The 43,918-nt window shown below is 56.0% G+C and carries 43 protein-coding genes, 1 tRNA gene and 2 pseudogenes; 22 read left to right on the forward strand and 24 right to left on the reverse strand.

What is annotated here, in order from left to right; translation table 11 throughout:
- Positions 1-380 precede the first annotated feature (380 nt).
- Positions 381-453 (forward strand) — tRNA-Thr (locus TX82_RS02290).
- On the opposite strand, the gene TX82_RS15595 is transcribed toward TX82_RS02290, so the two are convergent.
- The gene (locus TX82_RS15595) at positions 445-1,050 is read right to left on the reverse strand and encodes an ImmA/IrrE family metallo-endopeptidase (RefSeq protein ID WP_005006393.1); all 606 of its coding nucleotides are present in this window, start codon (positions 1,048-1,050) and stop codon (positions 445-447) included. The two genes, TX82_RS02290 and TX82_RS15595, sit on opposite strands and share 9 nt — an antisense overlap.
- Positions 1,051-1,072: 22 nt before the next feature.
- Entirely contained in the window at positions 1,073-1,411 is a 339-nt protein-coding gene (locus TX82_RS02295; protein ID WP_005006394.1) for a helix-turn-helix domain-containing protein, read from the reverse strand.
- Between the two features lie 379 nt (positions 1,412-1,790).
- Here TX82_RS02295 and TX82_RS02300 point away from each other — a divergent pair, with 379 nt between their 5' ends.
- The 12 genes and pseudogenes from TX82_RS02300 to TX82_RS02355 all read left to right on the forward strand — a co-directional run bounded on the left by TX82_RS02300 (position 1,791) and on the right by TX82_RS02355 (position 12,968).
- Positions 1,791-2,090: a helix-turn-helix transcriptional regulator gene (locus tag TX82_RS02300; RefSeq protein ID WP_005006395.1), complete on the forward strand. Its 300-nt coding sequence runs from the start codon at positions 1,791-1,793 to the stop codon at positions 2,088-2,090.
- A 174-nt stretch (positions 2,091-2,264) separates the two neighbouring features.
- Positions 2,265-5,170, forward strand: a pseudogene (locus tag TX82_RS02305) (DUF2309 domain-containing protein).
- A 134-nt stretch (positions 5,171-5,304) separates the two neighbouring features.
- Positions 5,305-5,811: a Na+/H+ antiporter subunit E gene (locus TX82_RS02310; RefSeq protein WP_005006396.1), complete on the forward strand. Its 507-nt coding sequence runs from the start codon at positions 5,305-5,307 to the stop codon at positions 5,809-5,811.
- On the forward strand, positions 5,808-6,074 hold the full coding sequence (locus TX82_RS02315) for an MrpF/PhaF family protein (RefSeq protein WP_005006397.1): 267 nt from the start codon (positions 5,808-5,810) through the stop codon (positions 6,072-6,074). The genes TX82_RS02310 and TX82_RS02315 overlap by 4 nt, the downstream gene beginning before the upstream one ends.
- A gap of 1 nt (position 6,075) precedes the next feature.
- Positions 6,076-6,375 (forward strand): monovalent cation/H(+) antiporter subunit G, encoded by a 300-nt coding sequence (mnhG, locus tag TX82_RS02320; protein ID WP_005006398.1) that lies wholly within the window; start codon positions 6,076-6,078, stop codon positions 6,373-6,375.
- Entirely contained in the window at positions 6,372-6,902 is a 531-nt protein-coding gene (locus tag TX82_RS02325) for a DUF4040 domain-containing protein (RefSeq protein ID WP_005006400.1), read from the forward strand. The genes mnhG and TX82_RS02325 overlap by 4 nt, the downstream gene beginning before the upstream one ends.
- Complete coding sequence (locus TX82_RS02330) at positions 6,899-7,351, forward strand: MnhB domain-containing protein (protein ID WP_005006401.1); 453 nt, start codon at positions 6,899-6,901, stop codon at positions 7,349-7,351. The genes TX82_RS02325 and TX82_RS02330 overlap by 4 nt, the downstream gene beginning before the upstream one ends.
- Positions 7,344-7,721 carry a cation:proton antiporter subunit C gene (locus tag TX82_RS02335; RefSeq protein ID WP_005006402.1) on the forward strand — a complete coding sequence of 126 codons (378 nt, stop codon included), beginning with the start codon at positions 7,344-7,346 and terminating at the stop codon, positions 7,719-7,721. Before TX82_RS02330 ends, TX82_RS02335 begins: the two co-directional genes overlap by 8 nt.
- Positions 7,718-9,187 carry a complex I subunit 5 family protein gene (locus TX82_RS02340; protein WP_005006404.1) on the forward strand — a complete coding sequence of 490 codons (1,470 nt, stop codon included), beginning with the start codon at positions 7,718-7,720 and terminating at the stop codon, positions 9,185-9,187. The genes TX82_RS02335 and TX82_RS02340 overlap by 4 nt, the downstream gene beginning before the upstream one ends.
- 9 nt (positions 9,188-9,196) lie before the next feature.
- The gene (locus TX82_RS02345) at positions 9,197-10,381 is read left to right on the forward strand and encodes an NADH-quinone oxidoreductase subunit 5 family protein (RefSeq protein WP_052338176.1); all 1,185 of its coding nucleotides are present in this window, start codon (positions 9,197-9,199) and stop codon (positions 10,379-10,381) included.
- Complete coding sequence (locus tag TX82_RS02350; protein WP_042250361.1) at positions 10,342-11,379, forward strand: proton-conducting transporter membrane subunit; 1,038 nt, start codon at positions 10,342-10,344, stop codon at positions 11,377-11,379. The genes TX82_RS02345 and TX82_RS02350 overlap by 40 nt, the downstream gene beginning before the upstream one ends.
- A gap of 116 nt (positions 11,380-11,495) precedes the next feature.
- Entirely contained in the window at positions 11,496-12,968 is a 1,473-nt protein-coding gene (locus TX82_RS02355) for a complex I subunit 4 family protein (RefSeq protein WP_005006405.1), read from the forward strand.
- Positions 12,969-13,053: 85 nt separating this feature from the next.
- Here TX82_RS02355 and TX82_RS02360 read toward each other — a convergent pair whose 3' ends face one another.
- The 8 genes and pseudogenes from TX82_RS02360 to TX82_RS02390 all read right to left on the reverse strand — a co-directional run bounded on the left by TX82_RS02360 (position 13,054) and on the right by TX82_RS02390 (position 21,855).
- Complete coding sequence (locus tag TX82_RS02360; RefSeq protein WP_187291895.1) at positions 13,054-15,264, reverse strand: TonB-dependent receptor; 2,211 nt, start codon at positions 15,262-15,264, stop codon at positions 13,054-13,056.
- A gap of 451 nt (positions 15,265-15,715) precedes the next feature.
- Positions 15,716-16,432 (reverse strand): FecR family protein, encoded by a 717-nt coding sequence (locus tag TX82_RS02365; RefSeq protein ID WP_052338177.1) that lies wholly within the window; start codon positions 16,430-16,432, stop codon positions 15,716-15,718.
- A gap of 144 nt (positions 16,433-16,576) precedes the next feature.
- Positions 16,577-16,729, reverse strand: a pseudogene (locus TX82_RS17120) (FecR/PupR family sigma factor regulator); the annotation flags it as partial.
- A gap of 121 nt (positions 16,730-16,850) precedes the next feature.
- The gene (locus tag TX82_RS02370) at positions 16,851-17,369 is read right to left on the reverse strand and encodes an RNA polymerase sigma factor (protein ID WP_005006411.1); all 519 of its coding nucleotides are present in this window, start codon (positions 17,367-17,369) and stop codon (positions 16,851-16,853) included.
- A gap of 442 nt (positions 17,370-17,811) precedes the next feature.
- Positions 17,812-18,591 carry a class I SAM-dependent methyltransferase gene (locus tag TX82_RS02375; RefSeq protein ID WP_005006412.1) on the reverse strand — a complete coding sequence of 260 codons (780 nt, stop codon included), beginning with the start codon at positions 18,589-18,591 and terminating at the stop codon, positions 17,812-17,814.
- Between the two features lie 124 nt (positions 18,592-18,715).
- Entirely contained in the window at positions 18,716-19,144 is a 429-nt protein-coding gene (locus tag TX82_RS02380; RefSeq protein ID WP_005006413.1) for a GlcG/HbpS family heme-binding protein, read from the reverse strand.
- A 195-nt stretch (positions 19,145-19,339) separates the two neighbouring features.
- Positions 19,340-20,893 carry a BCCT family transporter gene (locus TX82_RS02385; protein WP_005006414.1) on the reverse strand — a complete coding sequence of 518 codons (1,554 nt, stop codon included), beginning with the start codon at positions 20,891-20,893 and terminating at the stop codon, positions 19,340-19,342.
- Positions 20,894-21,000: 107 nt separating this feature from the next.
- Positions 21,001-21,855, reverse strand: a complete 855-nt coding sequence (locus TX82_RS02390; RefSeq protein ID WP_005006416.1) for an SAM-dependent methyltransferase — start codon at positions 21,853-21,855, stop codon at positions 21,001-21,003.
- A 719-nt stretch (positions 21,856-22,574) separates the two neighbouring features.
- Here TX82_RS02390 and TX82_RS14980 point away from each other — a divergent pair.
- Both TX82_RS14980 and TX82_RS02405 read left to right on the forward strand, forming a co-directional pair.
- Positions 22,575-23,975 (forward strand): sensor histidine kinase, encoded by a 1,401-nt coding sequence (locus TX82_RS14980; RefSeq protein ID WP_005006418.1) that lies wholly within the window; start codon positions 22,575-22,577, stop codon positions 23,973-23,975.
- A complete protein-coding gene (locus TX82_RS02405; protein ID WP_005006420.1) occupies positions 23,959-24,609 on the forward strand; it encodes a response regulator in 651 nt (216 codons plus the stop codon). The genes TX82_RS14980 and TX82_RS02405 overlap by 17 nt, the downstream gene beginning before the upstream one ends.
- 100 nt (positions 24,610-24,709) lie before the next feature.
- Here the strand turns inward: TX82_RS02405 and TX82_RS02410 are convergent, their stop codons facing one another.
- The 8 genes from TX82_RS02410 to TX82_RS02445 form a co-directional block, all read right to left on the reverse strand.
- A complete protein-coding gene (locus tag TX82_RS02410) occupies positions 24,710-26,404 on the reverse strand; it encodes a B12-binding domain-containing radical SAM protein (protein ID WP_005006421.1) in 1,695 nt (564 codons plus the stop codon).
- A 115-nt stretch (positions 26,405-26,519) separates the two neighbouring features.
- Positions 26,520-27,050 carry a hypothetical protein gene (locus tag TX82_RS02415; RefSeq protein WP_005006422.1) on the reverse strand — a complete coding sequence of 177 codons (531 nt, stop codon included), beginning with the start codon at positions 27,048-27,050 and terminating at the stop codon, positions 26,520-26,522.
- A gap of 4 nt (positions 27,051-27,054) precedes the next feature.
- Entirely contained in the window at positions 27,055-27,573 is a 519-nt protein-coding gene (locus TX82_RS02420) for a hypothetical protein (RefSeq protein WP_005006423.1), read from the reverse strand.
- A gap of 83 nt (positions 27,574-27,656) precedes the next feature.
- Complete coding sequence (locus TX82_RS02425) at positions 27,657-28,472, reverse strand: glycosyltransferase family 2 protein (protein WP_005006424.1); 816 nt, start codon at positions 28,470-28,472, stop codon at positions 27,657-27,659.
- Positions 28,473-28,507: 35 nt separating this feature from the next.
- Positions 28,508-29,092, reverse strand: a complete 585-nt coding sequence (locus TX82_RS02430) for an SIS domain-containing protein (protein ID WP_005006425.1) — start codon at positions 29,090-29,092, stop codon at positions 28,508-28,510.
- Positions 29,093-29,105: 13 nt separating this feature from the next.
- Complete coding sequence (locus TX82_RS02435; RefSeq protein ID WP_005006426.1) at positions 29,106-30,638, reverse strand: PfkB family carbohydrate kinase; 1,533 nt, start codon at positions 30,636-30,638, stop codon at positions 29,106-29,108.
- A 13-nt stretch (positions 30,639-30,651) separates the two neighbouring features.
- Positions 30,652-31,134 (reverse strand): adenylyltransferase/cytidyltransferase family protein, encoded by a 483-nt coding sequence (locus TX82_RS02440; protein ID WP_005006427.1) that lies wholly within the window; start codon positions 31,132-31,134, stop codon positions 30,652-30,654.
- A gap of 22 nt (positions 31,135-31,156) precedes the next feature.
- The gene (locus tag TX82_RS02445; RefSeq protein ID WP_005006428.1) at positions 31,157-32,146 is read right to left on the reverse strand and encodes a GSU2086 family protein; all 990 of its coding nucleotides are present in this window, start codon (positions 32,144-32,146) and stop codon (positions 31,157-31,159) included.
- Positions 32,147-32,544: 398 nt separating this feature from the next.
- On the opposite strand from TX82_RS02445, the gene TX82_RS02450 reads away from it, so the two are divergent.
- The 5 genes from TX82_RS02450 to TX82_RS02470 are packed head-to-tail and all read left to right on the forward strand — an operon-like array spanning position 32,545 to position 37,568.
- Entirely contained in the window at positions 32,545-33,957 is a 1,413-nt protein-coding gene (locus tag TX82_RS02450) for a radical SAM/SPASM domain-containing protein (RefSeq protein WP_005006429.1), read from the forward strand.
- A gap of 30 nt (positions 33,958-33,987) precedes the next feature.
- Entirely contained in the window at positions 33,988-34,437 is a 450-nt protein-coding gene (locus TX82_RS02455; RefSeq protein ID WP_005006430.1) for an NUDIX domain-containing protein, read from the forward strand.
- A 23-nt stretch (positions 34,438-34,460) separates the two neighbouring features.
- Positions 34,461-35,570 (forward strand): radical SAM protein, encoded by a 1,110-nt coding sequence (locus TX82_RS02460; protein ID WP_005006431.1) that lies wholly within the window; start codon positions 34,461-34,463, stop codon positions 35,568-35,570.
- A 4-nt stretch (positions 35,571-35,574) separates the two neighbouring features.
- Positions 35,575-36,516 carry a thiamine pyrophosphate-dependent dehydrogenase E1 component subunit alpha gene (locus TX82_RS02465; protein WP_005006432.1) on the forward strand — a complete coding sequence of 314 codons (942 nt, stop codon included), beginning with the start codon at positions 35,575-35,577 and terminating at the stop codon, positions 36,514-36,516.
- Entirely contained in the window at positions 36,507-37,568 is a 1,062-nt protein-coding gene (locus TX82_RS02470; protein ID WP_005006433.1) for an alpha-ketoacid dehydrogenase subunit beta, read from the forward strand. The genes TX82_RS02465 and TX82_RS02470 overlap by 10 nt, the downstream gene beginning before the upstream one ends.
- A gap of 36 nt (positions 37,569-37,604) precedes the next feature.
- Here the strand turns inward: TX82_RS02470 and TX82_RS02475 are convergent, their stop codons facing one another.
- The 6 genes from TX82_RS02475 to TX82_RS02495 form a co-directional block, all read right to left on the reverse strand.
- Positions 37,605-37,958 (reverse strand): hypothetical protein, encoded by a 354-nt coding sequence (locus TX82_RS02475; RefSeq protein WP_042250375.1) that lies wholly within the window; start codon positions 37,956-37,958, stop codon positions 37,605-37,607.
- A gap of 57 nt (positions 37,959-38,015) precedes the next feature.
- Positions 38,016-38,450: a hypothetical protein gene (locus TX82_RS02480; RefSeq protein WP_042250378.1), complete on the reverse strand. Its 435-nt coding sequence runs from the start codon at positions 38,448-38,450 to the stop codon at positions 38,016-38,018.
- A 49-nt stretch (positions 38,451-38,499) separates the two neighbouring features.
- The gene (locus TX82_RS02485; RefSeq protein WP_005006437.1) at positions 38,500-38,952 is read right to left on the reverse strand and encodes a hypothetical protein; all 453 of its coding nucleotides are present in this window, start codon (positions 38,950-38,952) and stop codon (positions 38,500-38,502) included.
- Positions 38,953-38,989: 37 nt separating this feature from the next.
- A complete protein-coding gene (locus TX82_RS02490; RefSeq protein ID WP_005006438.1) occupies positions 38,990-39,379 on the reverse strand; it encodes a hypothetical protein in 390 nt (129 codons plus the stop codon).
- Positions 39,376-39,552, reverse strand: a complete 177-nt coding sequence (locus TX82_RS16115; protein WP_005006439.1) for a hypothetical protein — start codon at positions 39,550-39,552, stop codon at positions 39,376-39,378. The genes TX82_RS02490 and TX82_RS16115 overlap by 4 nt, the downstream gene beginning before the upstream one ends.
- Before the next feature lie 156 nt (positions 39,553-39,708).
- The gene (locus TX82_RS02495; RefSeq protein WP_005006441.1) at positions 39,709-40,146 is read right to left on the reverse strand and encodes a hypothetical protein; all 438 of its coding nucleotides are present in this window, start codon (positions 40,144-40,146) and stop codon (positions 39,709-39,711) included.
- Positions 40,147-41,209: 1,063 nt separating this feature from the next.
- Between TX82_RS02495 and TX82_RS02510 the strand changes: the two genes are divergently transcribed.
- Positions 41,210-42,838, forward strand: coding sequence for a ferredoxin-like domain-containing protein (locus TX82_RS02510; RefSeq protein ID WP_005006448.1), 1,629 nt, complete (start codon positions 41,210-41,212; stop codon positions 42,836-42,838).
- A 9-nt stretch (positions 42,839-42,847) separates the two neighbouring features.
- Positions 42,848-43,678 (forward strand): formate/nitrite transporter family protein, encoded by an 831-nt coding sequence (locus tag TX82_RS02515; RefSeq protein ID WP_005006449.1) that lies wholly within the window; start codon positions 42,848-42,850, stop codon positions 43,676-43,678.
- The last annotated feature ends 240 nt before the right edge of the window (positions 43,679-43,918 follow it).

The following is a 43,918-nucleotide window of genomic DNA, read 5'->3' on the forward strand; positions in this document are numbered from 1 at the left end:
ACTGGAAATACGCGCGCACGTTGCCGCGCAGGGTGCTGTCGCGGAAGAACGCGGGGAGGTCGGCGTCCGCGGCGCGGACGGGGTGCGGTGCCGCGAGGGCCAGGGCGAACGCGAGTGCCAAAATCGTTAATTGTCGCGGGAGTTGAGTCCTCATGCGGGTCAGCGCGGAGCAGGGAGCAATCGGAACCGAAAAAAATGCGCCTCAGCATACGGCATTGCGGTGCGGGGCGCAAGGTCGTGCGGGCGCGGGGGACACCCCGGTTTGGGTGCGCGGGGCGCGGAGGCGCGGACGGGGCTTTAAAATTTCGCAGGTTGAGATATACTTAGCGGGGAACCTGCAGGTGGGGGTTTCCAGTCTTTCCTGAAAACCAGCCTTTTATGCCGGTGTAGCTCAGTTGGTAGAGCAACTGATTTGTAATCAGTGGGTCGGGGGTTCGAGTCCTCTCACCGGCTTTTGATTTCTAACCAATTGGAAATTCTGTTGGATGCTGTTTCTTCAGAAACCTCAAATATGTTTGAAATTCCTTTTGCCAAATAAGGAGCCAACAATTCGTCGGCTGGTAAAGACCCGTGTTTGGAAAACTCGGGGTTTTTACTCAAATCATCTTTTGCCCTTTCGAATTCTTTTGCGAGGTGTTTGGTAGGTAGCAGCAAAAATGCCGCAAACATATTTGCTTGCGTTTCCAGCCAGTCCCTTTGACGATCATTTAGTACAAATTCTTTCCATTCCTCAAGGCTTCCAAAATGTTCCTGTTGCACAAAATCCTTGTGCAAAACAAAGTGGCCGATTTCATGAGCCAAGGTAAAACGCGCTCTTCTCTCCCTTTCGGAAAATTGTTTCCCGTCGATGTAAATTTCCTTAAAGTCCCTAGTTGAAAAGGCATCGATTCCAGTTTTTATTAAATCGGGGGAGGGAATAATGCGAATGTCCAATTTAATTTCCACAATATCATCAATGGGTACTGGTATCGTATTTTCAAGACGAAGACCCTCAACAAATTCCAGCGCCTTCTTCTCAATCACGGGGGGAGGAAGAAATACTATCGGCATCAGGCTTTTCTAATAATCTCTATCAAGGTTTCAATTTTTTTTCATCCAGCCCTTTGTTATTCAGTGTCCGAAGAAACATAGGCAGTTTCTCCAGCAAAGCCTCATCTCTTATATGTTCAATTCCAAAAGTTTTATTTGAAACATGGGCTAAATCCATAAACTTGATGTAACTTTCTGATCCCTTTTTTAAACCCAAGGCTTTGGCATAAAACTGCAACTTCTCCTCCGACTTTGGAGCCTGCAACTTCCCTCTCTCCAAACGAGAAATGTTCCCAGGATCCTCTTCGAGAATTTCTGCAAACCTTCTTAAGGTAAAACCCTTCTTAATTCTAAGCTCATGAAAAAATTCCCCAAAGTGCATGGTCAACCTCCTTTTCCATCCCTCCTGTGTTGTAATTATATTACAACACCGCTTACTGTCCGTCAAGGCTTAATCAAATACGAGGCGATCCCCATCTGACCCTCCCACCCTCCAACCGAGCCCCCCATATTCAATTTTTCATTAAAAAGCGCAACCCGTTCTATTATTTGAGGGTGGCGAACTGCGGGGTGGGTTTGGGGAACGGGCCGGCCAAGAGTGGCGGGGAGTGGGGATGAATTTGTGCCCGCAAGCTATTTAATTTGGTTGACCTATGAAATGAATTTCAGGTATCGTATTTCATGTATTCTGATATCGGGATATTTCGATTCCTGAAACCGCAGGCTGGGCTCCAGGGAAATGCCAGGGGCCGTACAGGGTCGTGGTGGAAGATGACAGCAAAATAACCGCTCCGTCGTGGACGTTTCTGACCAACCATGCACACGTCCTGTTGTGCCTGGCCAAGAACCCGTCCGAACGGATACGGGACATCGCGGTGGAGGTGGGCATCACCGAACGCGCCGTGCAACGCATCATCGGCGAGCTGGAAGCGGACGGCTACCTGAAGCACCACCGGGACGGAAGGAGGAACGTATACCAGGTTTTCAGTCACAAGCCGCTTCGGCACGCCATCGAAAAACACCGCGAGGTGCACGACCTGATCCGGCTCATCAATAAATAACGGAACGCAAAGTGTGATCCCCGCAGGGGACGAACTTGACGAGGCTGAATCAATGGACCGCTCTCTATGAGTACGATTTCAGTGCAGTCCCTTTCCCAGGAAATCCGCGACCAGGTGCGGCAGGTGGTGCTGAACGCCAGCGAGCCGATCGCGCCGTTCTGGCCCATGCGGACGATGGTGGCGCAGAACCCGCTGCACGGACTGGAATACCTGCCGTTCGACGAAGCGGTGCGCAAGGGCAAGGACCTGCTGGGCGGCAATGGCTACCTCGCCAACGACGAGTACCGCCAGTTTTACCGCAACGGGCGCATCACCCGGCAAAGCTTCGAGCACGCGTTCTCCCGCGCCGGGCCCCGCGCCGACGGGCGGGTTCCTTTAGAAATAGGAAGCCGGGCGGTGGCGCCGGAAGAGGTCTGGCAACTGCACCTGCTTTACGGCTTCGAGGCGTTGCCGCCGCCGCTTCTGGACTGGCAGTTGAGCGGAGGCGGGGCCACCCGGCAATTCCGGGCCTACCTTCCCGAAGCCACCCGCAAACGCATCCTTGAAAAACACTACACTGAAAACGCGCCCGGCACCCATCCGGAAGCCACCTACCTGACGCAGTTATGGGAAAGCGTCACCGCCGCCCTCGAGTTATCCGATTCTTCTACCGCATCCCCAATCTCCGACCCAGACACACAATCACAGACATCCGTATCGATTTCCCTGCCGCCGCAACGCACCCTGGGCGACTGGGTGGACCGCCTGAGCGCGGGCGAGGTGGTCGAGGAAGTCAACAACCAGCTCATCAAGTGGGTGGCGGCGTTTCTCGATGAAGGGTTGTCCGGCTGGCCCATGCCCGGCCGCGAAAAAGGGTTCTACCACGCATGGAGGGAGCTGGCGCCGGAAGATTTTTCGGCACGGCTGATCGGCATCAAGGACTTTTCCAAAAAGGTTCGCGGTCTCCCGGAAGCGGCGGAGGACGCCATCATTCACAGCCTGCACCGGCTCAAAATTCCCGAAGCGCAATGGAAGGATTATCTCACGCGGCAACTGTCGCTGCTGCCGGGATGGACACGCTACATCCGGTGGCTCGGCGAACACCCGACGTACCACGCGCAACAGAAACATCCGATTGACACCACGCAATACCTCGCGGTGCGGTTGTTCTATGAAGCGGAGCTGGTGCACAACCAATGCCGGCAGGAATGGGGCATCGATGCCACGGTTCCCGCGCTGACCGCCTACTGGCAGGAACACGCCGAAGAGTACCGCGAGCGGATGGGCCACGATCCACACACCGCCGATCCGATCAAAGAGGCGACATGCCGGGACGCGTGGCGGTTGTTCCACCTGGCGCAGTTTCTGGAGTTGACGCCGGAAGACGTGCGCGGCCTTTCCCCTGCCGATGCCCAGACGCTGTTGCAGTGGCTGGACGACTTTCCTTCGGACCGGCACGGGCGGGTGTGGATCGAGGCGTACGAAGATTCTTTTCGCCGGAACATACTGGGAAAAATCGCAAAGCACCGCGGCACCGTGGCGGAGGTGGAAACGCGTCCGCATGCGCAACTGGTCTTTTGCATCGACGTGCGCTCGGAATCGTTCCGCCGCCACATCGAGGCCACGGGCCCTTACGAAACGTTCGGGTTCGCGGGTTTTTTTGGCATTCCCATCAATCACCAGCCTTTCGATTGCGACCAGCGCGCGTCCCTGTGCCCGGTGCTGTTGACTCCCAACCATGCGGTGATGGAAACGGCCCGGCCGGGGGAAGGCGCGGCGTTGGAAACATATGCTTCCAATACCCGCTGGGGCTGGCTGGGTCACCATTTTTTTCATGACATGAAGCACCATCCCATCGGGTCGATGATGGTGATCGATGCTTTGGGATTCTTTTTCAGCCTGGGGCTGGTGGGCAAGACCCTGCTTCGAAAATCGTTTCGCACCCTGACCTCGGTTATCCGGAAGGGACTGACGTACCGGGTTCCCACGCGCGTCGCGATATCCGCGCCGACCGATCCCCAAACCCCGCGGGACGGAGAAGTGACTGGAGACGGGATCCCGGACGGGCTGGCCGCGGGGTTTTCCCTTACCGAGCGGGCGACGTTCATCGAAAACGGGTTGCGCGCCATGGGGCTGACCCGGAACTTCGCGCGGCTGGTTTGTCTTTGCGGACATGGAAGCGAGACGGACAACAATCCCTATTACGGGGCGCTGGATTGCGGGGCCTGCGGCGGAAAGCCGGGCGATGCCAACGCGCGCGTGTTCGCGGCGATGGCGAACGAGCCGGAAGTCCGGCGCATCTTAAAGGAAAAGGGATTGCCGATCCCGGATGACACGTGGTTCCTGCCGGGCAAACACAACACGACGACGGACCGTGTCGAGTTTTACGACCTGGAGGAATTGCCCGGTTCGCACCGGGACGACCTGCGGGCGTTGCAGGAAGATCTCGAAAAAGCGGGCGCGATGCAGGCGCTGGAGCGGTGCCGCCGCATTCCCAGTGCGCCGACGGACATTTCCCCGGAGCAGGCGTTTGATCATGTGGACGCGCGCAGTTGCGACTGGGCGAATCCCCGGCCGGAATGGGGCTGGCGGGCAATGGGGCGTTCATCATTGCAAGGCGCAAGCGGACCAAAGGACTGGACCTGGGCGGGCGGGCTTTCCTGCATTCTTACGATCCGGTTGCGGACCCGCAGGGCGCCATCCTGGAAAAGATCATGACCGCGCCGTTGATTGTCGGCGAGTGGATCAACACCGGCTACTATTTTTCCGCGGTGGATCCCTGGAAGCATGGAAGCGGCAGCAAGGTGCTGCACAATGTCGTCGGCGGTGTGGGGATCATGCTGGGAAGCCAGAGCGATTTGCAGATGGGGTTCCCATTGCAAACCGTCAACAACGGTGACGCTCATTACCACGAACCGATGCGGCTTCTGGCCATCATCGAGCAGGCGCCGGACGTGATTTCATCGATCATTCAAAAACACGCGATCCTTCAGCAGCTGCTTCACAATCAATGGCTGAACCTTGTGGCCATGGATCCGAACACGCAGGAGTTTCACCGGTACAACCCGGATGCGACGTGGGAGGCGATACACGATCTCTGATTCGACATCAATTGAAGACAAGCTCATGGACTTTGACAACAACGCAGACGATTCATTCCAAATCTACGGTTGGTTCTTTATAAGATGAAGCGAACACACTGACACCCGGCGGGCAACGCGCATCGGATACCTTTATGTCATCTCGACTCAGGCCCATATCATTCGGATTCCTGTTCTTCAAATCCCTGGCCCTGTTTGTGTTCTGGGTTATGTTGTCCGCCAGCTTCGAATGGGTTCATCTTGGATTGGGCCTGGTCCTTTCCGTCGCCGTAGCCTGGGTGAACGCGGGCCACTCCTCCTTTGTTCCGAAATTCCGGATATGGCCACGAATCCTCCTGTACCTTCCGTGGCTGTTTTACAAGATCATTCAAAGCAGTCTTCATTTGTCAAAGCTCATTTTGCACCCCTCGCTTCCCATTTCACCTCAATTGATTCAGGTGGAATCGAAACTGCGTCACCACGGCGCGGTGGTGCTTCTGGGTAACTCCATCACGTTGACCCCCGGAACCATTACCGTGGAAGTGGACCGCAACAACCTCATTGTTCACGCGATGGACGGTGTTTTGGCCGAAGACATTCAAAGCAAGCAGATCGAATCGAAAATTGCAGATATTTTCAAGGACGAAGATCCGGACTTATGACAACGTTTCTTTTCAGTGTTCTGGTGGTGCTGGCGGTGCTCATTGGCGCGTATCTGTACCGCGTTCTGCAGGGCCCCACCATTTTTGACCGTGTGCTGGGCCTCAATGGCATTTCCACCAAGGCGATCATCCTGCTCATTGTCATCGGGATGTATCTCGAACGGGTCGATATGTTCATCGACATCTCGACCGGGTATGCCCTGCTGAATCTGGTCGGTGCGCTGGCCGTGGCCAAATACCTGGAGCAAAGGGGGCTCCCGTAGCATGGACATCTTTTCCGTCGTTTTCATCGTAGCGGGATTATTTTTCCTGGTCGTTGCCGCAATCGGCGTGATCCGGTTGCCCGACGTGTTCAGTCGTTCACACGCCGTATCGCTGACCGATTCCCTGGGCGCGTTTCTGGTGCTGATCGGCATCGCTTTTCACGAGGGGCCGGACAAGAATTCGCTGAAAATCCTGGTCGTGCTGGCCCTGCTTTATATTCAGAATCCGGTCATCGCCCATGCCACGGTCCGCGCGGCTCTCAGGTCCGGCTTGAAACCCTGGAAAAAGGAGAGTTCATGATCTTTTCATATGAAATCATATTACTCATTCTTCTGATTGCGACGGCCGCCGGCGCCATCCTGGTCAAGGATTTGATGAGTGCCGTCCTTCTTCTGGGCTCGTACAGTTTTTTCCTGTCGCTGGTATGGGGATTGCTCGGAGCGGTGGACGTCGCCTTCGTGGAAGCCGTCGTGGGGGCGGGTCTGGCCACGGTTCTCTTTCTACTGACCCTGTTCGGCACGGCGCCCAAAGACACCCGGCTTCGCCGCCCTCCCCCTTCTTTAACCACGTTGATTGTTTTTCCTCTCCTGGGAATTCTTCTGCTTTACGGCGCGATTGACCTGCCTCAATTCAGGAACCCGAATTCTCCGGCGAGTGTTCATATTTCTCCGACGTACATCGAGCAGAGCTATCAGGAAACTCACACCCCGAATGTTGTGACCGCGGTGCTGATGGACTATCGATCGCTCGATACGATGATCGAAACCGTTGTGATTTTTGCGGCGGGCATTGCCTGCGCTTTACTGCTTAGGAGACATGCAAAATGATACAGCCACACGACAGCATTATCGTGCAGACCCTGGGGCGTTTTCTCATTCCCGTGGTTCAGATTTTCGGCTTGTATGTGTTGTTCTTTGGACAATACGGTCCGGGGGGTGGTTTTGTAGGCGGGGTGATTCTGGGCACGGGGATGATCCTGTCGGTTCTGATTTTTGGTCACGACGCTTCCCGGAGTGAATTTACCAAAAAGATCCTGCATGGCGATGGGGTGGGAATGTTGCTATACGCCGGGGTGGGCGGTTTGTGCATGATTGGTGGCGGGGAATTCCTCAATTACGCGAACCTGGAAATCCCGGGTCTGGAAACCGCCGCCCGCAGGTCGCTGGGTATCGTGCTCACGCAAATCGGCGTGGCGATCGATGTTGCGGTGACTGCCGTTTCCATTGTGTTCAGCCTGTCAGCGGAAGAGATCATCGAGGACTCCATCAATGTTTGACGCATTGCTGGCCGTATTCCAGCGGCCCAATTTTTTGACGTTTGTCATCATTTTCCTGTGGGGCTTTTTCATCATGATCACGCGGTACAACCTCATCAAGAAACTGATCGGGATGTACCTGGTGCAGACCAGCGTGATTTTTTTTCTGGTGTCCATCAGTGCGAAGACGGGCGCGACGGCTCCGGTTCTCCTGTCGGTCACGGAGCCGGTGCAGGCGGTCGATTACGTGAACCCGCTGCCTCATGTTTTGACATTGACGGCCATTGTGGTTGGCGTGGCGATCCAGGGAGTGGGATTGGCCCTGTGCGCGGCGATTTATAGAAAATATGGAAGTCTGGATGAAGAAAAAATCCTTGAGAAACTAGAATGAGCCAACAACTTCCAGCAATTCTGTTTCTTCTCCCCTTGTTTGCGGCCATTTCCATGCCGGTGGTTTGCCTGAAGCACCGTCATTGGAGCTGGTTCATTTCCATATCCGTTTTGGCGGCCATGGTGCCCATCTCCATCTTGAATCTGCATAACGTCGTCCATCATGGGGAAATCCGGTATATGTTCAGTGGATGGACGGCGCCCCTCGGCATTGAGTGGGTGGCGGACGGGCTGGCAAGTGTTCTTCTGGTGCTGTTGAGTGTGCTGGGTTTGCTGGGTGTGTTGTTTACCGGATCCACCTCCCCACAAGCCCTGGGCGGTCGAATCGTTCATTATTACACGATGATTCTACTTCTGATCTCCTCCCTGACCGGCATTGTTTTCGCCGGGGATCTGTTCAATATTTTCGTGTTTCTGGAAGTCGCTTCCATCTCCAGTTACGCACTTGTGGGCGTGGCCGGGGGAAGGGCGCTGTTTGCCTCCTTCCGCTATCTTATATTGGGCACCCTGGGCGGTTCTCTTTATCTTTTGGGAGTGGGTTATTTCTATGCGTTGAGCGGCACGCTGAACATGGCGGACATGGCCGACCGGCTTTCGCTTTTGCTCAGCTCGAAAGCCTTGGTGAGTGGACTGCTCTTTATGTTCATTGGCCTGGGGATCAAGATGGCCCTGGTCCCATTTCATTCCTGGATGCCCGAGGCCTACACCTACGCGCCCGAGTCCATAACTCCCATCCTGGCTCCACTCGTTACCAAGGTCGCGTTGCTGGTGTGGATCCGAATCATTTATTGGGTTTTGAATGCATCCGTTGTTGTTAATACCATCCCGATTTTAATGCTGGTCGCGGTGGTCGGGGCCCTGGCGGCGGTCATAGGTGCCAGCCTCGCCCTGGCACAGCGGGACCTCAAAATGATGTTCGCGTATGGCGGGATTTCACACATCGGCATCATTCTCATTGGCATTGGCCAGGGCAACGAAACCGGGTTTGCCGGAGGGGTTTTTTATTTAATGAACGATGCCGTTATGCAGGCCGCCCTGTTTTTTTTAGCGGGCGTGGCGTTTTGCCTTTACGGGGTCAAAACCATCGACGACCTGGGGCGGATTGGAAAACAAACTCCATGGCTCACCGGCTCCCTGATCATTATAGCCATGGGTATGATTGGCCTGCCGCCGACCGGTGGATTTTTTGGAAAATGGTACATCATTCTGGGAGCCTTGGAAGCGGGAGATTATGTTTCCGTCGCCGCGGTACTGCTCTCCACACTTTTGACACTTGCCTATTTCGTCAAACTGTTTGAACGCATTTTCCACCAGTCTTCAACCCGATTGGAAATCCAGTCTAAAGAAGTTCCCATCTCGTTCAAACTGAGTTTGGGATTCACGTCCGCGGCTATCCTGATTCTGGGTTTGTTCAGCGCACCCATCGTTCAGCTTCTGCTGAACGAGGCTCTACCACCGCGTCTTTGAGGGGATAAAATGAAATTTTTTGTTCTCATTCCTTTGCTTCCCCTCCTGGCTTCTCTCATTCTCCTGCTTGGAGGACGCCGTTGGGGCGAGACCAGCCACCGGATCGCGATTCCCGCCATCGCCATTTCCTTCGGGTTGTCCGTAGCCGCTTTCATTGAAGTGATGCGTAATGGACCCTTCACCCTTTCTCTATACCGTCTTTTCCAATCCGGTTCCCTTACCATTGACCTGAATTTGTTCGTCGACCAACTGACGGTTCTGCTTTTGCTCCTGGTCACGGGGGTGAGCACGATTGTCCATGTGTATTCCTCCCGGTACATGATAGGAGATTCCCGCTACAACCGTTTTTTCGCCGTCATTGCGTTGTTTACTTTTTCCATGATTTTGCTGGTCATGAGCGGCAACCTCCTGATGCTTCTGGTTAGCTGGGAAGTGATGGGGATCTGTTCCTATTTACTGATTTCCCACGCCGCAGAACGGCCTTCCTCCTGCCGGGCCGCCACCAAAGCGTTTCTCGTCAATGCCGTCGCCGATGTCGGGTTCAGCTTTGGCGTCATTCTCACCTTTTTTACTTTTGGCACGCTCGATATCCAGACCATTCTTGCCCAGGCGGACGGCATGCAGGACCATACCATCAATATACTGGGGTGGATGGGTTTGGACCTGCACATCCATACTGTGACCGTCATCCCCTTCTTCCTTTTTATGGGGGCGATGGGAAAATCGGCGCAATTTCCATTTCATGTATGGTTGCCCTTTGCGATGGAGGCTCCGACCCCGGTATCGGCGCTCATTCATGCGGCCACCATGGTGAATGCCGGTCCTTTTCTGCTGGTTCGGTTGAGTCCGTTGATCGTTCTCTCCCCGTTTGCCATGGCATTCATCGCCATCATTGGTATTGCTACTGCGGTCTTTGCGGGAATCGTATCCCTGACCCAGTCGGACATCAAGAAGATCCTGGCTTATTCCACGATCAGCCAGATCGGGTTCATGGTGATGGCGTGTGGTCTGGGCGCGTTCGCGGTTGCGATTTTCCATCTCCTCGCCCATGGGTGTTACAAGGCGTTCTTTTTCTTTCCACCGGAAATGCATTGCGGTCGGTGGAGCAACACCTTGAGCACGGCGCACACGAACATGCTGCTCCAAAGGAGGGAATGGGAACCTTGTATGGCGGGGCCTTGCTGTTGGCGTTGATCCCGCCGTTCGTGCTGTTTTCCGGATCGTATGAAAACCTGTGGGGAGTCGGCGGGTTTGCTTCCGCTGCGATCGGGTTCAAAGTCATTGGCCTGATCACGGTGTTTGTGGCCTCCCAATATATTTTAAAAGCGGTCACCTCGCTTTTTGCTCACGGGCCACGAACTCACAGACCCGCTTCAGGTCCGGATAGCCGGGAGACACAATCCGTTCGGCCCCGGTTTTTAAACGGTCCCGTTTTAGCCGGTTTTATCCTGGCTGCGGCAGTCGGCGGCGGGTTGCTGGTTCTGACCTGGAGCTGGTTCGCCGGCTTTCTTGCTCCGGCTTTGACCTCCCCCGCAACCTTGCCAGGAAAAGGTGCCGTGGAACAGGGCTTTCCCTCCTGGCTTGTGGTTTCTCTTGCCGTAGCGGTGGCGGGGTGGGCCTATGCCTATTCAAACCAGGTGCGAAATGCGCATCAGGCCTCCAAAGCAAATGCAAGAACACGTCGATGGTATGTCCTTTTTTGGAACAAAGGGTATTTTGATGAAATCTACGACGCTTACCTGGTAAAGCCGACCATCCGGCTGGCGCACTGGTTATGGCGGATGATCGACATGAAGGTTATAGACCAGTTCATCCATTCCATCGCGACATTTTCCGTGTATTTCGCCAGGCTGCTGTGGCGAATCGTCGACATGCGGGTGATCGATCAATTCGTCCATTCCATCGCAACCTATTCCGTAAAGTTTGCCAGGTTGTTGTGGCAGATTGTTGATATGAGGATCATTGATCGCTTCATTCATTTTATCGCGAATTATTCTGTGGGATTCGCCAGGTTGCTGTGGCGCATCGTTGATATGCGCATGCTGGATCAAAAAGTGGGACAGGCCGCAGGACAAGTCAATAACGCGGGTCAGATACTGCAGGAAATGGAATCCCGCACCATCCAGCGGCAATTACTGGTAATGATATTCTGGTTGGGGGCCATGACAGGCCTGCTGTTTTTCCTGGTTTGATGAGTTCCCGGTTTGTATCCCTGCAACAGAAAAGGGACCCGGTTGCAAAAGGCTTCAGACATTTCCCTGTGCGAACTTGAAAGGCCACAGGCTTACTTTTTCCTGAGGTTTCTTAAATGGCCATATTGATGGATCATCTGATCAGCTGGATGGTTGCCATTCCATTTCTGGGAATTGCCATTCTGGGATTCATCCGTGATGAAGATTGGATTCGACGGATTGCCCTGGGCGTCACAGTGACTGAGTTTCTCCTGTCGTTGATACTCTGGAAGCACTTTGATTTCACCCAGAAGAACATGCAATTCGTGGAACGCATGGAATGGATGCCCACGTTCAATATCCAGTATGCGGTGGGCGTCGACGGCATCAGCATGGTTCTGGTGATGCTCACCGCCCTGCTCTGCCCGCTCTGTGTCCTTTGCTCGTGGACGGGAATCACAACCCGGGTACGCGCCTACCTCTCGCTGATCCTGCTGGTGGAAGGCGCCATGATTGTGGTCTTCACCGCCCTCGACCTGTTCCTGTTTTTCATGTTGTGGGAACTCACCATGATTCCCATGTACTTCATGATCATCCTGTGGGGAGGACCAAACCGCATCGCCGCCGGACTCAAATTCGTTTTGTACAGCCTGACCGGAAGCCTGCTGCTCCTGGTGGGGATCCTGGGCCTTTACCTGAACGGCGGCCATACTTACGACTTGCTGGTGTTGGCGGAACAAACGTATTCCTCCAACACACAGTTCTGGCTGTTCCTGGCATTTTTTCTGGCCTTTGCCATAAAAATGCCGATGGTTCCCTTTCATACGTGGCTTCCGGACGCACATTCCGAAGCGCCAACAGCGGGCAGTGTGATTCTTGCCGGAGTTCTGCTGAAAATGGGCGGATACGGGTTTCTGCGATTTTGTCTTCCGATGTTCCCGGAAGCATCAGCCAACTTCGCGCCTTTTATTTTATGGCTGTCCGTCATCGCAATTATTTATGGCGGGTACATGGCCCTTGCGCAGTCGGACCTCAAAAAGCTCGTGGCCTACTCTTCCGTTTCCCACATGGGATTTGTGACTCTCGGAATTTTTGTGTTCAACAGCCAGGGAATTCAGGGGGCGGTCCTGCAGATGTTCAATCACGGAATCACCACTGCTGCTTTGTTCATAGCGGTCGGCCAATTGTACGACCGGACTCACAGCCGGGCGATTTCCGATTACGGCGGCCTGCACAAAACCATGCCGCGATTTGTGGCCTTGTTCTTCCTGTTTTCAGTCGCCGCCTTTGGCCTGCCCGGCACCTGCAACTTCATTGGGGAGTTTTTGGTATTGGTAGGAACATCCTATGTCAGCTTTGCCATGGTCTTCATTTCCATCGGAGGTATTCTTCTGGCCGCTTCCTACATGCTGTGGATGCTGCAACGGGTGGCGCTGGGAGATCCCTCGACCGAAGCCGCCAAAGCCCTCCCGGATTTGTCGAACCGGGAACTGGCCACGCTGATTCCGTTGGCCATCCTCGTGTTGGGGATTGGGTTGTACCCTTCCCCATTGATGGAGATGATGGATGCGAGCGTGATTCACCTCATTCAACAAACCACAAAGCCGTAGCTGATGAACTCCCTGCACCGGTTCGTTGGTCCCGACTCCCAAGCCTTTGCGAAAGCTCAAACACCGGGACCTTATTTTCAGCGACTCACCATTTGATTGAATACGTGGCGCTGATGGTGCGGCCCATTCCGGCTGAAAAGCGATTGTTGAAGTTGTACATCTGGGAAATAGTCGGGAAATACTGCTCATCCAACAGGTTCCGGATGCCCACCTTCAACGTGCCTACCTTGAACTTGTAAGCGCTGAGCAAATCCACCACATAAAAGTCGCTCACCGTCCCCCTGCCGAAACCGGTCTGCCCGTGGAAACGGTCGCGGTTGCCGGAATACAGAACCTGCAGGCGGTTTCGCCAGTTGGGCAGGGTCTGGTTCTCGACGTAGCCGGTTACCTTGAGCGGCGGGATACGGTTGCCCAGCATGTAGGAATCGAAGTTGCCGTTGTTATCGGAATCCAGTTCGCCTTCCATCAAGGTCAGGGTGCCCCCCATCTCCCACAAGTCGACCGGCTGTGCATCGAACGAAGCTTCTATGCCGTACACACGCTCCGGGATGCGCAGAACAAGGATGGGGTCGCTGGGCAAAGCCGGGCTGGTGAGGGAGGTGCCAAAATCCGATTCGCTGTAGAACAGGGACACCTCACCCTGCACCCTGGACCAGTTGCCGCGAAAACCCACTTCGTAGTTGTCCACGACCTGCGCTTTGGGACGGATGTTTTCCACGGAAGTACCGGCGGGCGCGTTGCGCAGAACCCGGCCGATTTCCGGCACCGTGAATCCCTGCGAGAAGGAAGCGAACGTGCTGATCTCCCTGGTGAGATTGTACGTCACACCCGCATTGAACACCGCGCGCTCGTAATCCAGACTGCCACCCCGGACATTGTTGCCGAAGACCGTGGTGTAATCGTCCACATCAAACAGGATCTGCTCGAAGCGGGCCCCGCCATGAATCGTCAAATCTTCCATCACGACAATTTCGCTCTGCAGGAACGGACCAATGGTGATCTGGTCCATTTCGGGAACGAAATCCCGGCCGTCTTCCATGGGTTGCGACGTTTCTTCATACAGCAGGTCCAATCCCCAAAGGATGCGGCCCATGGAGAACGGCGTCTCCACATCCAACCGCCCACCGATCCGCTGTGAATCCAGAGCGTTCTGCCCGCCGGAGCCAAACGTGGGTGCCGGAAAAAACCCGAAGCGGGTGAAGTAATCCCGGTAATAGATCTGACCTTTCACCTGGCTTCCCATTACATCCCGGTTCACGTAGTTGAGGTTGAGCTGAAGGTTCTCCGTACCCATTTTTTTGCCCGGGGTTGTACCTTCGACGGCGGTGGTCTTTTTCACACCCGTCACGCCATCCACCAGAATAAAATCGGTATCCTGCCTGATCTTGAAGAAGTTCAGGGAAAATTCAAACCGTTGGTTCTCGTCCACATCAAAACCCATTTTGCCGAACAGGTTGTAGGAGTCGGAATCCGCCAGTCCGCCCTGACCATTGGGGTCGGGAGGAATGCGGTCCCCGTCTCCATCAAAGAAACTTCCGGTTTGCTCCGCCGTCACGCTGAAAATGTAATCGAATGTTTTTTCACTGCCCTCCACGCTTTGCATCAGGCGCTTGCGAAGACTTTGCCCCACACTGACGGGCGCGAAACCCAATGTTAAATCCGTGGCGAACTGCGGCTTCCCTTCGCCCGGCTTTTTGGTGATGATGTTGATGACACCGCCGGTTCCGCCCAGGCCGTACACACTGCTGGAACCGCGCAACACCTCGATGCGCTCGATCGCCGAGGGGTCGATGGTCCGCAGGTTACGTTGTCCGTTGCGAAGGGGAATGGTCTGCGGCACGCCGTCGATCAGGACAAACATATTCTGGCCGCGCAGGGTCTGGCCGACATCGGTCAACCCCTCAGTGCTGGTCCCAAGGCCAGGCACCGTCTTGCCCAGCATGTCGCCCAGGTCGCTGGAAAGAGCCAACTGTTTTTCCACATCCTCCTTGCTGACGATGGTCACTCCCTGAGGCGTGTCGATGAGATCACCTATGCCACGAGTCGCGGAAACCTCCACCTTGTTCAAGGACGTTACTTTGGTCACCGTCACCGTGTTGGCGTTGGCAAACCGGTGATCGAGCCCGGTGCCTTCCAGCAGGATCTCAATCGCCTCTTTGGGCGTGTAGGCTCCACGCACTCCCTGGGTTCTCACACCGGATGCAATCTCCGCGTCATATAAAAGCTGAAGGTCGGCGGCCTCACCAAAACGGGTCAGGGCAGATGCCAGATCCTGCGGGGGAATGTTGAATTGCACCTTCCCGCTTCCAGCAGATGACACCGCCTCCGGATTGGATCCGGAAACATTCTGTGCGAAGGCCGTCGGCGCCATGACCAGCATTGACACCGCGAAAAGAAATAGGAATATGAGATTAATCCAGGAAGGAATGCGATCCATGGATCGCACCGTGACACCAGGCTGTTCTTTCATCGTTCAGCTCCAATTCGGCAAAATGGAAAAGGTATGGCATTACGTTAGTTAAACGATAAAAGAACCCCTCCCCCTGACATCGGGGCGGTATTATTTTGAAATGCGCGTCTGCAGTCATCGCATCTCGTTAAATGGAACGACGTGAGAGTCTCGCTCCCTGACATTGGAATCGTGATTTTTTTCGGTTATTTGAATTTATTAAACTATTTAGCGCCTTAATAAGGACAAAAAGGTCGGGATACCCTAAGCGGAATACGGGGGTGGTTCGGAAAAGAGATCAACTGGCTGGAGCCGGGGTTTTGGCCTGATCCAGCAGGACCAGATAGTCGGTCACCCGGAGGATTTTGATCGGCAGGGTGTCCTGAAGAGCCTGAAGCACCAGACCCGGGTCGGTGATATCGAAAACACCGCTGACTTTGGATGAGCGCAGTTGCGGATCTAGGATGAGGATGGTGCCTTTGTGGTAACGATTGACCTCTTCAATCACCTCGGCCAGTGTCTGGTTATGGAACACCAGTTTGCCGCGCCGCCAGGTAGCGATATCCTCGCGGTCCACCATTGCAACTCCGGACAATCCCGTATCTGAACTGTAGTGAATCTGCTGTCCGGATGTCAGGTTGGTTTTCGAAGAATCGCGCGAGACCTGCACCCTGCTTTCCAGCACGGTCACCACCACGCCACCCGGTTTTCTGAGCACTTCAAATGCCGTGCCCAAAGCGCGAACGGTACCGCCGCCCGCAGCTACTTCGAAAGCCCGGTCTTTATCTTCCGCCACGACAAACAAAGCGCGGCCGCGGTCCAGAACGAGCCGCCGGATTTGGGGAGAAAATTCCACCGACAGAGCCGAACCGGTATCAAGATAAACCGTCGAGCCATCGGTGAGGGTCAACTCCCGCCGCTCTCCGGTTTCCGTGTAGTGGTCGCTCGTGATTCGTACCCAGGCATCCGGCAACCAGAAGCTCCCGCCAAACAGAAACAGCAACAGGATAACCATGGACGCACGCCAGCGGGAAGCACCCCGTCTGGTTATTCCGCTCGGGACAGCGGTCGAAGGGGAGACAGGAGGTGCTTTTGAAAGGGGACGGGAATCCGCGCCAGACTTGAGTCCACCAAGATCATTCCAGATGGAGCTGACCCGGTCGTACTCCATCGCATGGAGTGGACTGTGTGCACGCCAGGATTCAAATTGACGGCGGGTCTCTTCCGTGACATCGCCGGATTGCAGGCGGGTAAACCAGGCAATGGCTTCATCTGAAACGGTATGATTTTCGTCGCGCGGATCAGGGGTCATGCGGGCCGTTAACGGATCAGGTGATAAAAGATTTCTGTGTGTCCGGCCAGACCAGCGGCCCGTCGCCGGACGAACTCTTATTACCTAAGACGCAATGCCCCCTATTATACCTTACCCTCGTTTATTGAATAGCCTGTTGAAGGCGATCCCGGCAATGAGCGAGGCCCCTGATGATGTGTTTTTCCACCATGTTGCGGGAAATATTCAAACGCTCCGCAATTTCCGCGTGCGTGCAGTCCTCAAACTTGTGAAGCAGGAACACTTCCCGGCAACGCGGCGGCAACTCATCAACCGCCCGGCGCAAAATCGCCAAGCGTTGTTGATAGTCGATCACCCGGTCGGGCAACGGCATGCCATTGGAAATATCTTCCGGTGCCGATTCCACACTAATATGCCGCTTGCGGGCTTTTTCTGAACGCAGGTGGTCGATGGCCAGGTTGGCGGCCATTTTAAACAGGTACGCGCGGGGATGGGCAACCGTCCGCGGCTCGGCAAGCTGGTTTACCCGCAACCAGGTTTCCTGAACCACATCCTCGGCCAGCAATTGGCAACCGAACTTGCGGATCAGAAACGCCTTCAAATCCTCATAAGAGGAAACCAGGACGGCATGCAAATTGGAATGATAATATTGATAGGACATGCTATTGGAGAAACCTCCCCGTTAGCGCAAATGGATGGTTGAACTGCATAGGGTTCCTCCAGCAATCGCAAGGAAACGGAAGCCCCATTCCGCCAAACCGCACGGGGGAAACCGGCGCTTCATTCCAATCGATCCCGCCTCCCGGCAGGCGGAACCCCTTTATTGAAAGTGGTTATCATAATCATTATTACTATAGAGTCAAGCACTTTCTTTTCACTGCTACCCGCTAATTCCCAGAAAGCCCGGGAGAAGCAAGCGCGGAGGCGCACGGAGAAATGCAGATGGGAGTTGATTAGCCCGGAGCGGATTCACCAGGGCGGAACGGAAGGAACAGCAGGAGGGACGGCACCGATTGGGAGTCGCCGTGAAGGAAGCGTCAACTGATTGCAGGACGCAACAGGACGTACCCTCTGCAAAGGGGGTCCGTTTCAGGGAGAAACTTTTAAGGTTTCCACCCGCTCAGCACCCCACGCTGGGCGGTGAGGGGAAGGATGCTGTTGAGGTCGTCGGCGATGGTTTGCATGAATTCTTCCGCCTTCTCCTGGTCGTCGAAACATTCGTACACGTCATCCAGAAACCCGCTACGCAGTAACGGGTGGCCGAGAAACTCCTTGCCGGGTCCGGTCTCGATCTCCAGCGGCCACTCTGCGGTCTCGATATTTTTCATACCCAGCTCGCACAACCATGCGCGCGCATCGTCGGTAGACGGCCGTTCATCGAGGTATTCCTGAAAGCGCCCGAGTTCCACAGTCAGGTTTCTCGACTGCATCTCCCGCTCCACTCTCCGCCACAGGGAATCGAACGTGCCTTTCGTAGGCCAGGTGAGGACGATCTGCCCGCCGGGCTTTAAAAATTGCACGAGGCTTTTGAGTGCGGCGGGCCGGTCCGGCCGGAAAAACATGAAGGCGATGTTGCCGGTGATGCGGTCGAACTTCGGCAGGTTGGGCGGCAGCTGGCGCATATCGCCCACTTCGAACTGAAGCCAGGGCATGCGCGTTCCCTGCATGCCCCGCGCCCTCAATACCTGGTTGTGGTGGATATCCACCGCCAGCACATATCCCTGCGGACCCACTTGATCGGCGATGTAAAACGCGGGGATGCCCCCGCCTGCGGCGACGTCCAGCACCCGTGCCCCGGGAAACAGGTCCAGATGATGCAACAACGCCTGAGCGAACGGCGTGGACCAGGGGTTGCCTTCCGGCAAGGCCCAATGCGATTCCATAAAAATTCCCCCCTCAAGTTTTACAGGACTGGACAGCGGCCGCACCCCCCTCAGAATGCGTCTGCCCGTTGTATCCCTTTTTTCTCCTGCTTACTGCATGCCGGTCGCATTTGCGCCCGCCATACTAATTGTCCAGCAGGTACTGCGCGCCCGCGGCGGCGACTTCGTGATCCTTCTCCACCACGTCGCCGGACACACCGATGGCACCGACCACGTCTCCGCCCTTCGTCTTCAGCGGCACACCGCCGGGAAAGGTAATGAGTCCGTCATTGCAGTGTTCGATCTGGTAAAAGGGCCCGCCGGGCTGGCTGAGACTGCCGATCTCGCCCGTAGGCAGGTTGAAATAGCGCGAGGTTTTGGCCTTGCGAATGGCGATGTCGATGCTTCCCATCCAGGCTTCGTCCATGCGGAAGAAGGCTTTCAGGTGACCGTCCGCGCCGACGACAGCGATGTTCATGTTCGACCCGATTTCGCGGGCCTTGGTCGTGGCCGTGCGCAGGATGTGCCGCGCGGCTTCGTCGTCGAGGTCCTTGTACGTCTTGAGTTCTGCCATGAGTGTCCTTTCCTGACAATCCAGTTTTGGGGGGAGTGAATTGCCGATTCTCTTTAAAGTTCCGGTTAAATTGTATCGGCCCGGAAAGAAACTTCAAGGTTTTTTAAAGCTTATTTAAAGGGCCATTCCCGCTGAGAGAATGTAGGAAATAGAACGAATGGAAATGGGAGGGTTTTTACAGCGTGACCCCTTGCGTCAGGCTTCCTGCTCGCGAGTGGCCTGTTCCTGTTTTTGCTGGCGGCGTTCATTGAGAAGCGCGATACGCAACCCATAAATGAGGCCGATCAGAACGATGGCGAAGGGCAGACCGGTGGTGATGGCGGCGGTCTGCAACGCGTTCAACCCACCTGCGATCAGCAGCACGATGGCGATGACGCCTTCGGTGACCGCCCAGAACAGGCGTTGCAGTTTGGGCGGGTCAGGGTCGCCGCCGGCGGTGATCATGTCGATCACGAAACTGCCGGAGTCGGACGAGGTGACGAAGAAAGTGATGATGACGACGGTGGCGATGGTGGCGGTGATCGCGTCCAGCGGCAGCGATTCCAGCATGAAGAACAGGGCGGTGCTCACGTTCTTGTCCACCGCCTCGGCGATCGCGCCGCCTTCGACCAGGTCCAGATGAATAGCGGTGCCGCCGAACACACTGAGCCACGCAAACGTCGCCAGGCACGGCGCGAGAAGGCAACCGAGTATGAACTCGCGGATGGTGCGGCCGCGCGACACGCGGGCGATGAACATGCCGACGAACGGCGACCAGGCAATCCACCACGCCCAGTAAAACGTCGTCCAGCTGGAACGCCATTCCACGCCGTACATGGTTTCGCTGGCGACACTGAGCACGAGAAAGTTCTGCGCGTAGTTGGCGAGAGTCGTGCCGAAAGTGGTCAGGATGTAAAGCGTCGGCCCGGCAAGAAAGACGAATAAAAGAAAAATCCCCGCCACCCACAAATTGAAATGACTGAGGCGGCTGATGCCCTTGTGCAATCCCAGCATCACGGAGAAGGTGGCGATCAGCGTGATGAATGAGATGAGTGCCACCTGCACCCACACCGACTGCGGCACGCCGGCTATGAAATGCAGGCCGGAGTTCACCTGCATCGCGCCCAGTCCTAAGGACGTCGCCACGCCGAACATCGTGCTGACCACGGAAAAAATGTCGATCACGTGACCGAACGGACCGTAGATGCGGTCGCCCAGCAACGGATAAAACGCCGACCGGATGGTGAGCGGCAGTCCCTTGCGGAACGCGAAGTACGCCAACGCCATGCCGACAACGCAGTAAATCGCCCACGCGTGCAGACCCCAGTGGAAAAACGTCAACTGCATGGCCTGTTCGGCGGCGCGTTCGGTTTCCGGCACGCCGATCGGCGGGTTCATGTAATGGCTGATGGGCTCGGCCACGCTCCAGTAAATGAGGCCGATGCCCATACCGGCGCTGAACAGCATGGCGAACCACGTGGCGAAGCTGAATTCGGGACGGTCGCTGTCCTTGCCCAGCCGGATTTTCCCGTATGGGCTGAACAGCAGGAACAGAGCGAAGAACAGAAGCAGGCAGGTGGTGATGGTGAACACCCAGCTGAAATTGCCGGTGATGAACGTCTGCACCGCCGTAAAAACATCCTGCGCCGTTTTCGTGAACAGCGTACCGTACAGAATGAAGAGAAACATGATGGCCGCAGCGGTCACGAACACCGGCGGATTGGTGCGCGTGAAAAACCACAGCGGCCGGGTTGGGATTTCATGTTTCATGACGGGGCCTCACAACCTGCCCACGGACCACCGGCGCGGGGATGCCGGTTTTTCAGGGTGTCCGGGGCGCTTGGAATATAGGAAGGTATTTGAATGAAACCGTACGCTCACGGAGTCCCGGGTTTCTCGAACAGGGTGATGCCCCAGGCCAGGCGGCCGCTTTTGCCTGCGTCCACCCAGTGGCCGAGTCCGGTCAACATGCGGTCAATGTATTCCTGTCCACACAACTTCACCACCTCGTCGTAGTGCTTCAGGGTCTCGTCGCGCACACGGCTGTAATGCATGGTGAGCTGATTCGAGTGGTCCTCCATCCGTTTCAGCCGGAATCCCTGCTTGCCGGCTTCATCGTAATAAAACCGGAACGACCCCAGTGTGGATAAATGAATGCGCGCGAGAATGGGACCGAGCGCGTCTTCCGGGCAATCGTCCTTTTTCATGATGTCGGTGAAGATGAACAATCCGCCGGGTTTCAGCACACGGTACGCTTCCGAAACCACGCGCGCGCGGTCGGCGCTGTGCAGAAACGAATCCTGCGACCAGATCACGTCGAACGACTTGTCCTCGAACGGGATTTCCTCGAAGCTCCCGTGAGCGACGTCGACCAGCCGGTCGAGCCCGCGTTCCTTGTTGAATTCCCGGTTGCGGTTGTTCTGCGTCTCGCTCAGGTTGAGACAGGTCACATGGCACCCGCGCTGGGTGGCCAGGTACCGCGCGCCGCCGCCGTAACCCGCGCCGAGGTCCAGAACCCGCTTGAATATATTAAGATCCAGGAGGCTCATCATGTGGTTCACGATGCGTTTGCTGGCGATACCGATCGGCTCTTCTTCGTAATTGTACTGGCCGATGTGGATGTGCTCGCCGCCCCAGATTTTGAAATAAAATTCGTCCGCGTTGGAACTGTCGTAATACTCCTCCGCTTTTTCCACTGCGGTGGACGTATCGTTTTTGGTCAAACTGCTCATATTGGATCCCCCAGATAAATGAACGCTCACACACTATTTCGATGGGGTCGTGTGAAATTCACGATTCACAAAGACATGATGGAGAAGTGTGTGGGACAAAGAATTGTGAAAGAATTTCAATTATATGCATTTGAGAGTGCCTTTTCAAGGCGGCCGGGTTCCCCGCACATGCGGACCCGGTACCAACCGCTTGGAAAAACGCCGTTAACCCAATCCGTTTTTTTCCAATCAGGCAAAAAAACCGGGGCCGTCCTCAGCAGGATCGAAAGACTTCGACCCTTTTTTACTCAATTCAATGATGGAATGGCCTTGCACTTCCTCCTATTGTAGAGCGTTCGCCGTATTTCGGCAAAGACTCGCTCCCCTCGAAACGGCCCGGCACCGATCAGAGAAAACCATCCAGCCCGCACCAATGCGTTGCAATGGATAAGGTTGATACGTTCCGCCGAACCCCGACAGTCGGCAGGAGCAATCCCTTCAGCCTCTTCGAGGTAACTGTTTTTTTGGCGTCTCTGGCGCGTTGTCTGGTAACATTGGACTTCCAAAAGACCCTGAATGGGACCACTTAAAGCCATTTTAAAGGGAAACGCCCCGGTTACGTTCCATTTACCGGGGCTCAAGGCATTGCAGGGATTCATGTGTTCCCTTTGAAAACGGCTGGTAATTTCTGACCGCAGGCACCGGGAAACGCCCCGGCTTCGCGGCACGGGACCCAGACCATGAAACTGAGCAAATACAACATCAACCTGGAAACCTCGCATTGGTGGATTCCCATCGCCAATATTTTTCTGGGGATTGCCATGCTTGCCATGATGGGCTTCAGCTTCTGGAAGGGACTCGAGATGAATACCGTTTACGCCCCCCTCATCAACGCCGACACGGAAGTCAAACTGAAGGTGGTGGCCGCCCACATGTGGGTGGAGGAAATCCTTGGCGGCGACCAGACCAAGGACACGGAAGGCGTGTGGAGATTCCTGGACCAGGCGGACTGGTACGCCAACGCCATGCTGGAAGGCGGACAGAATGAGGAAGGCACCATCATGCCGCTCAACGATCCGGAAATCCGCGAAGTCATCCGCGAGGTACGCAACAACATCGCCGAGTTTCGCAAGATCGCCCACACGCGCCTGTCCAACCGCGCCACGTCGGGAACCGGGTCGCCCATGGACAAGTACTACGACGAAGTGTACCTGAGCTTCAACCGCAAGGCCGACCGCATCAAGCACCGTTTGCAGGAATTGATGGCCACCGACCTGCAGTATTTCAAAGTCACGCAGATCACCTTGATGGGCGTCATGTTTCTTCTGTCGATGTCGATGGCCCTGGTCGTGTTCCGCTTTGAGCGGTTTCGCGACAAGTGGATTCATGCCCTGCACGAAGCCAACGTGAACCTGGAAAAAGAAGTCGAGGAACGCAAACAGGCGGAGGTCAAGCTCACGGAGTACGGCAACCAGCTGCGCCGGCTGACCAACCAGCTGCAATCGATCCGCGAAGAGGAAAAGACCCGCATCGCGCGAGAAGTCCACGACGAACTGGGGCAGACGCTCACCGCGCTCAAAATGGAACTTGCCTGCCTGGTCAACGACGTCAAGCAGGGTTCTGACGGCGTACCCCAGAGGACACGTTCGATGAGCCAGTTGATCGACAGCACCATTCAATCGGTGCAGCGCATTGCCACAGAACTCCGGCCGCAGATTCTCGACGTGCTGGGCCTCTCCGAAGCCATCCGCTGGGAGACGGCGGAGTTCGAGAAGCGGACGGGGATTCAATGCCACGTCAAATTCATTCCGGAGAAGGTCATTCTCGAACGCAACCTGTCCACCACCCTGTTCCGCATCTACCAGGAGGCGATGACCAACGTGGCGCGCCATTCCGGAGCGAAAAACGTGACCATCTGCGTGAAAGAAAAGGAAAACGAAGTGATTCTGGAAATCTGCGATGACGGACGCGGAATTCAGAAGCATCTGTTATACAACTCGCAGTCCCTCGGCCTGCTTGGCATCCAGGAACGCGCCCGCGCGCTGGATGGCGAAACCACGATCGAGGGCGACCCCACATCCGGCACCACCGTTCGCGCCGTAATTCCAGTGAAACAGAAACTATATGAAAACATCCAATAGCAAAATTCGTATTTTCGTGGTGGACGATCACGCGGTCGTTCGCCAGGGCATCAAGCACATCATCGTCCAGAACGCCGACATGGAAGTGGTGGGCGAAGCCTCCCACGGCAACGAGGTGCTGGATAAAATCAAGGACCTGGAAATCGATGTCATGCTGATGGACATCGAGATGCCTGAGAAAAGCGGGTGGGAGGTGATGTCGCAGTTGAAGTACAGCCACCCCAACCTCGGCGTCATCATTCTCAGCATTTTCCCGGAAGATCATTACGGCGTGCGCCTGATCAAAGCCGGCGCATCCGGGTACCTCACCAAATCCAGCGCGCCGGAACAACTGGTTCAGGCTATCCGCACGGTCTCCGACGGCGGCAAGTTCATCAGCCCGTCACTGGCCGAAAAGCTGATCCAGGAACTGGACAAGAAGGAAGGACAGCCTTTGCACGCCGTTCTTTCCGAACGCGAGTTCCAGGTGTTCTGCATGATCTCCTCGGGCAAGAAGACCAAGGAAATCGCGGACGAACTGTCGCTCAGCATCACCACCATCAGCACCCACCGATCGAACATCCTGGAAAAAATGGGGATGAAGAACAACGCCGAGCTCATCCACTACGCGCTCAAGAACGGACTGGTCCGCTGAAGCGTTTCCTGCACAGCAAAACATGCGGTGCCGGGAAACACACCTTCTGCGTGCTGATAATTTCAGGAATAAAAGTGGACCGGGAAGGAATACGGCCGGGTCAGCTGGGCGAGGACCAGCGCAGCCATTCGGCCCGGCCCTGTTGCGGCCGTTCCTTGGACTCGGTGTCCGCCACGGAAACGGAAGGTTCCGTCTCCCCCGCTGGCAGGGATGCGTCCTTGGGCACCCGGGCGCGGCGGAATGTGCGGTCCTTCATCTTCACATCTTTCGGAGCCGCTTCCGAGCGTCCGCGTTTCAGGAGCGCAAACACGGCGTTGCCCACAAACGGCGGCAACATGGAGAACAGCAGGTTGGTGCCCAGGATGAACGCCATGCCGGTGAGCGACGCCACCTCGCGCGGCTTGAAAAACCAGTTGGGCGGCAAAGAAACCCAGCCCACGCCCTTGTCGCGGAGCATGATGGACTTGATGATCTTCCACTGGAAGTAGTATTGCAGGTTGCGGCGGATGATGTCGCGCTTCAGTTCGAACTCCGTCACGCCCTTCGGCACATAAGCCAGCGGCATGGTATCGAAGATGCTGCGCGTGATGGACAGGGTGCTGTTGAAATTACGCCAGCCCTCCATGATGTGCAGGCGGCCTTCGCTCTGCGCCACATCGTAAATCGGGGTGCCCGGGTACGGGATCAGGTTGTTGAACTTGACGAACCCGACGTTCGCCCCGTTGACCACCCGCCACGACTCGTCGCGGTCTTCCTTGCTCTCGCCCGGGAAGCCGTAAATCATGAACAGCGACACCTTGAAGCCGTATTTTTTGCACAGCCTGACGGCTTCCATGTGCTGGGCCACCGTCTGGTCCTTGTTGGCTTCCTTGGCGATGCGCTCGACGCCGGTTTCCATACCCATGCCGATGGTCTGGAAATTGGCCCGTTTCATCGCCGGCAAAATCTCTTCGTAAATATTGTCGGCGCGGGTCTGTACGGCAAAGGCGCACTTCTCGTGAAGGCCGGCTTCGACGATGCCGTCGCACAACTCAATCACCCGGCGCTTGTTGACGCTGAAGATGTCGTCGTAAAACGTGATGTTCTCGATCTTGTATTTATTGACCAGGATCTTGACGTTCTCGATGATGCGTTCCATCGAGTGCCAGCGGTAGGTCAGGCCGGTGAGGATGCGCTGACTGCAATAACTGCATTTGTACGGACACCCGCGCGCTCCGGTGAGGAATCCCATGTCGTATTTGGGATGCTCAAACAGCTCGTAGGGAAAAATCGGCACATCGTCGAGGTTGTCGATCAGGTCGTTGTCTTCGTTGGCGACCAGTTCCCCGTTATCGTCGAGGAAGGTGATGCCGCGGATTTTTTTCCAGGCGTCGCCGCCTTCGCGAAGGGCGTGGTAAAGCTGGCGCATGGTCTCTTCCCCTTCGCCGCGCACCACGATATCGGCCGAGCCGTTGCGAAGCGGTTCCTCCGGCAGCGCAGTGACGTGCACACCGCCCATGACGACCGTGCAGTCCGGATACGCTTCCTTGTACATGCGGCCGATGGTGTAGGCCCGTCCCGCCTGCGCCGTCAGCACGGTGATGCCGATGATCAGTGGCTGTTCGAGTCCCTCGGTAAACTGGCGGAAGTTGTCCTCGGTGATGGTCTCGATTTCCTCGTCCACCACGCGGATGTTCTTCACCCCGTATTTGCGAAGATACGCGGAGATGACCCCGATCGATACGGGAATGCCCACCGGGATGTACCGCGACAGCATGCCGCCGAATTTTTCGTATGCCGGATTGATGAACAACATGGGTTCGAAACCTTTCGTATAGGGGGCTCGAACTTACACGAATGCCTGGGTTGAGGGACCGCCCTCCTGGCCCCAAAAGGTGTGTTCTTTAATGATAAAGGAGGGCGGAATAATTTCAATCAAATTCGCTGCTTTTTCCAAGAACAATGCGTTTGGCCACCACAATGGCCTGGGATATCCAGAGCATGACTGGTTTTCCGATAAAATACCGTCCGTCGCGCTCCACGATCTGGCCGGTGCCGAGCAGCCGTTTCAACCGGATTTCAACCATTTGCGAGGCATTGTAGCGTCCCAGCAGCTCGTCGAGGGCCAGCCCCCCTCCCGCCTCGTGGAGTTCGCGCAGCAAACGGATGCGCCGGGCGGTTTCGCCCAGGTTGATGAAGTGGAAATAGCAATAGCCCAGCATGCCGTAGGTGACCACATTCACAAACAAAAGCGCTGCGGCCTCGTTCAATGCCAAACCCGAACCCTGGGCGATCACCCATTCCCCGCCCAGCAAGGCTCCCATGCCCGCCGCAAAGCCGAGGTAAACGGATTTGAGCAGGCCCCACCGTCCCCACCGGGCCACGGCAATCTGGATCAACACATTGATCGCAAGGCACAAAACGGGGTTCAGAACATGGGCGATTTCACGTGCCGTCACCATCGGCTCAGCCTCCCTTTCCGGCCTTGAACAGCGACCGGTACACCACGAACAGGCGCGCCATCAGACGGCCTTTCGGCGTCAAGCGGTAGCGCCCGTCCTCCAGCACTGCCATCTTGTCGGTCAGAAGATCGCGCAGGCGCGGCTTCACCAGCACATCGTCGTTCATGCGCTCAAAAAACGTTTCCACCGGCAGGCCCGGTTTGCCCGCTTCGGCCACGGCCTGCACCATGACAAGTGACGGACTGTCCGCTTCCAGACCGGAGTAAGTGATCATGTACGCCAGCGTGAACGCGGTGAACATCAGAGCGATGTGCAGGAACTGCGCCCAGCGGGTGGGCGCGGTCACACCGAACAGAGAGGCTTCCGGGTTCGTCCACAACACGGCGGATCCCAGCACCAGAGTGCCGAAGAATATCTGCAACAGCACCTTGGTCTGGCGCTGCGGCAGGCGGATTTTCCAAATGATGAGGTGCAGGGCCAGTGCCAGAATCAGCAGGGCCAGGCCCCAGACAAGAACTTGCATTGGAAACGGATACAGGTTGAAAGAAAAGGATTACGCCAAACACCCCAAAGGTGCGTGGCGGCGCCACGGGGGTTCCACCCGTTTTACTTTTTAACTTTATACAAGGTGTTTTCGGTGGCGTAGCGACGCGAGGTCGAACTGCCCGCGACAAATTCGTCCTTGGCCACCTTGCTTTTCTTGCTGAAATAGAAATCCCGCACCAGACGGAGATAGCCTCGCGCCACACGCAGAAGTGACGGATAGGACACCGCCTTGGACTTCCCTTCCAGCCGCAGGCCCAGCCGGTACGGCACTTCCGCAAACAGGTATCCCTTTTTCACCGCACGGATCAGGATGTCGGTCTGGAAGAAAAAGCTGGCGCTCCGGTATTCGAGTTCTTTCAGGATGCATTTGCGGTAGAGCACGGTGCCGTTGGTGTAGTTGAAATTGACCATGAAGGTGGAGTTGATGACACTGCGGTATACAAACGAAAGGATATTACGGAAGACGCTGCGCACGCCGCGGTTGTACACAAAGGGGATGACGATGTCCACGTGCTCCAGCAGGCGGATGTACTGCATGATTTCCCAGGGATCGTTTTCGTTGTCGCCGGGAAGCATGATGACGATTTCATTGGCCGCGTCGTCCACCCCTTCCCAGAAGGATGCACCGATGCCGCGCGGTTTTTCGTGATGGATCACCCGCACGCGCGGGTCGCGAGCCATGAACTCCTCGACGATTTGCGGCGTGCGGTCGCGGCTACCGTCATTGACGGCAATGATCTCGCCGGGAATGGAAAAGTGGTCCAGCGCATCCAGCGTATTCTGCAAGGCAAGCGCGATGTGCGCTTCCTCGTTCAGCGCCGGCATGATGACGCTGATCGTCGGATGATCCCCCATAAGCTTGTCTGTATCCGGCATCCCCCGCCCCCTCAGGTTGGTGCCTCAGGCAACCGCTACGCGCTGGCCTGCTGGTTCATGATCATGGTGTCGAGTATGCAGTGACAGATGGCGTGGTGCAGCACCTCAACCGGCCCGTATCCCAGGAACGGCACGTAGAAATTGAGGTCGCCCTTGACCCGCAGCGGGTTTTCCTCCTTGAACCCGGAAAACGTCACCACATGACACCCACGTTCGCGCGCCGCCTTGACGCCGTTGTGGATGTTCTCCGAATTGCCGGAACTGCTGATGGCGAACAGGATGTCGCCGGGATCGGCCAGAAACTCGATCGGTTTCTGGAACACGTACTCGTAGCCGAAATCGTTGCCGATGCAGGTCAACAGGGCACCGTCGTTGAACGCGGTGGCCCGTTTCCCGCCGGCCTTGGTGAAGTCGGTCGCCATGTGGCTGGCGATGGAAGCGCTCGCTCCGTTGCCGATGAACATAAGGCGTTTTCCCGCCTGCGACTGCTTGTTGATCAGCTCCACCGCCGCCACCACGCCATCGGGAAAACTGTAGGTCTCCCCGTTCTGGCCGGTCACCATGATGCCATCCATCGCCTTCTTCAAGTTACCAAAATACTCTTCAACCATACGTTGCATAAAACAACCCCTGTTATTTGGCCAGTGAATGAATCAGTTCCAGAACTTCATTTTTTTCAACCGATCGCTTGTTGCCCATGATCTGCACCGCCAGCGCCCCGACCGCATTGCCGACGAAGGTGACCATGTCCATCGGCATCGACTGCGCCACGCACGGCGCGGTGTAGGCGAAGTAGGCATCGCCCGCGCCGATGGTGTCGACCACGTTGGTCGAGAAAATGGGCGTGCGGAACACCTGCTGTTTGCCGTTGACTCCCAGCGAGCCGCGTTTGCCCAGAGTCACCACCAGGTGGTTGGCCTGGATCTGCTCCTTGATGGTGAGCGCGATCTCGTCGATGGCGCCGTGTTTGTCCTGCGCCGCGAGCCGCACTTCAGGCTCGTCCAGGCAGACATAATGCGGCCTGGCGTATTTGGTGATGAGATTGTAACCGGAATTCGCGGCATTGGTCTGTGTGTTGACGGCCAGCACCTTCGAATTGTCCACCAGCGCCTTATAGATGGTCTCCGACACGAACCCGTGCCCGAAATCCGAGAGCAAAACCAGGTCGTACCCCTGCACCTGCTGTTTCAGGTAATCCGCCACTTCCCGGTCGAGGGAGGGCGACAGCTTGGTGTCGTTGATGTAATTCACCTCGAACAGCTTCTGGTTCAGGTACTGGTGCACGAAACGGGTCTTGGTGATGGTCGGGCCGTCTTCGCGGTAAAAGAACCGCGTGGTGACGTTCGGCTTCAGGTTGTCGCGGATGAACTCGGCGCGCGGATTGTCCAGCCCCAGAAGCGTCACCAGGTGCACCTCCTTGCACAGTCCTGCCACATGGTTGGCGATGGCGAACGCGCCTCCCGCAAACACTTCGTGGCTGAGGAACCGGTTGACCACCAGGTTCGCCTTGCCCGCCTTGCCCATCGGTTCGCAGTAATGGTATTCGTCGATGATGCCGTCGCCGATCAGGCACACGCGCAGGTTCTCCATGCCGTGCAGGTAATCGGCGATTTCCTTGAACGTGTAACGCTTGAAAAAGTTTTTCAGGAAGAGCTTGGTGTCTTCCGGGTAGAGGTCGAAGAAGTTACGCAGGATGTGCGAGGAACGCATGGAAAACCCGTCGGTCTCGCGGATCTGGATTTCGCCCCAGAACAGGTCACGCTCCTCCTCGAAGATCTTGCGGTTCACCTCCTGGTCGCGTTCCTGGTGCGCCTGCCCCTTGGCGAACACGTCGGGGTTGAGGATGCGCACGCATTCGAACGGACGCTCGTCGTCCACCAGGCAGACGTAGTCGACCTGGGCGAGCGACGCCACATTGTTCAGCCGCAGGGTTTCCGGGAACACCGGCCGCCCGGGACCGCGCCTCACGTCTTTGTCCTTGATGACCGTCACGATCATCACGTCGCCCATGCTGCGGGCCGTGTTGAGATGCTGTACGATACCGGGGTGAATGAGATCGAACACCCCGTGCGACAACACCACTTTTCTGCCTTCGGCCTTGAGTTCGCGCACTCTGGCGGCGAGATCTTCAAAGGTAAGGATTTTTTCCTGCGGATCGACAGCCATAGCCCCTGCCTGGTTATTTGATGTATTTGTTGATGAGTTCCGTGGAGGAGAACACGATCTCGTGGGTGAAGCGCATTTCCGCGCCGATCTCCTCCAGCACCTTGAACTCCTTCTGAATCTTGCCGGTCTTGTCTTCCAGCTTTTCGAACTCCTGCCCCTTCACGTAGATGTCCGGGCGAAGCAGGCGCAGGGTTTCCTCCGCCGTCGGCCACTCGTTGATGCCGGCGTAATCGACACATTCGAGCGCGGCCAGCGACTCGGCCCGCAGCCGCTCCCCGAACACCGGCCTGCCGGGTCCTTTATCCACAAAGCGGTCGGGACTGACGGTAACCACCAGCACGTCGCCCATCTTCTTCGCGGCCTGCAGGTACTTGATGTGGCCGGGATGCATGAGGTCGAAACAGCCGTGGCACAGGACCACCTTGCGGCCACGGGCTTTTTCCTCTTTCAGTTTCTCCGCCAGCGTAGCCAGATCGAAGACCTTCGCGTCGGACATTCCGGAGTTCCTATAAAACAGATTAACGGGTTTTTCCCGATTTGTGTTCCAAATTCTGAATCGCCTGCCATAAAGCCGGAACCGTGTCCGCGTGGGTGCCCTTCACATAATGGCTGTCGCCGCCGTCGGCGACGGTGCGCACCAGCATGGTTTTCCACGGACGGTAATAATAACCGGCGCTCGACCGCGGCGCTTCCCTGCGGAAGTTCGAGGGCAGGTCGTGCAGGTCACAGACCAGCGTGGTGAAGCGCCGCACTTCGCCGCCCTCCTGGTGCGCCAGGTTGCGCGCCATGCTGAGCGCCTTGAGGTACACCTCCGGGGCCATGACGGCACTGCCGAAATTCATCACCACCCCGCCTTCCAGCCGCCTCACACAGGCGGCGAACCTGAGAAAATCGGTGTAGGACAGGGCGCCCGTCGCCGCACCGTCGAAATTCGGATGCTGGTGGATGATGTCCTGCCCGATGCACACGTGCACCGTGGCCGGGATCCCCAGCCGCTCGGCATGCGCGAACAGGCTGATGTCCTTGTGCGGGAAATCGCTTTCTCTTATGGCCCGCCCCACCGCCTGCCCCAGTCCGACGTGCGGGTCTTTTTTGTAGGCGGCGTTGACGATGTCGTTGAGCTCCGCCGTCTCCTTCCAGAAGCCGAACTCCCCGGTCTGGATGTACCGCGCCACGCTTTCGGTGGTGGCGCCGATGCGCGCGAACTCGTAGTCGTGAATGATCCCCGCACCGTTGAACGCCAGGCAATCGAGGTAACCGCGCTCCATCAGGTCGATGAGGTAGCGCTGCACGCCGGACCGGATCACGTGGGCACCCATCATCAGAATGCGTGCGGTGCCGGATTCCTTCGCCCGCATCAGACATTCCGCCACCGGCCGGAGCACCTCGACCATGAGCGGCGACGCGCCGCGTTCCAAGTCGCGGATGCAATCCACTTGCAGATCGTGCTGTCGTTCGGCCAACGGTTTGATTTTCAGGGAGGTCAGGTTGAATGACGGTGTTTGCATCGGTCAGCCCGTGGCCGGTCAAAGAAAGTGGAGAGCCGGGACCCTCCACCTGCCGGGGCCCCTAAGTCTGTGAATTGTATAATTAAAGGGAGCGTCTGGCAAATTGGAATTCGTTTTCCCCTTTCCGGGTGTGTCCCGGCAACCGTGCCCGCAGGCCCTGACAAAACCCGCAAGCATTTAAGGCCCCGGTTCTTCAATGAAAAACACGTCTTAACTCCTTGCCGTTTCAGGAGTTCCTATCCGGTTTTGATTGATTTCACAAGCGGTCCTTGGCATAATACCTGAACGGCCAGACAGCCTGAACAGGCACGCATCCGAAAAAACCCGACCCCGCTAGGGTTTTCAGTTTTCCGGCCCAAACCCGATTGCATCAACCCTATGTCCATAAAGGCACGCTAATGAGCGAATCTGATTCGAATAAAAACCGTTTTGGTCTCGACGCAAACACCCACATCCCCAAGGATGTTCCGCTTGCCAAAACCCCGGGACACAAACTGCGTACGTCCAACACCATTGTCGACCGCAAGGCCCTGCACGAAACGCAGATCAAACTGAAAGAACAGGCGGTCGATTCCAAAAAAATCGACAAGATGGACGACCAGGAAGTGGAGTACGTCCAGTTCGAGGACCAGGTCGGCATCATCCGTAAAAGCGCCGGAGAAGAAGAGGAAGCGCAGGAACCGGTTCCGAACATGTTCACCGGTCCGAGCTACCGCAACCAGAAAGAACGGTTCCGCTTCGACGGCCACAAGATGATGCACCACCTCGACCGCGTGATGTCCTGGATGCAGGGCGGCCGCTTCGCCCCCATCCACATCGACATGGGCCTGACCAAATTCTGCAACACCGCCTGTCTTTACTGCTATGCGGTTGTGCAGAACATGACCAAGGGCACCATGATCCAGCGCGACGCCCTGCTCCGCTACATCGAGGACTGCGGCAAACTCGGCGTGCGTTCCATCGGCTTCATCGGCGACGGCGAACCGACGCTGAACCCGGCCATGTACGACGCCACCGTGCTCGCCAAGCAGATGGGCGTGGACACCTCCATGGCCACCAACGGGCTGATCATCGACATGGATCGCGCGCATGAACTCCTGCGCGACATGACTTTCATCCGCATCAACCTGTCCGCGGGCACGCCGGAAGGCTTCCGCCGCGTGCACCAGTCCACCGAGGAAAACTTCCACCTGCTGGTGGAAAACATCCGCGAGCTGGTGCGCATCAAGAAGGAAAACAATTACCAGTGCACGATCGGCCTGCAGATGGTGCTCATCCCGGAATGCTTCGAGGAAGTCATCCCGGAGGCCAAGCTGGGCGCGGAGCTGGACGTCGATTACTTCGTCATCAAGCACTGCTCCGACTCCGAGTACAAGGAGATCGGCATCAATTACGAAAACTACCTGTCTCTCGAGGAGATGCTCCACGAAGCCGAAGGCTACAGCAACGACAGCTACGTCGTGCAGGTGAAGTGGAACAAGATCATGGCGGCGGGCGAATCCGACCTGTACAAGGACGGCTACCGGAAATACGACGTGTGCTACGGCACGCCGTTCCTGCTCCAGATCTCCGGCAACGGCAAGGTGTATCCCTGCGGCCCGTTCTTCAACAAGGACCGCTTCTACATCGGCGACCTGCACACCGACTCGTTCTACGACATGGTGATGGGCGACCGTTACTGGGAGGTGCACGAGGACGTCGCCAACTCGGTGGACGTGCACAAGGACTGCGCCATCGGCTGCCGGCAGGACTACGTCAACAAGTTCCTGTGGGACCTGAAGAACGCGCCGGAACACGTCAACTTCATCTAACCCGCGCCGCACCCCCGGGGAGGGGGACGTGTGACCGATTTCAGCCAGAACGAATCCCTGCCCGTCTTCGTGGGCGCGATCGTGAGCGACCCCGACGGCCGAATCCTTTGCCAGTTGCGCGACAACAAGCCCGGCATCCAGTATCCGGGGTACTGGACCTGCTCGCCGGGCGGCCATGTGGAACCGGGGGAACCGCTCACGGACGCCATCCTGCGCGAACTGCACGAGGAATTTGAAATCGAGGTGGATGCACTGCAGCCGCTGACCACCCTGCGCTACACGGCGGCGGACCCGGAACCCCCGGGCGTGTACAACGCATTCACCGCCCACCTGCGCACCCCGGTGTCCGAAGTGCGGTGCAACGAGGGGCAGAAAGTGGACTTTTTTCGGCCGGACGCCATCCGGAAACTCAACGTCCACCCCATCAGCCTGCGGTTTCTCGATTTGTTTTTGACAGGGAAAACCGAGGCGTTATCCTGATAAAGAACCACTGAAAGGAAGCAATGGGAATCCAGATCAACGAAAAGACCGAAACCGTGAGCGACAAGCACAAAATCGACGGACACAAACTGAATTACCATGTTGACCGCGTCAACGAATGGCTGTCCGGGTCGCGCACCGTGTACCCCATTTATATAGAAATCGCCCCGACAGGCGCCTGCAACCACCGTTGCACCTTCTGCGCCGTCGACTACATCGGCTACAAGGTCGTCCACCTGGACACGGACCTGCTCAAAAACCGGCTGACGGAAATGGGCCGCCTCGGCGTGCGCAGCATCATGTATGCGGGCGAGGGCGAACCGCTCCTGCACAAGGACCTGCCGGACATCATCCAGCACACAAAAAAATCGGGCATTGACATCGCCATCACCACCAACGCCGTGCCCATGACCAAAAAATGGTCCGAGGCCGCGCTGGATGCCGTCACTTGGATCAAGACCAGCATCAACGCCGGCACCGCGGAATCCTACGCGCAGGTGCACCAGACGAAAGCCGACGACTTCAACAAGGTGTTGAGCAACCTGGAGACCGCCGCCAACCTGAAAGCGAAACGCGGCGATACCTGCACGCTCGGCGCGCAGATGGTCCTGCTCCCGGAAAACGAGCACGAAGCGGTCACGCTGGGCCAGCGCATGCGGGACGTCGGCATGGATTACCTCGTCATCAAGCCGTACTCCCAGCACAAGAAAAGCATCACGCGCAAATACGAGAACATCGACTACTCCAAGTCCATCCAGTTGAAGGACGATCTGGCCGCGCTCAACACGGACAACTTCTCGGTCGTCTTCCGCGACAACACGCTGACCAAGCTGTTCGATGACAGCCATTACTACCAGAAATGCTATTCGACGCCGAACTTCTGGGCCTACGTCATGGCCGACGGCGCGGTGTACGGGTGCAGTGCGTATTTGCTGGACGACCGTTTCAATTACGGCAACATCACCGAAAACACCTTCCAGGAAATCTGGGAAGGCGAAAAGCGCATGGCCAACCTCGAGTACGTCGAGAACGAACTCAACATCTCCGAGTGCCGCAAGAACTGCCGCATGGACGAGGTGAACCGTTACCTGTGGGACATCAAGCACCCGCCCGCCCACGTCAACTTCATCTGATTCTATGATCCAGAAAGAACACGCACGCGACCTGTACGAAAACCTGATCCGCATCCGCATGACCGAAGAAGCGATCGCGGAAGAATACGCCCAGCAGGAGATGCGCTGCCCGGTGCACCTGTCCATCGGACAGGAAGCGGCGGCGGTCGGCGTCTCCGCCTGCCTCGAAGACACCGACGTCGTGTTCAGCACGCACCGCTGTCACAGTCATTACCTCGGCAAGGGCGGCAACCTGAACGCGATGATCGCGGAACTCTACGGCAAGCAAAGTGGTTGCGCCAAAGGGTTGGGTGGCTCCATGCACCTGATCGACCAGAGCGTCGGCATGCTGGGCGCCTCGGCCATCGTCGGCGGCAGTATTCCCCTTGCGGTCGGCGCCGCATTGTCTTTCAAAATGGACGACAAGAAGCGCTTGGCGGTTGCGTACTTCGGCGACGGCGCCTGCGAGGAAGGCGTTCTGCACGAAAGCCTCAACTTCGCCTCGCTTCACAAACTGCCGGTGCTGTTCGTCTGCGAGAACAATTTCGTCGCCACCTCGTCGCACCTTTTGGCGCGCCGCCCCATCGACAACATCCATGAGCACGGCAACGTGTTCGGCGTGCCCGGCATTCGTGTTGACGGCAATGACGTCGGCGAAGTGGTCAGCGCCAGTCAGCGCGGTGTCGCCCGCGCGCGCGAGGGACTCGGTCCCACGCTCATCGAGGCGCGCACCTTCCGCATGATGCGCCACGTCGGTCCGCAACAGGACAAGAACACCGGCATCCGCACCGAAACGCTGTGGGAGGAATGGGAACAGAAATGCCCGGTGCGCCGCTTCGAGGATTTGTGCCTCAAGAACGGCTGGCTCACGCAGGAAGACATGAACGGTATCCGCAAGGGTATCCAGGAAGCAATCCAGGCGGCCTTCGAGTTCGCCAAATCCAGCGAGGACGCGGTATGGGTGTGAACAACGATCAACGGATTCTCAAATACCGCGAAGCGCTGAACGAAGGCCTGACGCAGGCGATGGACGCCGACCCGAGCGTGTTCGTCATGGGATGCGGCGTGGACGACGAGGGCGGTATCTTCGGCACCACGCGCGCCGCGTTCGAAAAGTTCGGCAAGGACCGCGTGATGGATGTGCCGCTGGCGGAAAACTCGATCGCCGGCATCGGCGTCGGCGCGGCCCTGCTTGGCAAGCGGCCGGTCATCGTGCACGCGCGCAACGACTTCCTGCTTCTCGCCATGGACCAGATCATCAACCACGCCGCCAAGTGGGAGATCATGAGCGGCGGCAAGATGAACTGTCCCATGCTCATCCGCGCCATCATCGGCCGCGGCTGGGGTCAGGCGGCGCAACATTCGCAGAGCCTGCAGGCGTTTTTCTCACACGTGCCCGGCCTGAAAGTGATGCTCCCCGCTTCCGCTTACGACGCCAAGGGCCTGCTGATGGCCGCGCTGGAAGACACCGGCACCGTACTCTCCATCGAACACCGTTTGTTGTATGAGACCGAATCCCACGTACCCGCAGAAAAGTACACCGTGCCGCTTGGAAAAGCCGCCGTGAAACGCGAAGGTGCGGACGTGACAATCGTAGCGTTTTCGTTTATGGTGAAGGACTCTTTGGACGCCGCAAGCTCTCTCAGCGAAGAGGGCATCGATGTGGAAGTCCTGGATCCGCGTTGCTCCAGTCCTCTGGATATGGACTGCATTCTCGATTCCGTGCGCAAGACGGGACGCTTGATCGTTGCCGACACCGGCTGGACCAGTTTCGGTATTACCGCGGAGATCGCGGCGCGGGTTCAGGAGCTCTTGTTCGATTCCCTCAAAGCCCCCATCCTGCGCGTGGCGCTTCCCGACAAAAACACGCCGTGCAGTGGCCCCCTCGAAAAAGATTTTTATCCCGGCGTGGAAGACATCTGCCAGGCCGCTCGCCGCGTCACCGGCGCGACGGGTGAAATGAAAGCCGGCGACCGCACCGCCCCCCTCGAACACTCCACCTTCCAGGGCCCGTTTTAGGTTTCCAGCTTTTCTAATCCCACCAAGCTTATTATTTCAGTTCTCCTCGTCGCTCGACCTTCTCTCTTTAAAATTATGCGTGGAGAATGCGATGAAGTAGCAGACAGCGAACAAAATCAGAAAAAACATCACCCGGTTCTCGATAATGGCCCAAGTGACTTCCTCCACAGGAAAGAAACTGGCACTGATCAAACTCAGGCTCAAATACAATGAAATCAAAATCCTTTCTTTGCGGGTCAAGCTGGGGGACTTACCCCACTTCAATCCGGGCAGGTAAAGCCAGGGATTCAAATTGTCCCGCTTACACGCCTTATACAAAATAACCGTCGCCGCCAGAAACAGGGCAATCCAAAGAAACATTGCTATGGGATGATGAATTTGAACGGCCATAAGCTTGAATCAAAAAAGCGTTAGCTGACATTCACTCCGCATTAAAAAACATACAATTCATTTTGAGAATGGAGTTCTTGAGCGTTGAAAATAAATCAGCTTCTCATTTTCGAATTGGAGAAAATAAGCATGAATTAGAATTTCTTCCCAGGTTAATTTCCATGAATTGTATTTTAAATATTCCCGCTTATCTTCCTCCGTAAATTTTAATGGGCCATAATTTTTTTGGTATGGAATATTGGCATTAGAATCTTTTTCTTTTTTCGAAACCCCAAAAGCCGTTGCTCGAACATCTTGATCTCTTAAAGTTTCAGAAAGCTTGGAAAAGGCTTCTACCTTACTCATCCCAATTGTCAGGCCGAAACCAGTACCCTCTTTATAAATATACCTAAACGTGGTTACTTCCCAGAAAAACCAGACAAAAAAATATAGCCCGAGAATCCCATAGACTCCGTAAGCAAAAAATTTCTTTAAAGAAAAATTTTCATCCATCCCCACTCCACCTTCCAAGGCCCGTTTTAAAGTTTTCTCCAGGAGACCTTTAGAGCAAATAAAAAATAAAGACCCCAAGCGCAAGCACACAAAAAATCAGGAGAGATGTCTTCTTCCAAGCTGGATACTTATCTTTTTTCTCAGCCTCAAAATCCTCCTTCGAAACTTCGACCAAACTGAATAATTTATGGGGAAGAATGATGATAAATATGATCGAGGAAAGGGCACCGTATTTACCGATCGCGCTGTAACACATTAGATAAGTTTTTTCTCCGGCGGAAACATCCATTGATATGGGTTTGCTCCTGCACCAATCCTGCGAGACCCGGAAGGTATGTTGCCCGACAGAGAGCGGAATACGAATACATTCATCCTCCGCTATTTTCGAATGCTTCTCGCCATTCACATGAATCCAGATACGTCGGAAGAATGACATTCGAGCCTTTCTCAGGATCAATACGGTCCCTTGCCCCCTGCGGTCTGCATCTCTCGGCGTTTCCATGAACCCCTCTTAATAATCAATCTACAGAATCCAACAATTAATTTCTCTGTTTCAGGCGCCTTAGGATTTCCAGTACTTCATCTTTTCTTAAAGTAACTTCTGCACTTGTTTCATCTGCCAAATATAAAACCCATTCCTCGATTTCCTCAGACTCCATTTCAAAATCTTGAGAAAGCTCAAGGGCTGTGGCGAGGTAGCACACTTCATCAGAATCCAGTTGATCGTTAAGAAACCCTTCGCAGATTCTTTTCACATGAGGAGCCTTGACGATAAAGACATTATTTTCGTAGTCAAGAAAGACGGGAGAGCTGGCTCCCCGTTTTGGCTTGTTGCGCTTGTAACCAGCGACACCTTCTTCAATTTCCTTTTTCAGGGATTCAAAATCTTCTTTCCCATCCAAAAACCTTTTCAAGAAGCTGGCTTTCATGACAGTACTTTTTCCACATTCACTCCGTATTTTTCTCGGATTTTCTTCAACACCCTGTAAAGCTGATAAAAATACACAACCGTTCCCGCAACAAATATTGACAGAAAAGTAAAATAAGCAATCGGACTCACATCAAATTCCGGCTCCCCATTTATTTCTACCATGTCCGCCATGAATATAAATTCCAATTGAAAAACCGATATCGAGAAAAGGAGAGCAGTCCCAAATGCACTTCATAAAGAAGCACCTGAACCAAAAACACTGCTGCTAACACAAAAATCAAATCAACCATGTTGGCAACCCTTGAAGTTTTGCCGCCTGAATAATCGCTAGTCCCAGTAACTCGCAGATCGCGGTAAAATTATCGTTCCATCCAAAAGGCCCCAATTGTCTTGGATTGTTCCTCGCATGCCGTTCACGTTAAAATGCCCTTTAAAGGTTCCCTTTAATGACCTCTCATTTATAAAATTCGGAGCTTCAAATTTAAAAAAGATTGCTTTGTCTTTTATTGCAGGTTGAATCGGCAGAGGCTCGCTCGGTTCTCCAAGGCAAAACTGGAAGGTGCCTTTATAACCATCCGGGGTGGCAACGATTCGAATTTCAAATCCGGACAAATCCCCATACTTCATTTTGATACTGCTAAAGGTTTCCAGTTTGTCTTTGCCGGATTCAGAAAAGCCTGCCGACGGCATGGTTGCAACCGTTGCCGCAACACCAATCAATAAACATAACAGCCGAATCTTTTTTAAATTGGATTTGATTTTCACTTTTTGGCCCTCCAGCGCATGCTATCCATCTGTGATCCTCTTCACTTCACCTTTTCTCCACAATTTGGACATTTCGATGGCAGCCACGGCAGGGCACCGTAAATTAGAGGCTTATCCAGTTCAATTTCAATAAGTGGCCTCATGACAAGGGACCAACCGCATTCATGGCAACGAACATTGCGAGTCAACCAGGCACAGTAAAGAAACAAAACAAAAATAAAGACGATAAAGAAAGAATGGACCTCAAGTGCCAAGTAAATCAAAAGCAGTCCACCGAGAAGCCACAAAATGTAAATTTTAATGAGTTCCTTAGCCTTGGTGCCCATGTATTTCAGTATAAGGGCAGGGGTGGGGATGTCTACAGGGATGCGGAGAGCGGATGCATCGTATTGTTAAAAATACTTTAATCAGGGTGAATACTTCAGGCCTTGTTCGTCGCGTGCCGCTCCTCGAAGAAAGCCGAAGGAAAAAGCCCCCTAACCCCCTTCGGGGAGAAGGGGGAACTTATTTCTCCCTCCCCTTTTTCAAGGGGAGGGCTGGGAGGGGTTACCAATGACCGTTTCCGCTTTTTATCCCATTCAAGGAAAGTTTTGCATAACTGATAAAAAGGAAAAGCCATCAGTAACCTCCCCTGTATCCCCTCCTTGAAAAGGAGGGGGAGGAAAACTACTGTGGAGCGCGCCCACGGACCATCGCAGAGACTGTCGGACAGTAGCCATCCGCCTCGGACACAGTCCGCGCCCTCAGACCATCGTTCGCCCGCAAAGCAGTAGCCATCCGCCTCAGGCTCAGCCTGCCAACTGCTTGAAATTGCAACACTGCCTCATTTTGTGACTTGGTTTTAGGCAGGGCTGTATGGCCAAAATCCGCCCCGGCACCCGGATACAGCCCTGGAACCCGCTCCACACTCTCTGCCAACCTTCCCGAATCGCCCTGATTTAAAAGGCTTTCCGCGCCCCCCGCTTTATTTTGAAAAATTTTTCCCTTCTCCCCCGATTCCGGCACCGTTGTTGCAATAGTCCTTGGCTTTAATCACCCGCATGGGAAAGGACTATCTGACGGCATGAACAAGATCGAGGAATTGAAACTGGAGAGGGACGGGCTGGACATCAAAGCCGACATCGCGCGCTTCGCCAAAGAGGGCTGGGACTGCATCTCCGAGGACGACATCACGCGGCTGAAATGGTACGGCCTGTTCCTGCGCAAACCGACTCCCGGTTTTTTCATGCTTCGCGTGCGCATCCCGAACGGCTACGTGCCTTCGTACCAGTTGAAGGCGCTGGCGCACATCGCCGGACGTTTCGGCAACGGGCAGATCGACATCACCACCCGCCAGCAGGTGCAGTTGCGTCACCTGAAAATCGACGACGTGCCGGCGGTGTTCGACCTGATGGACGCGGTCGGCCTGACCTCCATCCAGACCGGCATGGACAACGTGCGCAACATCATGGGCTGTCCGGTGGGTGGCCTGCACCCGAAGGAGAGCCTGAACGCCTCGCCCGTCATCGAGGCGATGAACGAATATTTTCTGGGAAACCGCGAGTTCAGCAACCTGCCGCGCAAGTTCAACATCGCCGTCACCGGCTGTCCGGACTCCTGCATCCACACGGAGACGCAGGACCTGGCGCTGGTCCCGGCCTCGCGCGAGGAGGACGGCGAGACGGTTTACGGATTCAACTTGCTTGTGGGCGGAAAAATCGGTTCCGGGGGCTACCGCATCGCTTCCCCCCTCGACGTGTTTGTGAAACCCGACGAGGCGGTCGATGTATCGGCCGGGGTGGTGGCTCTCTACCGTGATTACGGCTACCGGGACGTGCGTACCCGCAATCGGCTGGCATTTCTGATCGAGGACTGGGGGGAGAAGAAATTCCGCGAGATGCTGGTACGCACCCTGGGCCGTGATCTGTCCCCCGCAGGCGAAGACCTGAGGAACGATCACGAAAACACGCACATCGGCATCTACCGGCAGAAGCAGCCGTCGATGAACTACGTCGGCATGAAGGTGCCGGTGGGCCGCATGGACCACACCCGCATGGAAAAACTGGCGGTGCTGGCGGAGAAGTACGGCAACGGCGAGGTGCGGCTGTCGCCCGCCAACTCGGTGATCGTGCCCAACATCTCCGACAAGAAGCTGGGCGACTTTCTGGAAGAGCCCCTGCTCAAGGAATTCGATTACAACCCGAACGCGCTCATCAAGGGCCTCGTCAGCTGTGTCGGCAAGGACTACTGCGGCATGGCGACCATCGAGACCAAGGGCACGGCGATGGAGGTGGCGAAGAAGCTGGAGAAGAAGCTGGACGGCATCCGCCCCATCACCATGAACTGGTCGGGATGCCCGGCCGGGTGCGGCAACCACCTGGTGGCGGACGTCGGGTTGATCGGCAAACGCGCGCGCGTGGACGGCAAGACGGTGGACGCGGTGGACGTGTTCGTCGGCGGACGCAGCGGCAAGTACCCTGCGCCCGCACTGAAGATCCTGGAGGACATCCCGTGTGACAAACTGCCGGACGTGTTGGCGCAGATCCTGCCTTACCACGCCCGTGAAAAGATGCACCCCGTAGAAAAATTACAAAAAGAAAAAAAACCGAACGCCGGGTCCCGGCCGAACCGGTCTTCAAGCGCTCCCGTGAATAAAGCGAACGCAGACGCACCATCTCGACTGCACGCAACGGACCCGGCCTTATCCAACTAGGGAGGCCCCATGTTTGATACGGACATCGACAATCTTTCCAATCAGGCGGAAAAGAAAATCGCATATTTGAAACGTTCGCCGGGCGGCTACTTTCTGCTGTCCGCACTGGCGGGCATTTATCTCGGCTTCGGCATCGTGCTGATCTTTTCGATCGGCGGGCCCATCGCCGCAGGCGGCGGCGGGGCGTATTTGAAACTCATCATGGGCGCGAGCTTCGGCATCGCTTTGAGCCTGGTCATCTTCGCGGGTTCGGAGCTGTTCACCGGCAACAACATGGTGTTCGCCGTGGGACGGCTTTCCAGGCGCATCGGCATCAGGCCCATCCTGTACCTGTTCGGCCTGTGTTTCATCGGCAACCTGTGCGGTTCGGTGTTCCTCGCCTGGCTGGTGACGGAAGGCGGCAGTCTGCCCGCATCGTCGCAGGAATTGATCGTGAAGGTCGCCGGCATGAAGATGAACCTGAGCGCGAAAGAGGCGTTCCTGCGCGGCATCCTGTGCAACTGGCTGGTGTGCCTGGCGGTGTGGATCGCCCTGCGCACGAAAAACGAGTCGGCGCGCCTCATCATGATTTTCTGGTGCCTGTTCGCCTTCATCGCCAGCGCGTATGAACACAGCATCGCCAACCAGACGCTGCTCAGCCTCGCGATGTTCCTGCCGCACGGCGCGGAGGTGAGCCTCGGCGGATTCATCCACAACCAGATCTGGGTGACGCTGGGCAACATGGTGGGCGGTGGCCTGCTGGTGGGCATGGTGTACTGGCTGGCGAACTCGCAACCGGAAACGCAGGCCGAGTCCGAACCGGCCCTGATACAGGAAACGCTGCAGGAAGAGAGCGCCTGACTTCGCATAGCCAATGCTGTCCTGTCTCCCGTTCGAAAGAAGGGGGTCGTCGGGAGACAGGATGGCGGCTTTCCTCTTATTGAAAACCCCCGGACAGGGACCCACCCTGATTTTTCTTTTACGGGGCCCCGCCGTACCGCATACTGGTAACATGACCCCCGTGCCGGAGACCCCCGACTCCCCGTTCAACGCATTTGAATTCCTGGTGAGTTTCCTTTGCGGCATGGTCGCGTTTGCCGT

Origin of the sequence: Nitrospina gracilis 3/211 (assembly GCF_000341545.2) — a bacterium.
GTDB classification, from domain to species: Bacteria; Nitrospinota; Nitrospinia; order Nitrospinales; family Nitrospinaceae; genus Nitrospina; species Nitrospina gracilis.

Coding starts and splice junctions, on each gene's coding strand:
- TX82_RS15595 (WP_005006393.1), bottom strand. CDS start 1,050: ATGCCGATAGTATTTCTTCCTCCCCCCGTGATTGAGAAGAAGGCGCTG.
- TX82_RS02295 (WP_005006394.1), bottom strand. CDS start 1,411: ATGCACTTTGGGGAATTTTTTCATGAGCTTAGAATTAAGAAGGGTTTT.
- TX82_RS02310 (WP_005006396.1), top strand. CDS start 5,305: ATGTCATCTCGACTCAGGCCCATATCATTCGGATTCCTGTTCTTCAAA.
- TX82_RS02315 (WP_005006397.1), top strand. CDS start 5,808: ATGACAACGTTTCTTTTCAGTGTTCTGGTGGTGCTGGCGGTGCTCATT.
- mnhG (WP_005006398.1), top strand. CDS start 6,076: ATGGACATCTTTTCCGTCGTTTTCATCGTAGCGGGATTATTTTTCCTG.
- TX82_RS02325 (WP_005006400.1), top strand. CDS start 6,372: ATGATCTTTTCATATGAAATCATATTACTCATTCTTCTGATTGCGACG.
- TX82_RS02330 (WP_005006401.1), top strand. CDS start 6,899: ATGATACAGCCACACGACAGCATTATCGTGCAGACCCTGGGGCGTTTT.
- TX82_RS02335 (WP_005006402.1), top strand. CDS start 7,344: ATGTTTGACGCATTGCTGGCCGTATTCCAGCGGCCCAATTTTTTGACG.
- TX82_RS02340 (WP_005006404.1), top strand. CDS start 7,718: ATGAGCCAACAACTTCCAGCAATTCTGTTTCTTCTCCCCTTGTTTGCG.
- TX82_RS02345 (WP_052338176.1), top strand. CDS start 9,197: ATGAAATTTTTTGTTCTCATTCCTTTGCTTCCCCTCCTGGCTTCTCTC.
- TX82_RS02350 (WP_042250361.1), top strand. CDS start 10,342: ATGGGAACCTTGTATGGCGGGGCCTTGCTGTTGGCGTTGATCCCGCCG.
- TX82_RS02355 (WP_005006405.1), top strand. CDS start 11,496: ATGGCCATATTGATGGATCATCTGATCAGCTGGATGGTTGCCATTCCA.
- TX82_RS02365 (WP_052338177.1), bottom strand. CDS start 16,432: ATGGTTATCCTGTTGCTGTTTCTGTTTGGCGGGAGCTTCTGGTTGCCG.
- TX82_RS02370 (WP_005006411.1), bottom strand. CDS start 17,369: ATGTCCTATCAATATTATCATTCCAATTTGCATGCCGTCCTGGTTTCC.
- TX82_RS02375 (WP_005006412.1), bottom strand. CDS start 18,591: ATGGAATCGCATTGGGCCTTGCCGGAAGGCAACCCCTGGTCCACGCCG.
- TX82_RS02380 (WP_005006413.1), bottom strand. CDS start 19,144: ATGGCAGAACTCAAGACGTACAAGGACCTCGACGACGAAGCCGCGCGG.
- TX82_RS02385 (WP_005006414.1), bottom strand. CDS start 20,893: ATGAAACATGAAATCCCAACCCGGCCGCTGTGGTTTTTCACGCGCACC.
- TX82_RS02390 (WP_005006416.1), bottom strand. CDS start 21,855: ATGAGCAGTTTGACCAAAAACGATACGTCCACCGCAGTGGAAAAAGCG.
- TX82_RS14980 (WP_005006418.1), top strand. CDS start 22,575: ATGAAACTGAGCAAATACAACATCAACCTGGAAACCTCGCATTGGTGG.
- TX82_RS02405 (WP_005006420.1), top strand. CDS start 23,959: ATGAAAACATCCAATAGCAAAATTCGTATTTTCGTGGTGGACGATCAC.
- TX82_RS02410 (WP_005006421.1), bottom strand. CDS start 26,404: ATGTTGTTCATCAATCCGGCATACGAAAAATTCGGCGGCATGCTGTCG.
- TX82_RS02415 (WP_005006422.1), bottom strand. CDS start 27,050: ATGGTGACGGCACGTGAAATCGCCCATGTTCTGAACCCCGTTTTGTGC.
- TX82_RS02420 (WP_005006423.1), bottom strand. CDS start 27,573: ATGCAAGTTCTTGTCTGGGGCCTGGCCCTGCTGATTCTGGCACTGGCC.
- TX82_RS02425 (WP_005006424.1), bottom strand. CDS start 28,472: ATGCCGGATACAGACAAGCTTATGGGGGATCATCCGACGATCAGCGTC.
- TX82_RS02430 (WP_005006425.1), bottom strand. CDS start 29,092: ATGCAACGTATGGTTGAAGAGTATTTTGGTAACTTGAAGAAGGCGATG.
- TX82_RS02435 (WP_005006426.1), bottom strand. CDS start 30,638: ATGGCTGTCGATCCGCAGGAAAAAATCCTTACCTTTGAAGATCTCGCC.
- TX82_RS02440 (WP_005006427.1), bottom strand. CDS start 31,134: ATGTCCGACGCGAAGGTCTTCGATCTGGCTACGCTGGCGGAGAAACTG.
- TX82_RS02445 (WP_005006428.1), bottom strand. CDS start 32,146: ATGCAAACACCGTCATTCAACCTGACCTCCCTGAAAATCAAACCGTTG.
- TX82_RS02450 (WP_005006429.1), top strand. CDS start 32,545: ATGAGCGAATCTGATTCGAATAAAAACCGTTTTGGTCTCGACGCAAAC.
- TX82_RS02460 (WP_005006431.1), top strand. CDS start 34,461: ATGGGAATCCAGATCAACGAAAAGACCGAAACCGTGAGCGACAAGCAC.
- TX82_RS02465 (WP_005006432.1), top strand. CDS start 35,575: ATGATCCAGAAAGAACACGCACGCGACCTGTACGAAAACCTGATCCGC.
- TX82_RS02470 (WP_005006433.1), top strand. CDS start 36,507: ATGGGTGTGAACAACGATCAACGGATTCTCAAATACCGCGAAGCGCTG.
- TX82_RS02475 (WP_042250375.1), bottom strand. CDS start 37,958: ATGGCCGTTCAAATTCATCATCCCATAGCAATGTTTCTTTGGATTGCC.
- TX82_RS02480 (WP_042250378.1), bottom strand. CDS start 38,450: ATGGATGAAAATTTTTCTTTAAAGAAATTTTTTGCTTACGGAGTCTAT.
- TX82_RS02485 (WP_005006437.1), bottom strand. CDS start 38,952: ATGGAAACGCCGAGAGATGCAGACCGCAGGGGGCAAGGGACCGTATTG.
- TX82_RS02490 (WP_005006438.1), bottom strand. CDS start 39,379: ATGAAAGCCAGCTTCTTGAAAAGGTTTTTGGATGGGAAAGAAGATTTT.
- TX82_RS16115 (WP_005006439.1), bottom strand. CDS start 39,552: ATGGCGGACATGGTAGAAATAAATGGGGAGCCGGAATTTGATGTGAGT.
- TX82_RS02510 (WP_005006448.1), top strand. CDS start 41,210: ATGAACAAGATCGAGGAATTGAAACTGGAGAGGGACGGGCTGGACATC.
- TX82_RS02515 (WP_005006449.1), top strand. CDS start 42,848: ATGTTTGATACGGACATCGACAATCTTTCCAATCAGGCGGAAAAGAAA.